The organism is Treponema berlinense, assembly GCF_052273165.1.
Classification (GTDB): domain Bacteria; phylum Spirochaetota; class Spirochaetia; order Treponematales; family Treponemataceae; genus Treponema_D; species Treponema_D berlinense_A.
In genome coordinates this window covers 1-57,671 of sequence record NZ_DAVZIU010000002.1, presented here as the reverse complement: position 1 = coordinate 57,671, position 57,671 = coordinate 1, and the positions used below count along the sequence as shown (strand labels likewise).

The 57,671-nt window shown below is 38.8% G+C and carries 57 protein-coding genes (1 of these 57 running past the window's edge); 46 read left to right on the top strand and 11 right to left on the bottom strand.

All coding sequences use genetic code 11. The features are described from left to right. Positions 1-23, top strand: the 3' portion of a protein-coding gene (locus tag ACT6XC_RS01480) for an L-threonylcarbamoyladenylate synthase (protein WP_443737135.1). The gene continues 571 nt to the left of window position 1, outside the view; the window shows 23 of its 594 coding nt (coding positions 572-594); its start codon lies off the left edge, out of view; the stop codon is at positions 21-23. A 10-nt stretch (positions 24-33) separates the two neighbouring features. Here ACT6XC_RS01480 and ACT6XC_RS01475 read toward each other — a convergent pair whose 3' ends face one another. Next, positions 34-921, bottom strand: coding sequence for a TP0183 family DNA metabolism protein (locus ACT6XC_RS01475; protein WP_443737134.1), 888 nt, complete (start codon positions 919-921; stop codon positions 34-36). 14 nt (positions 922-935) lie between these two features. Beyond that, positions 936-1,397: an SsrA-binding protein SmpB gene (smpB, locus tag ACT6XC_RS01470; RefSeq protein WP_078929855.1), complete on the bottom strand. Its 462-nt coding sequence runs from the start codon at positions 1,395-1,397 to the stop codon at positions 936-938. Between the two features lie 65 nt (positions 1,398-1,462). On the opposite strand from smpB, the gene lepB reads away from it, so the two are divergent. Next, positions 1,463-2,152 (top strand): signal peptidase I, encoded by a 690-nt coding sequence (gene lepB, locus ACT6XC_RS01465; protein ID WP_443740554.1) that lies wholly within the window; start codon positions 1,463-1,465, stop codon positions 2,150-2,152. A gap of 16 nt (positions 2,153-2,168) precedes the next feature. Further along, the gene (hemW, locus tag ACT6XC_RS01460) at positions 2,169-3,359 is read left to right on the top strand and encodes a radical SAM family heme chaperone HemW (protein ID WP_443740553.1); all 1,191 of its coding nucleotides are present in this window, start codon (positions 2,169-2,171) and stop codon (positions 3,357-3,359) included. On the opposite strand, the gene ACT6XC_RS01455 is transcribed toward hemW, so the two are convergent. Both ACT6XC_RS01455 and ACT6XC_RS01450 read right to left on the bottom strand, forming a co-directional pair. Further along, entirely contained in the window at positions 3,322-4,371 is a 1,050-nt protein-coding gene (locus ACT6XC_RS01455; RefSeq protein WP_443740552.1) for a sensor histidine kinase, read from the bottom strand. The two genes, hemW and ACT6XC_RS01455, sit on opposite strands and share 38 nt — an antisense overlap. Next, a complete protein-coding gene (locus ACT6XC_RS01450) occupies positions 4,372-5,067 on the bottom strand; it encodes a response regulator transcription factor (protein ID WP_078929863.1) in 696 nt (231 codons plus the stop codon). Between the two features lie 183 nt (positions 5,068-5,250). Between ACT6XC_RS01450 and ACT6XC_RS01445 the strand changes: the two genes are divergently transcribed. The 18 genes from ACT6XC_RS01445 (at position 5,251) to ACT6XC_RS01360 (ending at position 23,235) form a co-directional block, all read left to right on the top strand. Then, positions 5,251-5,448, top strand: coding sequence for a flagellar FlbD family protein (locus ACT6XC_RS01445; protein ID WP_078929865.1), 198 nt, complete (start codon positions 5,251-5,253; stop codon positions 5,446-5,448). 85 nt (positions 5,449-5,533) lie between these two features. Then, the gene (locus ACT6XC_RS01440; RefSeq protein ID WP_443737129.1) at positions 5,534-6,316 is read left to right on the top strand and encodes a motility protein A; all 783 of its coding nucleotides are present in this window, start codon (positions 5,534-5,536) and stop codon (positions 6,314-6,316) included. A 7-nt stretch (positions 6,317-6,323) separates the two neighbouring features. Then, a complete protein-coding gene (gene motB, locus ACT6XC_RS01435) occupies positions 6,324-7,061 on the top strand; it encodes a flagellar motor protein MotB (RefSeq protein ID WP_078929868.1) in 738 nt (245 codons plus the stop codon). Positions 7,062-7,187: 126 nt separating this feature from the next. Further along, positions 7,188-7,748 (top strand): flagellar basal body-associated FliL family protein, encoded by a 561-nt coding sequence (locus tag ACT6XC_RS01430; protein WP_443737128.1) that lies wholly within the window; start codon positions 7,188-7,190, stop codon positions 7,746-7,748. A 26-nt stretch (positions 7,749-7,774) separates the two neighbouring features. Continuing rightward, a complete protein-coding gene (gene fliM, locus ACT6XC_RS01425) occupies positions 7,775-8,809 on the top strand; it encodes a flagellar motor switch protein FliM (protein WP_078929871.1) in 1,035 nt (344 codons plus the stop codon). After that, positions 8,802-10,004 carry a flagellar motor switch protein FliN gene (gene fliN / locus ACT6XC_RS01420; protein ID WP_443740551.1) on the top strand — a complete coding sequence of 401 codons (1,203 nt, stop codon included), beginning with the start codon at positions 8,802-8,804 and terminating at the stop codon, positions 10,002-10,004. Before fliM ends, fliN begins: the two co-directional genes overlap by 8 nt. A 138-nt stretch (positions 10,005-10,142) precedes the next feature. After that, positions 10,143-10,790 carry a FliO/MopB family protein gene (locus tag ACT6XC_RS01415; RefSeq protein WP_443740550.1) on the top strand — a complete coding sequence of 216 codons (648 nt, stop codon included), beginning with the start codon at positions 10,143-10,145 and terminating at the stop codon, positions 10,788-10,790. A 55-nt stretch (positions 10,791-10,845) separates the two neighbouring features. Continuing rightward, complete coding sequence (fliP, locus tag ACT6XC_RS01410) at positions 10,846-11,706, top strand: flagellar type III secretion system pore protein FliP (protein WP_443740549.1); 861 nt, start codon at positions 10,846-10,848, stop codon at positions 11,704-11,706. A gap of 22 nt (positions 11,707-11,728) precedes the next feature. Then, a complete protein-coding gene (fliQ, locus tag ACT6XC_RS01405; RefSeq protein ID WP_273065197.1) occupies positions 11,729-11,998 on the top strand; it encodes a flagellar biosynthesis protein FliQ in 270 nt (89 codons plus the stop codon). A gap of 14 nt (positions 11,999-12,012) precedes the next feature. Beyond that, positions 12,013-12,825, top strand: coding sequence for a flagellar biosynthetic protein FliR (gene fliR / locus ACT6XC_RS01400; RefSeq protein ID WP_443740548.1), 813 nt, complete (start codon positions 12,013-12,015; stop codon positions 12,823-12,825). Positions 12,826-12,827: 2 nt separating this feature from the next. Further along, a complete protein-coding gene (locus tag ACT6XC_RS01395) occupies positions 12,828-13,925 on the top strand; it encodes an EscU/YscU/HrcU family type III secretion system export apparatus switch protein (protein WP_443737123.1) in 1,098 nt (365 codons plus the stop codon). 21 nt (positions 13,926-13,946) lie between these two features. Then, positions 13,947-16,079, top strand: coding sequence for a flagellar biosynthesis protein FlhA (locus tag ACT6XC_RS01390; RefSeq protein ID WP_443737122.1), 2,133 nt, complete (start codon positions 13,947-13,949; stop codon positions 16,077-16,079). Beyond that, positions 16,072-17,280 carry a hypothetical protein gene (locus ACT6XC_RS01385; protein WP_443740547.1) on the top strand — a complete coding sequence of 403 codons (1,209 nt, stop codon included), beginning with the start codon at positions 16,072-16,074 and terminating at the stop codon, positions 17,278-17,280. Before ACT6XC_RS01390 ends, ACT6XC_RS01385 begins: the two co-directional genes overlap by 8 nt. Positions 17,281-17,282: 2 nt before the next feature. Then, positions 17,283-18,164 (top strand): MinD/ParA family protein, encoded by an 882-nt coding sequence (locus tag ACT6XC_RS01380; RefSeq protein WP_443737120.1) that lies wholly within the window; start codon positions 17,283-17,285, stop codon positions 18,162-18,164. 101 nt (positions 18,165-18,265) lie between these two features. Then, positions 18,266-19,093, top strand: coding sequence for a hypothetical protein (locus ACT6XC_RS01375; protein WP_443740546.1), 828 nt, complete (start codon positions 18,266-18,268; stop codon positions 19,091-19,093). Between the two features lie 23 nt (positions 19,094-19,116). Then, complete coding sequence (gene whiG / locus ACT6XC_RS01370; protein WP_273065187.1) at positions 19,117-19,914, top strand: RNA polymerase sigma factor WhiG; 798 nt, start codon at positions 19,117-19,119, stop codon at positions 19,912-19,914. A gap of 18 nt (positions 19,915-19,932) precedes the next feature. Beyond that, positions 19,933-21,903 carry a FapA family protein gene (locus tag ACT6XC_RS01365; RefSeq protein ID WP_443740545.1) on the top strand — a complete coding sequence of 657 codons (1,971 nt, stop codon included), beginning with the start codon at positions 19,933-19,935 and terminating at the stop codon, positions 21,901-21,903. 108 nt (positions 21,904-22,011) lie between these two features. Next, entirely contained in the window at positions 22,012-23,235 is a 1,224-nt protein-coding gene (locus tag ACT6XC_RS01360) for an LL-diaminopimelate aminotransferase (protein ID WP_443737117.1), read from the top strand. An 84-nt stretch (positions 23,236-23,319) separates the two neighbouring features. Here ACT6XC_RS01360 and ACT6XC_RS01355 read toward each other — a convergent pair whose 3' ends face one another. Then, on the bottom strand, positions 23,320-24,543 hold the full coding sequence (locus ACT6XC_RS01355; RefSeq protein ID WP_443740544.1) for a hypothetical protein: 1,224 nt from the start codon (positions 24,541-24,543) through the stop codon (positions 23,320-23,322). Between the two features lie 185 nt (positions 24,544-24,728). Between ACT6XC_RS01355 and ACT6XC_RS01350 the strand changes: the two genes are divergently transcribed. From ACT6XC_RS01350 to ACT6XC_RS01320, 7 genes are all read left to right on the top strand, one after another. Then, positions 24,729-27,107 (top strand): chemotaxis protein CheW, encoded by a 2,379-nt coding sequence (locus ACT6XC_RS01350; RefSeq protein ID WP_443740543.1) that lies wholly within the window; start codon positions 24,729-24,731, stop codon positions 27,105-27,107. Between the two features lie 17 nt (positions 27,108-27,124). Next, a complete protein-coding gene (locus ACT6XC_RS01345; RefSeq protein WP_443737114.1) occupies positions 27,125-28,579 on the top strand; it encodes a CheR family methyltransferase in 1,455 nt (484 codons plus the stop codon). A 19-nt stretch (positions 28,580-28,598) separates the two neighbouring features. Next, complete coding sequence (locus tag ACT6XC_RS01340; RefSeq protein ID WP_078929897.1) at positions 28,599-29,081, top strand: chemotaxis protein CheX; 483 nt, start codon at positions 28,599-28,601, stop codon at positions 29,079-29,081. 18 nt (positions 29,082-29,099) lie between these two features. Continuing rightward, the gene (locus tag ACT6XC_RS01335) at positions 29,100-29,534 is read left to right on the top strand and encodes a response regulator (RefSeq protein ID WP_078929899.1); all 435 of its coding nucleotides are present in this window, start codon (positions 29,100-29,102) and stop codon (positions 29,532-29,534) included. Positions 29,535-29,556: 22 nt separating this feature from the next. Continuing rightward, positions 29,557-31,224, top strand: coding sequence for a citramalate synthase (cimA, locus tag ACT6XC_RS01330; protein WP_443740542.1), 1,668 nt, complete (start codon positions 29,557-29,559; stop codon positions 31,222-31,224). A gap of 185 nt (positions 31,225-31,409) precedes the next feature. Continuing rightward, positions 31,410-32,276, top strand: coding sequence for a YitT family protein (locus ACT6XC_RS01325; RefSeq protein WP_443740541.1), 867 nt, complete (start codon positions 31,410-31,412; stop codon positions 32,274-32,276). A gap of 101 nt (positions 32,277-32,377) precedes the next feature. Next, positions 32,378-32,584, top strand: a complete 207-nt coding sequence (locus ACT6XC_RS01320) for a hypothetical protein (protein ID WP_443737111.1) — start codon at positions 32,378-32,380, stop codon at positions 32,582-32,584. On the opposite strand, the gene ACT6XC_RS01315 is transcribed toward ACT6XC_RS01320, so the two are convergent. Then, positions 32,581-33,948 (bottom strand): ATP-grasp domain-containing protein, encoded by a 1,368-nt coding sequence (locus ACT6XC_RS01315; RefSeq protein WP_443740540.1) that lies wholly within the window; start codon positions 33,946-33,948, stop codon positions 32,581-32,583. The two genes, ACT6XC_RS01320 and ACT6XC_RS01315, sit on opposite strands and share 4 nt — an antisense overlap. A 130-nt stretch (positions 33,949-34,078) precedes the next feature. Here ACT6XC_RS01315 and ilvB point away from each other — a divergent pair, with 130 nt between their 5' ends. The 13 genes from ilvB to fliJ all read left to right on the top strand — a co-directional run bounded on the left by ilvB (position 34,079) and on the right by fliJ (position 47,118). Further along, entirely contained in the window at positions 34,079-35,800 is a 1,722-nt protein-coding gene (gene ilvB, locus ACT6XC_RS01310; protein WP_443740539.1) for a biosynthetic-type acetolactate synthase large subunit, read from the top strand. Between the two features lie 2 nt (positions 35,801-35,802). Continuing rightward, positions 35,803-37,230 (top strand): argininosuccinate lyase, encoded by a 1,428-nt coding sequence (argH, locus tag ACT6XC_RS01305; RefSeq protein WP_443740538.1) that lies wholly within the window; start codon positions 35,803-35,805, stop codon positions 37,228-37,230. A 68-nt stretch (positions 37,231-37,298) separates the two neighbouring features. Continuing rightward, entirely contained in the window at positions 37,299-38,102 is an 804-nt protein-coding gene (locus tag ACT6XC_RS01300; protein ID WP_443740537.1) for an amino acid ABC transporter substrate-binding protein, read from the top strand. Between the two features lie 87 nt (positions 38,103-38,189). Continuing rightward, positions 38,190-38,825 carry an amino acid ABC transporter permease gene (locus ACT6XC_RS01295; RefSeq protein ID WP_443737106.1) on the top strand — a complete coding sequence of 212 codons (636 nt, stop codon included), beginning with the start codon at positions 38,190-38,192 and terminating at the stop codon, positions 38,823-38,825. A gap of 46 nt (positions 38,826-38,871) precedes the next feature. Continuing rightward, on the top strand, positions 38,872-39,624 hold the full coding sequence (locus tag ACT6XC_RS01290) for an amino acid ABC transporter ATP-binding protein (protein ID WP_443740536.1): 753 nt from the start codon (positions 38,872-38,874) through the stop codon (positions 39,622-39,624). 41 nt (positions 39,625-39,665) lie between these two features. Continuing rightward, positions 39,666-40,082, top strand: a complete 417-nt coding sequence (flgB, locus tag ACT6XC_RS01285) for a flagellar basal body rod protein FlgB (protein ID WP_443740535.1) — start codon at positions 39,666-39,668, stop codon at positions 40,080-40,082. Between the two features lie 48 nt (positions 40,083-40,130). After that, positions 40,131-40,592: a flagellar basal body rod protein FlgC gene (gene flgC / locus ACT6XC_RS01280; protein ID WP_443737104.1), complete on the top strand. Its 462-nt coding sequence runs from the start codon at positions 40,131-40,133 to the stop codon at positions 40,590-40,592. 241 nt (positions 40,593-40,833) lie between these two features. Next, the gene (gene fliE, locus ACT6XC_RS01275) at positions 40,834-41,148 is read left to right on the top strand and encodes a flagellar hook-basal body complex protein FliE (protein ID WP_443740534.1); all 315 of its coding nucleotides are present in this window, start codon (positions 40,834-40,836) and stop codon (positions 41,146-41,148) included. A gap of 142 nt (positions 41,149-41,290) precedes the next feature. After that, on the top strand, positions 41,291-43,075 hold the full coding sequence (fliF, locus tag ACT6XC_RS01270) for a flagellar basal-body MS-ring/collar protein FliF (RefSeq protein ID WP_443740533.1): 1,785 nt from the start codon (positions 41,291-41,293) through the stop codon (positions 43,073-43,075). Between the two features lie 3 nt (positions 43,076-43,078). Next, positions 43,079-44,158 (top strand): flagellar motor switch protein FliG, encoded by a 1,080-nt coding sequence (gene fliG, locus ACT6XC_RS01265; protein ID WP_443737101.1) that lies wholly within the window; start codon positions 43,079-43,081, stop codon positions 44,156-44,158. A gap of 48 nt (positions 44,159-44,206) precedes the next feature. Then, entirely contained in the window at positions 44,207-45,151 is a 945-nt protein-coding gene (gene fliH / locus ACT6XC_RS01260) for a flagellar assembly protein FliH (RefSeq protein WP_443737100.1), read from the top strand. Between the two features lie 20 nt (positions 45,152-45,171). Continuing rightward, positions 45,172-46,674 carry a FliI/YscN family ATPase gene (locus tag ACT6XC_RS01255; protein ID WP_443737099.1) on the top strand — a complete coding sequence of 501 codons (1,503 nt, stop codon included), beginning with the start codon at positions 45,172-45,174 and terminating at the stop codon, positions 46,672-46,674. Between the two features lie 36 nt (positions 46,675-46,710). Beyond that, complete coding sequence (gene fliJ / locus ACT6XC_RS01250; RefSeq protein ID WP_443740532.1) at positions 46,711-47,118, top strand: flagellar export protein FliJ; 408 nt, start codon at positions 46,711-46,713, stop codon at positions 47,116-47,118. 5 nt (positions 47,119-47,123) lie between these two features. On the opposite strand, the gene ACT6XC_RS01245 is transcribed toward fliJ, so the two are convergent. Both ACT6XC_RS01245 and ACT6XC_RS01240 read right to left on the bottom strand, forming a co-directional pair. Beyond that, positions 47,124-48,764, bottom strand: a complete 1,641-nt coding sequence (locus tag ACT6XC_RS01245; protein WP_443740531.1) for a nucleoside kinase — start codon at positions 48,762-48,764, stop codon at positions 47,124-47,126. 48 nt (positions 48,765-48,812) lie between these two features. Continuing rightward, positions 48,813-49,283 (bottom strand): arginine repressor, encoded by a 471-nt coding sequence (locus ACT6XC_RS01240; protein ID WP_443737096.1) that lies wholly within the window; start codon positions 49,281-49,283, stop codon positions 48,813-48,815. A 207-nt stretch (positions 49,284-49,490) separates the two neighbouring features. Here ACT6XC_RS01240 and aroF point away from each other — a divergent pair, with 207 nt between their 5' ends. The 3 genes from aroF to ACT6XC_RS01225 are packed head-to-tail and all read left to right on the top strand — an operon-like array spanning position 49,491 to position 53,707. Further along, on the top strand, positions 49,491-51,431 hold the full coding sequence (gene aroF / locus ACT6XC_RS01235) for a 3-deoxy-7-phosphoheptulonate synthase (protein ID WP_443740530.1): 1,941 nt from the start codon (positions 49,491-49,493) through the stop codon (positions 51,429-51,431). Between the two features lie 54 nt (positions 51,432-51,485). Next, entirely contained in the window at positions 51,486-51,977 is a 492-nt protein-coding gene (gene ilvN, locus ACT6XC_RS01230) for an acetolactate synthase small subunit (protein WP_288517301.1), read from the top strand. After that, complete coding sequence (locus tag ACT6XC_RS01225; protein WP_443740529.1) at positions 51,977-53,707, top strand: hypothetical protein; 1,731 nt, start codon at positions 51,977-51,979, stop codon at positions 53,705-53,707. Before ilvN ends, ACT6XC_RS01225 begins: the two co-directional genes overlap by 1 nt. Here ACT6XC_RS01225 and ACT6XC_RS01220 read toward each other — a convergent pair. Beyond that, the gene (locus tag ACT6XC_RS01220) at positions 53,704-54,261 is read right to left on the bottom strand and encodes an MBL fold metallo-hydrolase (RefSeq protein WP_443740528.1); all 558 of its coding nucleotides are present in this window, start codon (positions 54,259-54,261) and stop codon (positions 53,704-53,706) included. The two genes, ACT6XC_RS01225 and ACT6XC_RS01220, sit on opposite strands and share 4 nt — an antisense overlap. A gap of 1 nt (position 54,262) precedes the next feature. Next, a complete protein-coding gene (locus ACT6XC_RS01215; RefSeq protein ID WP_443737092.1) occupies positions 54,263-54,940 on the bottom strand; it encodes a pentapeptide repeat-containing protein in 678 nt (225 codons plus the stop codon). A gap of 52 nt (positions 54,941-54,992) precedes the next feature. Between ACT6XC_RS01215 and ACT6XC_RS01210 the strand changes: the two genes are divergently transcribed. Beyond that, the gene (locus tag ACT6XC_RS01210; RefSeq protein WP_443740527.1) at positions 54,993-55,277 is read left to right on the top strand and encodes a hypothetical protein; all 285 of its coding nucleotides are present in this window, start codon (positions 54,993-54,995) and stop codon (positions 55,275-55,277) included. Between the two features lie 2 nt (positions 55,278-55,279). Beyond that, positions 55,280-56,107: a glutamate racemase gene (murI, locus tag ACT6XC_RS01205; protein ID WP_443740526.1), complete on the top strand. Its 828-nt coding sequence runs from the start codon at positions 55,280-55,282 to the stop codon at positions 56,105-56,107. A gap of 67 nt (positions 56,108-56,174) precedes the next feature. Here the strand turns inward: murI and ACT6XC_RS01200 are convergent, their stop codons facing one another. Then, positions 56,175-57,371 carry an NADP-dependent isocitrate dehydrogenase gene (locus ACT6XC_RS01200; RefSeq protein WP_443740525.1) on the bottom strand — a complete coding sequence of 399 codons (1,197 nt, stop codon included), beginning with the start codon at positions 57,369-57,371 and terminating at the stop codon, positions 56,175-56,177. Between the last annotated feature and the right edge of the window lie 300 nt (positions 57,372-57,671).

Sequence of the window (57,671 nt, the reverse complement as noted above, 5' to 3'; positions counted from 1 at the left end):
TAAAACTCAACTGCGCGGTCTAAAAGAAAATTTTTATTTTTTGTACCAGGTTACGTTTTGATTTCCAGTCTTTACTTTTTCGGCCTTTGAATCGTCTCTCAAAAGAGTTGTCTTTGTGCCGGAAAGTGCATTTTCATCGTTCATCGTAAAATTCCACTCGATTGGAGAAGCGTTTGGCGCAACAGAAAGCGCAATTTCGCGCGGAAGTTCGGGATAAAAAGAGGCGTTTGGTTTTCCGATTTGCCGGATTTTTATAAGGTTTCCGTGTTTAGAATTTTCTTCTGCAGAAACCGAAATATTCATAGTTGCGCCGTTTTTAAATATTATAAAACCGCGTCCGCCTCGCAAAATAACGATTTTGTCCGTAAAAGGCTCTCCGCTCCATATTCCCGAAAGTTTTTCAATATTAAAACTTTTTTGCGCGAAAACTGAATTTTTTGAAGAAGCCGACAAAGATTCATTTTCGGAATTTTTTATTTTTATCGTGTCTAAAAGTTCATGAATCGTGTCTTTTGAGTTTGTCAGCATTTTGTAATATGAATCATAATTTTTGCTTTTCTGGTAGGTTGTTCCGCCTAAAGAGTCTGGAAGCCCTGCAAAAAAACTACAGTTCCAAAAAACTGCTGATTCGTCTTTTTTGTCTTCTTTTATTTCTGCATAAAAAGCAATTTTTGGCGCAGAAGTTGAAGATGTGTCCGGAACTGAACTTAAGACAGTTCCTGGATTTTGCCTTTTGTCCTGAACAGAAACTCCGTCGATTGCATTTAACTGCGTAAAGAAAAAATCCTGAGCCATTTTGAGCATGTTAGAATCTGCCGACAACGAAATGACGCCGTAATAATCGATTTGGAGCGGGGTTGCAAAAAATGATTGCACTACGGTGAGAAAAACTGCTGTAAAAATTGCAGATAATTTTTTCAAATAAAATCCCCGTTTTACAGATTTGAATTTCTAAATTCTCTCTGTAAATCTCTGTTTACGTCGCGTTCTTTGATTGAAGCTCGCTTGTCAAACTGCTTTTTACCTTTGCAAACGCCGAGTGTAAGTTTTACGCGTCCATTTTTTAAATAAAAATCCAATGGAATCAAAGTAAAACCTTTTTCATCAACTTTGCGCTGAATTCTCTTTAACTCTTCCTTGTGGACGAGCAGTTTTTTTGCTCTGTCTGGATTGTGGTTAAAAATGGACGAATATTTGTATTCTGAAATATGAAAATTTCGCATCCATAATTCACCATTTTGAATTTCGGCAAAAGAATCGTTAAATGAAACATTTCCTTCTTTTACAGATTTTACTTCTGTGCCTTCGAGGACAATTCCACATTCGTATTTTTCTTCGACAAAATAGTCAAAACGGGCTTTTTTATTTTGTGCAATAATTTTTACGTTTTCAGACATATAAGTAATTATATTCTTAATGGGTTTACCTTGCAACCTGCCATAAAAAGATGTATGTTTTATTTATGTTTCGAGATATTTATTCAGTTTCCTACAGAATGAAAAGGGAGCTTTATCACCGTGTTTTTTCAATCCTGCTTTCGGTTTTCGTCTGCTTTGTAAGCATAAATTTAATTCGGCTTGCGCTTTTTTATCCTGTTCTTTCAAAATCTGATTCTATGTCGCCCGACATTGCTTCTGATTGCGTTGTTCAAGTTGCCCCTCTTTTGCGGAATCCTGAACGCGGTCAGGTTATGCTTGTAAGTCCGAAAGATGAGCCTGTTCATTCTTTTTTTGAAAAATCTGTTGACTCTGTCTGCCGTTTTTTTACGGCCCAGCAGTATTCTCCTTTTGCCAAAAACGAACTGTCTCCGTCTTTTCGGCGTGTTGTCGGTATTCCTGGAGATACGATTTATATTTCAAACCATCTTGTTTACATAAAACCTGAAGGTCAGTCCCAGTTTCTTACGGAATTTGAACTTACAAAGATAAAATATACTCTCTCTGTTCTAGAAATTTCTGCAAAGACTGACAGCAGAATTGGTACTGCAGGAAATATGGACAAGTTCACCTTAAAAGAAAACGAATATTTTGTTCTTGCGGACAACCGGCTTGAGTCTTCGGACTCCAGACTTTGGGGACCTGTAACTTTGGCTTCCTTTAAGGGCAGGGCGCTTTTAATTTATTTTCCTTTTTCAAAAATAAAGCTTTTTTAGTTTTGAGGAACCTTAAATGGAAATCTCCCTTTATGTTCACGTTCCTTTTTGCCGGCAGAAGTGCGACTACTGCGATTTTTTCAGTATTCCTTCAAATCGTGCCTCCTGCGTTTGTCCTGATGAGGAATATGTTCGTTCTGTTTTAAATGAAATTCGCTTTTACGTAAAAAAATACTCAGTTTCGCGCTGGAAAACCGTCTATATTGGAGGCGGGACTCCGAGTCAGCTTGGAGCAAACCTTCTTTTTGAACTTGTTTCGGGCATAAAAAATGCTGTTTCCGACAAGACGACAGACGAATTCACAGTTGAGATGAATCCTGAGGATTTGACAGAAGATATTTTGAATTCTGCGCAAAAAGCTGGCGTGGACAGAATTTCAATAGGCATTCAGGCTCTCGATCAAAAGGCTTTGGACAGCGTAAACAGGCATTGTCCGCTTCAGACAGCAATTTCTTCCCTTGAACTTCTTCAAAAAAAATGGAAAAAAAAGATTTCTGTCGACTTTATAGCAGGTCTTCCGGGCCAGACTTACAGTTCTTTTAAAAAACAGTTTGAAACGGTTTTTAACTTCAAAAAAATCGATCACATTTCTCTTTATTCGCTTACTTTGGAAGAAAATACTCCGCTCTATAAAAAAATCGAGTCTGGAAAGATAAAATGGAACCAGCAAAAAACAGACCGGATGTGGATTTTGGGCAGAAAAATTTTAAAAGAAAAAGGATTTATTCAGTACGAAGTAAGCAATTTTGCAAGAACAGGAGCGGAAAGTATTCACAACAAAGTTTACTGGCATCTTGAAAATTATATTGGCTGTGGAAGCGGTGCGTGTGGCAGTGTTTACGGCGAGGTTTCAGAACGTTGGACAAATACCTGTTCTATTAAAAATTATGAAAATTTCTGGCTTAACTTTAATTCTGAAGCAGAAATTCCGGAATCGATACGTCAGGTTGAAAAAATCGATTTGCAGACCCAGGAATTTGAGTGGCTTATGATGGGATTTAGGCTTTTTGAAGGCGTGTGCTCAGAAGAATTTAAAAAACGCTTCGGAAAAAGCCTCGAAGAGAGAATCGGCGTAAAAGACGGACTTTTTTTTGAATGGTCTAAAAAACAGCTTGCCCGCAGTTACAAAAAAGACGGCAAAACTTTTTATGCTCTTAACGAACGCGGACTTATGCTTTTGAACTTGTTTTTGGAATCGTTATTGTAAAATTTGTTCCGACTCCGACCTGCGACTTTACGTCGATTTTCCAGCCGTGAGAATCGATTATGTTTTTTACGACAGAAAGTCCAATTCCGTAGCCAGGTTCGTTCCGGCTGTTTGAAGCCCTGTAAAGAATATCAAAAATGAACTGAATGTCTTTTTCGTTTATTCCGATGCCTGTGTCTTCTACAGAAATTTTAATTTCGCTTTCTGTTTCGTTTGCCTTGATTATTATTATGCCTTTGTCTTTTGTGTAGCGCTGAGCATTTGAATAAAGATTGTCTAAGGCTCTTAAAACCAGTTCTTTGTTGAGCATAATCTGCGTGTTCGGCGAAACCTGAATCTCTGTTTTAACATTTCTGTTAAAGATTGTTCCAGAACTTTTGCATGATTCTGCAAATTCCTGAAGTAAAGGAAGAATCGGTTGCAGTGTAAGATTGTTTTTCTGTTCTGTCGTCTCAAGTTTGACAAAGTTTATCAGTGAATTGAGCATGGCTTCGAGCTGATTTGTCTTGTTTAGGATTATGTTTACAGAATTTTCAATTTCTTCCTTGCCGCTTACAACTCCATCGTCGATTGCTTCAAGATAGCCTTTTATGACCGCAACAGGTGTGCGCAGATCGTGGCTCATTCCCATTATAAAGCGCTTTCTTCTTTCTTCGTTTTCGAGAAGGCTTATGCGCATTTTGTCGAGGTTTCCGATTAAGTCAGTAATTTCGTTTTCTCCTCTGTGGTTTTTTCGTCTTTCCAGAGGTTTTGATACCTGTCCGTCCGCAAGCCTTTTTGTAGAACGCTGAAGAAAAGTTATTGACCGTGAAATTGTATTTGAAATATGCAGTGTAAAAATTATGCAGGCAAGCTCAATCACCGAGGCAACAAGAAAAGAAATTCTTATGATTTTTTCAAAAGAAATCCCTTCGATTGCAAGTTGCCTGTTGATTGGAATCATTGCGAAGGCAACTAGTGGAATAAGTACAACAAGAAGAAGAAAAATATGTAGTTGCCGTTTTATTTTCATTTAGATTGTGCCTTTTTCGAATTTGTAGCCCATGCCAAATACTGTTTTTATGTATTTTGGAGAAGAAGGATCTTCTTCAATCTTTTTTCTTAAGCGCTGAACATAGACTGCAACGGCTGTGATATCTCCGTACTGAGCCTTCCATACTTCTCTATAGATTTTTTCTGGTCCTAAAACTTCATTTTCGTGAGAAATTAAGAATTCGAGAACTTCATATTCTTTTGTAGAGAGAGGAATTTTTTCTGGTCCTTTTTTTAGCACGCAACTGTTAAGCAAAACAGTGTATGGACCAAATTCGTAAGAAGCTTCTGCTGCTGCGGTAACTTTTGCCTGTCGGCGAAGAATTGCTTCGACTCTTGCTGTAAGAACTTTTGGTGAATACGGCTTTGTAACAAACTCATCTGCGCCGTTTCCAAGTCCTTTTATAATGTCTTCGTCTGCGTCGCGAGCAGAAACTATAATTACTGGAAGAGATGAATTATATTCATCACGGAATTTTTTCAGGAAGTCAAAGCCACTCATTCCTGGAAGATTTAAATCCAAAATGATTAAGTCTGGCATTTGTTTGCCAATGTATTCAAGCGCTTCTTCTGCACTGCCAACGGATTCAACTGTCATTCCTGATTTTTTCAGATACATAGAGGCAAGTTCTGCCATTTCTGGAACGTCTTCAACAACAAGAATTTTAGAATTCATTTTATATTTCCTTTTTTTCTTTTTATTTAAATTATCACAAACAATAAAAAAAGCAAGTTTTTTTATAACAATTCGTTAAATTTTTTTGAATTATTTTAGAATTTGTTATAAAATACATTGTTCGAGTTGGCATAATTTATGTTTCTACTTGACGATAAATAAATTAGAAGTAAAAATAAGAAGATGATTTCGGTTACGCGTTTGGATGGGAATATATACTGGATAAATCCTCACATGATAGAAAGTATGGAAAAAACTCCCGACCTCACCATCACTTTTTTGTCTGGCAAGAAAGTCGTGGTAAAAGATTCGCCTGAAGAATTGATTCAGCGGATTGTGGATTACAGACGGCGACTTGGAATCTCCGCTCAGGAAATTTAGGATATTTTGAGTTGCCTCTGAAAAATGAATTTTAGAGGTTTTCCTAAATAAAAAAGTTTGGTGGGTTTGCGGGAGGAAACTTTTTATGGATATTGCGTCGCTTATTGCCGTTGCTGGCGGTATAGGTGTAATCTTTTTAGGCGTTCTTACCTCTGGTGGTTCAATCGGCGGTATCATTGATATTCCTTCGATTTTTGTAACTGTCGGCGGTTCTTTTTTCTCCCTGTTTCTTTGTGATTCCCTAAAAAATGTTCTTGGAATGTTCAAGGTAATGGGGCGATGTTTTAAGACTTTTGATTATGGCGAAAAAAATCTGATTCAAAATATGGTTGCCCTTTCAGAAAAGGCGCGTCGTGAAGGTATCTTGGCACTTGAAGAAGGTCTTGATGATTTGGACGATGCGTTCTTAAAATCTGGTCTTAGAATGGTTGTAGACGGTACGGACGGAAACGTTATTCGCTCGATTCTGGAAAACGAAATGAACCAGATGGAAGCGCGACACATGGTTGGTATTAACCTTGTAACTCAGTGGGCTGGTTTCGGACCTGGTTTTGGTATGCTTGGTACTGTAATCGGACTTATTGGTATGCTTAACAACCTTGAAGATAAATCTTCTCTCGGTCCGAATATGGCCGTAGCTTTGGTAACTACGCTCTACGGTTCTATGCTTGCAAACTGGCTTTTTGGTCCAATGGCTCAAAAGCTCATTTCTCAGAACAGTGCAGAACTTCGTTCACGCGAAATGGTTTTGGAAGGAGTTCTTTCAATTCAGGCTGGAGATAACCCTCGTATTCTTGCAATGAAACTCTTGACTTATTTGGACCCGAAAACTCGAAAAGTTATTGAGGCTGACGTTCTGAAGGATTAGGTTAAAAATGGCTAAAAAAAGTAATGAACCACAGAAACCTTCAACCGCCTGGCAAGGCACTTACGGAGATATGATTACTCTCATGCTTTGCTTTTTCGTTATGCTTTACGATCCTTCCGAAGTAGACACGACGACTCTTTCTCAGATTCAGGCATCGCTTGCAATTCAGGAAGAATCAATGGAAAATCCTACGACAACTGGCGGAATGTCGCTTACAGCAGGGCGTCTTGCGGATTTGGGAAATACAGTAAACAGCCTTCCTTCTGTTGAAAAGGGAAAGTCTCTCGGTCTTGCTAAGAAAAAGGCCATTTCTCTTTTTGCGCCGGAAATTCACTCTGCAAAAATAACAATTTCCTCGGATGAACGCGGGCTTGTAATAACCCTGGCTTCCGACGCTTTTTTTGAAGAAGGAAGCGCAGATCTCAATATCGAAGAAACTCGCGAAATTCTTTTAAAACTTTCAAAATTTTTTCAGGAACCTGAACTTCAAAAACGTCGTTTTAGAATTGAAGGACATACGGACAGTAATCCTGTTTCAAACGAAAAATATCCGTCTAACTGGGAACTTTCTGCAGCGCGTGCATTGAATACTCTTCACTATCTTTCGGATTTTGGAGTGGATGAAAGCAAATTTTCGATTGCTGGCTACGCCGATACTAGACCTGTATTTTCAAACGATACAAGGGAAGGTCAGGCCTACAATCGCCGTGTAGATATAATAATTCTCGATGAAGGACATTTTTAGTTTTTTTTTGGCACAGAATAATGGATAAAATACTTTTTTCTATATCCTTAAGTTGTGTTGAAAAAAATCCGATATTAGAAAAAACAATGAAAGCGCGCAGAGCGTTTTTCTTAATTGGAGTAATTTATGGCTGATGATAATGATTTGGATATTAACGATGATGCTGGCGGTTCAGACGACCTTTCATCAGCATCTTCAAAAAAGAAGGGAATGGGTGGTCTTTTTCCTGTTCTTCTGAAATGGGTTGCAATCGGTTTGGTTGCGGTTATTTTGATTGTGACTGTAGTTGTAATTACAATGAAAGTTGTCGGTGGAAATCAATCGCAGGCTGCACTTGTTCCTGTTACAGAAGAATACAGTTCAACAAAAGAAATCCTTGACTGGTATAATTCTCTTGGCGTAACTAGAACAAAGACGAGCGATGTAAATCCTTCGTCTGTAATTGTAGAAGTTGTATTGGGTTACAAAAAGGATGATAAGGCGACTTCGACAGAAATTACACAGAGAACGGTTGAATTAAAAGATTTTTTGCGCCGTTATTTTACGCAAAAATCCGCAGACGAATTAAGACCGCAGAATGAGGAAGAGCTTAGAATTGAAATTCGCAATGCTATTAACGATTCAATTTTAAGCAGTTCAAAAATAAAAGATGTGCGCTTTATGCAACTGGATGTTATTCAGCAGTAAAAGCGGATTAAAAAGGTGGAACAGGCATGAACGAAGTTCTGTCACAAGATGAAATTGACCAACTCCTGCAGGCGATAAGTTCTGGTGAAAGCGAAGACACCGACTTTAAACCTGTAAATGACACGCGCAAAATAAAAATATACGATTTTAAGCGTCCGGATAAGTTTTCTAAGGAACAGATTCGAACGGTTTCGATTATGCACGAAACTTTTGCGCGTCTTACAACAACATCTCTTTCTGCACAACTTCGTTCGCTGGTTCACGTTCATGTTGCGTCGGTAGATCAGCTGACTTATGAAGAATTTATCCGTTCTATTCCAACTCCGACAACTTTGGCTGTAATCAATATGGATCCGTTAAAGGGAAATGCGGTTTTGGAAATTGATCCAGCGATTACTTTCAGCATGATTGACCGTCTTTTTGGCGGTACAGGACAGGGCGCAAAAGTCAGTCGCGATTTGACGGATATTGAGCAGTCCGTAATGGAAGGAATCATCGTAAGAATCCTTGCGAATATGCGTGAAGCCTGGACTCAGGTAATTGACTTGCGTCCTCGTCTTGGTCAGATTGAAACCAACCCTCAGTTTGCGCAGATTGTTCCTCCGTCAGAAATGGTCGTTCTTGTAACTTTGGAAACGAAGGTCGGTGAAGAAGAAGGAATGATGAACTTCTGTATTCCTTATCTTACCATCGAGCCTATTATTTCAAAACTTTCCTCGCAGTTCTGGTTTAGTTCTGTGCGGAGAAGTTCCACAACGCAGTATCTTGGAACGTTAAAAGAAAAGCTTTCTGACGTTGATATGGATGTTGTTGCAGAAATTGGAACAATAAATATGCCGATTCGCGATGTTCTAGCGTTGCGGGTTGGCGATGTCGTGCGGCTCTCAACAGTTCGTGTTGGTGATCCGCTTTCGCTTAGTGTCGGCAATAAGAAAAAGTTTTATTGTCAGCCGGGTGTTGTCGGTAAAAAAATGGCTGTTCAGATAATTGAAAAAATTGATGACAGCGAAACAGAAGATTTTGAAGAATTATCCGTAGAAGGAGATGAATCATATGAGTGATGGTGCTATTTCTCAAGACGAAATTGATGCATTGCTGTCAGGCGTGGACATGGGTGGAATTACAGGAGGAAATTCTTCTTCTGTAAACATTGATACTTCTGTCCTTGAAAAATTTGCTGACGGTATAAAAGATGAATTAAAAACTAAACTCAACTCAATGACAGGCAGTGAATTTTCTGTTGAAACGCCATCGGTGGAAATTCTTGAGCGCGACCAGTTGCTCGCAAAACTTCCGGAAATGGTTGTTGCTGTAATGGCCGATTTTACAACTGCCTTGAAGGGCGACCATCTTTTTATTCTTTCTACAGAATTTGCTCAGAAACTGACAAGTTTAATCAATAAAGAAGAGCAGGCAGAACTTGATGATATGGCTCTTTCTGTTATTTCGGAAGTTGTTTCAAATCATTCTGGTACTGAAATTACAGAACTGAGCAAAGATGGAAAACTTCCTGGACTTGCGGCAAATCCTCCAGAAGCGGTTAATGTTCCAAAGGCAATGGTTCGGATTCCTCAGGGAAAATTTTGTCTCTTTACATATACTTATTCTGTTGATTCTCAGAATTACGTTCTTTGGGAAGCGGTTTCAAGCAGTGTTGCAGAAGAAATGGTAAAGGCTCTCGGTGGTGGAGTTGATGCAAATGTTGACAATGTTGCAGTTTCTTCAGCTCAAAATACTCAGAATATGGGTATGGGAATGCAGCAGCCGATGGGCGCAATGCCTAATATGGGAATGGGCATGGGAATGCAGCAGCCAATGGGCTCAATGCCTAATATGGGAATGGGCATGGGAATGCAGCAGCCGATGGGTGCAATGCCTAATATGGGAATGGGTATGGGTATGCAGCAGCCAATGGGACAGGTTGTCGGAATGAACACACCAAATGTTCAGTCAATCCAGTTCCCGAATTTAATGGGCGGAAGTGCTTCTTCAGAACAGGGAAATATCGGTCTTATTATGGATGTATTCATGGAAATGACCGTAGAACTTGGACGTACTAAAAAACAGATAAAAGAAATTTTGGGAATGGGCGAAGGTACGATTATTGAGCTTGATAAGCTTGCTGGTGAGCCTGTTGATATTCTTGTAAACCATAAACCGATTGCAAAAGGTGAAGTTGTTGTAATCGATGAAAACTTTGGTGTGCGCGTAACAGAAATTCTCTCTCCAATGGAAAGAGTTTCGGATATTCGCTAAAATGGGGGGCTGACGCCCCTTTTTTTTAATCTGAAATTGCCTTAAAAAATTGCAATTTCGGGATTTTACTTTTAATAGTTTTGTCTTGGGATAAAGGGGATTATCCTGTATAGGCAAAAATTTAAAACGGGTGGAAAAATGAAAAAATCAATTATCTTTACTGTATTTTTTGCAACCATTCTTTTTTTTGCGGGAAATTTAAAAACTTTTGCGCAGGATAATTCTCAGGCTCAAAATGCTCAGCAAACTCAGAATTTCAGCATAAATACAGATCCTTCTCAAATTCAGCTTAATCTGTCATCTTCTCAGCGGCAAAATGAAAGACAGTCTGGTTCAGGTTCAACCTTGTGGCTTTTTATAAAAATGATTTTTGCTCTGGCGGTTGTCGTTGGAATCGCCTGGGGAATTTTTCATTTTCTTAAAAAGGGCATAAAAACAGAAAATGATAACGACCCTTTTTTGCGAAAAGTAAGCCATTTGACATTAAGTCCAGGAAAATCAGTTCAAGTAATAACTTTGCAGGACAATGCATTTTTAATCGGTGTAAGTGATGAAAAAATCAGCCTAATTGGAAAAATCGAGGACAAAGAACTCATCAATGCTATGAATCTTTATGCAGATAAAAACGAAAAAGTTTCAAAGCCACGCTCGTTCCGCGAAATTCTTGATATTTTTATGCCTGGCTCAAGCAAAGAACCAGAAACAAGCATTTACGAAAATTCTTCGTCAAATTCCGCAGATGAGCTAAAAAAACAGATGGAAAAATTTAATTCAGAAAATTCTTAATATGTTTTAAATTTTATACAAAAAAGTAATAATATAAGTGATAAGTGGAAAATTTATGAAAAAAGCGTTGCTGTATTTTAGAAAAAAATGGCTTTTTAAACTTTGTTTTTTTGGACTTCTTCTTTCGTTTTGTGTGTTGCCAGTTGCTTCCCAGGCTTCTCAAAACAGAAATTTTCCGTCTGGCTCTGCACAGGGAACTACACAGATGAATCAATCTGTGCGCGGACTTACTTTTCCAAATATCGATATAAACATCACTCAGCCGCGTACTGGAACTCAGTTGGCTTTTAATCTTCAGCTTTTGCTTCTGCTTACGATTCTTTCGCTTGCTCCGAGCATTTTGATTCTGATGACATGTTTTTTGAGATTTTCCATTGTCCTTGATTTTATAAAGCGCGCTCTTTCTCTCCAGCAGGTTCCACCGACTTCTGTTTTGAATGGAATTGCGCTTTTTATGACGCTTTTTGTGATGTGGCCTGTTTTTCAGAAAGTTTATTCATCTTCTTTTAAGCCTTTGAGCGACGGTCAGCTGACAATTGAGCAGGCCTACCGCGAAGCAGAAAAACCGCTTAAAAATTTTATGTATTCGCAGATGTTTAACGATACTTCGTATATCCAGACATTTATGGGAATTGCAAAACTTGATGCTCCAAAAACACTTGATGATGTTCCGATGTATGTTCTTGTTCCGTCTTATATTCTGCATGAACTTACAGTTGCCTTCAAAATAGGAATTATTCTTTATATTCCATTTATTGTAATCGACATGGTGGTTGCAAGTATTCTTATGAGTATGGGTATGATGATGTTGCCGCCTGTCCAGATTTCAATGCCTTTTAAGCTTATGCTTTTTGTTCTTGTCGATGGCTGGGGGCTTTTGACTCAGCAGCTTTTTGTTTCTGTTTTGCAGCATTGATTTTGGTAACGAGAGGTAAAAAATGAGTATTGGATTTTTAGTAGGCCTTGTTCGGAACGCGGTTTACCAGGTTTTTATTATGACTTCTCCGATTTTGGGGGCGGCTCTTATCATCGGTCTTATCGTTGCAATTTTTCAGGCTACGACATCAATTCAGGAACAGACTTTGACTTTTCTTCCTAAAATGCTTGTAATTCTTGCAATGCTCGCTCTTCTTGGCGGCTGGATGTTTGCTTCTCTGCGCGGATATACTTTAAACCTTTTTGATATGATTCCAAAACTAGCGCAATAAACGGAAAATAAAATATGCTTGAGCAGATTGTATGGCAGGCACCTTTTTTTTTGCTTGTGGCAGTCAGGTGTTTTGCCTTGATTATGACAATGCCTCTCTTTTCTATGCGGACAATTTCTCGTATTGCAAAGATTGCTTTGACTGGATATATGGCGTATTTGATTTTTCCTCATATAGATACAAAAATTTATCTTCCGTACATTGCAGAAAATGTCGCTTTTTCGATTGATTATATACTGATTCTTGTTGGAGAAGCTCTGATTGGTGTAATTACCGGCTTTTTTGTAAGCATAATTTTCAGCGCTTTTAGCACAGCGGGACAGTTTTTTGCTTTTCAGATGGGATTTTCAGCTTCCGAAGTTTATGATGCGTTGAGTCAGGTTGAAAATCCTCTTATGGGGCAGTTTTTTAATTTAATAGCAATGCTGATTTTTTTGCAGGAGCATTGGGCGCAACTTCTTTTTGGAAAAGGTCTTGTTGCGAGTTTTCAAACAATGAATGCTATGAATATCGTGATGGCGGCTGGAAGACAGGAGATAATTACATTTTTGCTTTCGTCGCTCACAAGACTTTTTGCTTGCGCTTTTGTAATCGCTTTGCCTATTATGGGAATTCTTCTTCTTGTTTCTATTACGACAGGCATTTTGGGAAAAGCAGCTCCTCAGATGAACCTCCTTTCTGAAGGTTTTCCTGTTTTAATTTTGCTTTCTTTTTTTATAATTATGAGTCTTATGGGCAGTCTTTGCGATTATTTTATTTCGTCATTTGCTAGCGGTTTTTCTGTTTTGGAATCGCTTTTTGCGTTTTTTAGAAGTTCTGGAGGCTAGTAGTGAGTTTTGATGAAATTGACCTTCAGTGGTTTGCAGCAGAAGATGAAGGGCGCACAGAAGATGCGACAGAAACTCGTTTAAGGCGTGAGCGGGAAGAAGGTCGCGTTGCAAAAAGCCAGGAACTTACGAGCGCAATCGTAATGATTATGTGCGTTGTTGCGCTGATTGTTGCGGCTCCTCATTATCTGAGAGTATGTGAGCAAATTCTTGTTTATTATTTTACAAAATGCGCGAATGCTAATATTGAATCTTCACAGTTTTTTGTATTTTTTTTAGTGAATTTTGCAAAAATGGTTCTTCCGCTTGCTTTTTGTGGAGTTATTGCAGGAATTGCTGGAAACCTTATTCAAAACCGGGGTTTTATTTTTTCGCTAAAGCCTATTGAATTTAAGTTTTCAAACATTGTTCCGCGAATTGGTCAGTATTTAAAAAAGACTGTATTCTCGCTTGCAGGTGCCATGAATATCGTAAAATCTCTTGTAAAGATTGCTGCTGTAATCATAACGGCTGTGATCGTTATAAGAATGAATGTGGCGGATATTCTTGCACTTTTAAATACTAGTTCTATAAGAATGGCTTCTGGGCTTATCGGAAAATGCGCGGCTCAGATCCTTGCTTTCTGCTCGATAATTTTTCTTGCAATTTCGATTCCTGATTATTTTATGCAAAAACGTGAATTTTTGGAACGCTTAAAAATGACAAAACAGGAAGTAAAGCAGGAATTTAAAGAAGAGGAAGGAGATCCTGAAGTAAAAGGAAAACTTCAGCAGGCTCAGCGTGAGCTTTTAACCAGAAATCTGCCGAAGGCGGTTGCGGAAAGCGATGTCGTAATTACAAACCCGACCCATTATTCAGTCGCCTTAAAATATGATGCTGCAAAAACAGACCGCCCGATTGTCAATGCAAAAGGTGCGGATTTGACTGCAAAAAGGATACGCGACTTGGCCGATGAAAACGGAATTCCGAGGGTTGAAAACGTTCCTTTGGCGCGCGCACTCTATTCAAATGTTGAAGTTGGTGATATAATTCCTGACACATATATAAAAGCGATTTCAATCGTTTATGCACAAATAAATTATCTCAATAGAAAAAAGTAGTAAGTCAACCAGGGGTGGGGAGTGGCTAACCGTTTAAGCAATTTTTTTAAACAGACGAAAATTTCAAATTCTTTTATCGCATTTGCCGGCGTCCTTATTGTTTTTATGCTGTTAATGCCTGTAAGCGGAGCAGTTCTCGACTTTTTGATGATTGTAAACATTGCGATTTCCATAATCATCTTTCTTGTCGTTTTATATACCCCGAAGGCTTCAAGGTTGTCTTCTTTTCCCCGTGTAGTTCTTTTTGTGACGGTTTTTGGTCTTGCACTCAATGTCTGTTCAACCCGTTATATCCTTACTCATGGACATGTTGGTTTTAAATCTTTTGACGGAGCGATGATAAAATCATTTGCAAACGTTGTAGCAAAAGGTCAGCCTGTTATCGGGTTTATAATATTTTTAATCATCATCATTATTCAGGTTGTTGTAATTACAAAGGGAGCTGGGCGTGTTTCTGAAGTTCAGGCTCGTTTTGCCCTAGATTCCATGAATTCAAAAATGTTTGCTGTTGATTCTGAATTGAATTCTGGTTCAATTACGGACGAACAGGCAAGGCAGAAAAAAGCGGATATTCAGCGTGAATGCGACTTTTATTCTGCAATGGACGGTTCCTCAAAATTTGTAAGCGGAAACGTAAAGGCCGGAATTTTTATTACGCTGATAAACTTGGTTGGTGGCGTTCTTTATGCAATGATAAAAAAGGGTATGGATTTTAGCTCAGCGATTGCAACTTTTCCTCAGCTTACTATTGGCGACGGTCTTTTGAGCCAGCTTCCGTCTCTTTTGATTTCTGTTGCGACTGGTATTCTTGTAACTGGTGGTAATTCTGACGAAGTTTTAGGAGAAGAAATTAAAAAGCAGTTTAATATAAGCAGTTCTGTCTATATGATTTCAGGCGGAATTCTTGCTGCAATGGCTATTGTTTTTCACACAACGCCTCTTCTTGTCGTTATTCTTATCGGCATGGGCGCTTTGCTTATCTTTTTTGGCTATAAAATGCAGAAACAGGAAAAGCTTTCTTTTGCAAAAAAACTGGAAGAAGAAGCGGCAAAAAAAGCAGGAGCTCAATCTTCTCAAAATTCTGAAGAGCTCAGTCCTGTTGTTCCCCTCGATCCTCTCTGCCTTGAACTGGGAGTTGCCTTGCTTGATTTGGTCAATAAAGAAAAAGGCGCAGAACTCCTTGAGAGAATTACGCGAATCCGCCGCGAGGCTGCAATTGACCTTGGTCTTGTAGTTCCTCGAATCAGAATCATCGACAACCTTACTCTCGACCCTCAGGAATACAGTTTTAAAATCCGTGGAATTGAAGCTGGCCGTGGAAAATTAAAAATCGGATATTACATGTGCCTTAATACAGGTTCTGTAATCGAAGAGATAAAAGGCGAACCGACAAGAGATCCAACTTTTGGAATACCAGCAATATGGATTGGTGAAGATCGCCGTCTGGAAGCCGAACGAAACGGTTATTCAGTAATCGATCCTCCTATGATAATTGCAACCCACATGACCGAAATTATCCGCTCTCATGCCGCTGAAATTTTGGGAAGACAGGAAGTCAGCGCGATAATTACAAAAATAAAAGAAACTAATCCTGTTGTCGTTGAAGAAGTTATGGATACATATAAGTATACTTATGGCGAAATCGAAAAAATTCTTCAGGGACTTCTTCGGGAACGTGTGTCTATTCGCAATATTGTTTCGATTTTGGAAACGCTTGCAAACTACGGAAACATGCCGCACAATCCGTTCTTTTTGATTGGAAAAGTCCGTGAGGCGCTTGGACTTCAGATTTGTCTTCAGTATGTGGATCCTAATGATGAGCAGAAAAAACTCAGTGTCATTCAATTGAGCCAGGGATGGGCACAAAAGATTATAGACCATATAGTTTCACAGAATGACGGTTCTGCACCTGTAGTTGCATTTGATCCAGTTGATTCAAGAAATTTCAAAAATGCGGTCAGTTCAAATATTATACCTTTACGGGACAGAAATATTTTGCCTATAATTCTTGCACCAACTCCCGATGTCAGGCAACTTGTTTATCAGCTGATTGAAAGAGATTTTCCAGGAACCGTAGTAGTTCTTTCTGTAGACGAAGTTCTTGCAGCTGGGAATTCAGTAAATCTTGAAATTTTGGGAGAAATAAGTGAATAGCAGCGAATACACACCGACAACTTTGACAATGACTGGAAAATCTGTCGATGAAATAAGAAATAGACTTTGGCAGGAATACGGAAACAACTATCGGATTATTGACCAGCAGACAGTCCTTCAGGGCGGATTTCTTGGTTTTTTTCAGAAAAAAAATTGCATAAAAGTTTCTTTTGTCGTAAAAGACAGGGGACATTCTGAGCAGGAAGATTTTTCGACTGCAAAAGAAAGCATTATAAAAAATTCAAAAATGGATTATTCAAAACTTGTCGTAAAGCAATACAACGAACTTACAGGCATGATGGCGCAGATGAATAGTCAGATTGAAGATTTGAAAATTACTTCTGTCGAAAAAAAACATCCCTCAATCGTAAAAATTGAAAAACTGCTCGAAGACAACGAATTTACTCACGCGTTTATAAATATGATTTCTTCTAAGTTGAAAAATGAATCGACTCTTGAAGATTTAAATGATTTTGAGCAGATTCAGGAAAAAGTGGTCGGCTGGATCGGCCGGTCGATAAAAGTTGCTCCGGAAGTTTATTACAAAATTCCTCATATAATTGTCCTTGTCGGACCGACTGGTCTTGGAAAAACAACGACAATCAGCAAAATGGCGGCAAAACTCATTCTCGATGCAAAAAAGAAGGGCGAGCCTTTGCCGAATGTGCGTCTTATTACGATTGACCATACCCGTGTTGGAGCAGAAGCTCAATTGCGCAAATTCGGTGAACTTATGCATGTTCGCGTTGACAAGGCGGAATCTCCTGTTGATTTAAATGATATAATTCAGGAATGCAAGGACAGCACGGACTATATTTTTATTGACACTTCAGGATTTAGCCCGAACGACTACGATAATATTGCAAAAATGCGGAATATTTTAAATCTTCAGGGATTTTCTCTGGATACTTATCTGGTTGTTGCGGCTTCGACAAAGGCGCGGGATTTAAAGAAAACAATTGAAAATTTTTCACTTTTTAATTTCAATTCAGTTATAATCACAAAATGTGACGAAACGACTTCGTATGGAAATGTTCTGAGCGTTTTGTACGAATCAAACAAGACAATCGCTTATATAACGGACGGTCAGAAAGTTCCGAATGACATAAAAAAAGCTTCTGTCAGAGAGTTTTTATACAGACTTTCAGATTTTACGGTTAGTAAAGTTTATATTGATGACATGTTTCCGGAGGATGAATAATTATGGAAGACCAGGCTGAAGAATTGCGTGAATTGATGGGAAACACGCCTTCATCAACACAGAAAAAGGATGAATCATCATCTCACAAAACTCGAATTATTGCCATTACGAGCGGAAAAGGCGGCGTTGGAAAAACAAATATGGCTGTCAATATGGCGATTGCCTATGCCCAGCTTGGAAAGAAAGTTATTCTTATTGACGGTGACCTTGGCATGGCAAACGTAAACGTTCTCTTGAATGTTGTTCCTCAGTATAATCTTATGCAGGTTATAAACCGTCAGAAAACAATGTCGGAAATAATTCTCGATACGGAAGTTGGAATTAAATTTATTGCCGGAGCAAACGGTTTTTCAAAAATCGCAAATCTTTCTGTTGAAGAACTTGATTATTTTGCAAAGCAATTTGCCCAGCTTGGAAATGCGGATATTATCATAATTGATACAGGAGCTGGAATTGCCAATAACGTTTTGCAGTTTGTTGCAGCGGCAGACGAAGTTTATGTTGTCACAACTCCTGAACCTACGGCAATCACCGACGCTTATGGAATGATAAAAATTATCACTACGGAACTTGGCGAAAGAAATATAAATATAAAACTTTTGGTAAATAGGGTTCACTCCGCAGAAGAAGGAAAGAAAATTTCTGACAGAATAATTACAATTGTCGGACAGTTTTTGAATTACAAGGTTGATTACATCGGCTTTGTTTATGATGATTCGGTTGTTTCTGCGTCTGTAATCCGCCAAAAACCGTTTATGATTGTAAATCCAACTTCAAAACCGGCCCAGTGTATAAAACACATTGTCGGTCGCATTGAAAAAACAGATCTTGGTACAAGCGACGGCGTCTCGAGTTTTCTTAAGAAGTTTCTTAGGAAAAAATAAGTCCAGCAGTTGATGAAAAAAAATCTTGCAGGAATTAACAAAAAGTTTAAAATCTTGACCTTGTGCAATTTTTGTCTTAATCTTTTATAAGGGAGGAGGTAATGATGAACAAAAAAATCATCGGTTTTGTAGCCGTTTGCGGTTTTGTTTTGTCATTTCTTACTGGAATGATTGCAAAAAATCCAGTTCCGGCTATTTTGCTCAGGTCGCTGATTTTTGCAGCAGTTTTTTCAGTTCTTTCGTTTGCAATTTCCTTCCTTTTCTCCAAATTTTTGGCAGATGATTCAAAAGGCGTTTCTTTTGAACCTGATTCTCCGCAGTCTAAGCAACAGAAAACTGGTGACAATGTAAATATCGTGATTACTGACGAAGGTCTTGAAGATGATGAATCCAGTCCGAAATTTTTTGTAGAAAATAACCGTCCTGGTCTTTCTGGAAACGATTCAAAAAAAATTCAGCAGGAAGAAAAAAAACAAGATTCTTCGGATGAAAAATCCTTGGTGGAAGAGAAGCCTTCTTCGGAAATAAAAAATTCTGCTTCTGAAGTAAAAAAAGAAAGTCAAAAGGCTGAATTTGTTTCTGCAGGACTTGAAAATCTCGGAAAAGCCAATTCTGCTCCACAAAATTCCTCGGAAAATTCAATTTTAAAAAAAGATATTCCTTCTAATGTGGGCGATTCTGAAAATAAGGTAAACGCATTTGCCGATGGTTCTTCTATTGAAAATATTGATGAACTGCCGGAAATTGAAGATTTATCAGATGACGTGAAAAATAATTCATCTGGTGATATAATAAATGACAGTGATTTTGCTTCTTCTGGTAGAAATGGTTTTGGCGGAACTGTTTTTTCTGGCGGAACAGAAAGCGGTTCACAAAATGCAGATGTAATGGCGCAGGCTGTTCGGACTCTGCTTGAAAAAGACAAATAAATTAAAAAAAGAGACAGGAAGCTATGGGTACAGAGCAGACGTTGATAATCAACAACAGCGATGAAGATAAACTTTGGGCTGAGTATAAAAAAACAAAATCTTCTCAACTACGCGATAGACTGATTCGACAGTATATGCCGTTGGTGAAATATGTCGCTGGAAAAGTTTCTGTAGGTCTTCCTGCAAGCATGGAATTTGATGACCTTGTTGGCTTTGGTCAGTTTGGACTTCTTGATGCAATCAGTAAATATGATTTGGAAAAGGGTGTAAAATTTAAGACTTATGCTGTTACGAGAATTCGCGGTGCAATTTTTGATGAAATGCGTCAACTTGACTGGGTTCCGCGCTCTGTACGTCAAAAGTCCCGCGAAATTGAAGATACAATCAGCGAACTTGAATCAAAACTCGGTCGTACTGCAACAGATGCAGAAATTGCACAGCAACTGAATCTTTCTGAGGACGAATATCATCAGACTATAATGAAAGTCAGCGCGTCAAGCATTGTTTCCTTAAACGATGTCTGGAGTTCTGGAGACGATAGCGATCATCTTTCAATTGGTGATACAATTGAATCTCCTGCAAGCCTAAATCCCGATGTTCAGGTTGAACGCGAAGAAATCAGAAAAGTTATTGTGCAGGCCATAAACGAACTTCCAGAAAAAGAAAAAATGGTAATAGTTCTTTACTATCATGAGGATTTGACTTTTAAGGAAATTGGACAGGTTCTTGAGGTAAGCGAATCGAGAATTTCTCAGTTGCATACAAAGGCAAATTTGCGATTAAAGGCGAAATTGACTAATTTCCGTAAAGGAATCATCTAATTTAAGGACCTGAAATTTATGGTTACTCTTGAAAAAATCCGCTCAGACCTTGCAGAACTTCAAAAAAAGGATCAGAGCATAAAAAGCGTAGAAGTTCACGCTGATACTCTTGATGAAGCGCTTGCAGATGCAGCTGTTCAACTGAATACAAAAGTTGCGAATCTTGAATACGAAATAAAAGAGAAAGGGTTTGACGGATTTTTTGGAATTGCAAAACGTCCTTGGTTTATAACTGTTTATCAAAATGCGGAAGCGGTATCTAAAAGCGAAAAAATTAAGGATTTTCAGAATGCCAGTTTTATGGACATGGACGAAGAAATTCAGAATTTTGACAAGGATGGAGAGTATTTTGTTCATCGTTTTGGAACAGAGATTTGTCTGAAAGTAAATCTTCCAGTCGGAGAGGGAAAAAGTATCAGTCTTTCGGATGTTATAAACGATATAAAACGCTCTGATACTGTAGATTTTGATGAAAAAATCGTAAAAAAATATACAGAAAAAGGAACAGGTGGAATTTACGAGCCTGTTGGTCATTATTCAAGAAATCCTGCTGGAGATGCGATTTACGTTATTGATATTACAAAAGACGAGTTAAAGGCAACTTGTACGATTACTCCTCCTGCTTTGGGCGGAGCTGATGTCAGTGAAGAGCAGATAAAAACCGCATTAAAAGGGCAGGGCGTTGTTGCTGGAATTTCCGATGAAAAAATCTCCGCACTCGTTGACAGACCGACTTACAATGTTCCTGTTGTCGTTGCGGAAGCCGTATTGCCAGTTGACGGACGCGATGCATATATTGCCTATAACTTTGAAACTGACCGTTCAAAAATCCGTGCAAAAGAGGCTGCAAACGGTCAAGTTGATTTCAAGGAACTCAATCTTATTCAAAACGTTGTCGAAGGTCAGCCACTTGCGCAAAAAATGCTTCCTGAGCGCGGAAAAGCTGGAAAGACACTTTATGGCCGCTATCTTGAAGCAAAAAACGGAAAAGACATCAATTTTCCGCTTGGAAAAAATGTTACACTGGATTCGGACGGAAGAACCATTCTTGCAGCCTGCAACGGACAGGTTCTGCTTATTAACGATAAGATTAACGTCGAGCCGATTATGGAAATCGACGGTGTAAACATCAAGTCTGGAAATGTAACATTCCTCGGAACTGTAATTGTAAACGGAAACGTAGAAGACGGTTACAATGTAAAGGCGAGTGGAAATATCGAAGTAAACGGTGCTGTCGGAGCAAGCAGGCTCGAAAGCGACGGCGATATTATTGTAAGCCAGGGAATTGTTGGCAGAGATGAATGTGAAATTTTGAGTGGCGGTTCGCTTTGGGCAAAATTCGTACAGAATTCAAAAGTTCAGGTTGAAGAAAACGTAATCGTTCAGGATTCGTTGATGAACTGCGAAGTTTCAGCTCAGCATAGAATTATTCTTCAAGGAAAGCGCGCTCAGATTACAGGCGGACATCTTTTTGCAACAGAAACCGTTCTCGCAAAAAACATCGGTTCTGCTGGTGGCGGTACAGAAACCGTAATCGAAGTTGGAATCGATCCACGTGCAAAACATCGTCTTGAAGATTTGCGCGAAATGCAGGAAAAAACTGTAAAAGAAATCGATGAGCTTGAATTGAATATTCAAACATTGGAAAATACAAAAAAAGTCCGCAGGGTTTTGCCAGCTGAAAAAGAAGAAAATTTAAAGAGCTATAAACTCCGCAAAAATGAACTTACTAACGAAAACGATGAGTTCAACAAAGAAATCGAAACGATTTTGGCGCATCTTCGCGAGTTAAAAAACATTGGAAAAGTCTATGCTTCTGGAACTGTCTATGCTGGTGTAAAAATTTTTGTCCGCGACGAAAAAGATGAAGTTCGTGCAAACGTAAAAAGCGTAGTTTTTTATTACTATGAAGGATTTGTACGGCGCGGAAAATACGAAAAACCAGACCTTTCAGATGTAAAGGGGCCTGAAGGTTATTCAAACGGCTAAAAATTTACAAAGCCTGTGTTTTTTTGGGGAAATTATACAATTCAAACATTTTACAGGAATTTTGTTTGGCTTGAAATTAGAATGTTCCTTCGCTAAAATTATTTTATTATGATTAAAAGAAATACAGGTTTTTCAAATCTTACAGCAGGCTATCTTTTTCCAGAGGTAGCTCGTCGTCGCCGTGAATATGCGGCTGGTCATCCAGATGCTAAAATTATCAGTCTTGGAATTGGAAATACAACAGAGCCTCTTTCTCCGCATATTGCAAAGGCAATGTCTGATTATGCTCTTGCTCTTTCAACTTCTGAAGGATATTCCGGTTATGGAGATGAACAGGGAAATTCTGCTCTTCGCTCAAAAATTGCAGAAGTTTTTTATCCAAAAATGGCAGATGCAGGTGAAATTTTTATTTCTGACGGTGCAAAATGTGATATTGCACGCATTCAAACTTTGTTTGGCTCAAAAGTAAAAGTTGCCGTTCAAGACCCTGCTTATCCTGTTTATGTTGACGGTTCGGTTGTCGCTGGTGCTGCCGGAAAAAATAGCGGAAATGGTTACGAAGGAATTTCTTATCTACCATGTACGCCAGAAAACGATTTTTTTCCCGATCTTTCTAAAATTGACAAAAACACTCTAATTTATTTTTGTTCTCCAAATAATCCGACTGGTGCTACTGCAACAAAAGAGCAACTTAAAACACTTGTTGATTTTGCGAACGAAAACGGATGCATCATTATTTATGATGCCGCATATTTTGCTTTTATCCGCGATAAAAATCTTCCAAAAACAATTTACGAAATTCCTGGCGCTAAAACTTGTGCAATTGAAGTAAATTCTTTTTCAAAACCTGCTGGTTTTACAGGAGTTCGCCTAGGCTGGTCTGTTGTTCCAAACGAGTTGAAATTTGAAGACGGTTCAAGCGTGAACAGAGACTGGAACCGCGTAATGACAACTCTTTTTAACGGCGCTTCCAACATTGCTCAGGCTGGTGGTCTTGCTGCTCTCGACGAACAGGGCTTAAAAGATATGACTACACAGGTTGACTATTATTTGGAAAACGGACGTCTTATAAAAAATGTTCTCGAAGGAGAAAATTTCAAATCTTCTGGCGTTGTTGCTTATTTTACAGGAAATGGTCCTTATGTCTGGGCAAAATTCCCGGGAAAAGCAAGCTGGGATGTTTTTGATAAAATTTTGGATGAATGTCACGTTGTAACGACTCCAGGCTCTGGCTTTGGACCTGCTGGAGAAAGTTTTATAAGATTTAGTTCTTTTGGACATCGTGCGGATATTGAAGAAGCCTGCAAAAGACTTTCGCTTTTAAAACTCTAAAACAAAGACTTTAAAACTAAAAATGCACCTTAAAAATTGAACGGATAAAGTTAAGTTTTGGAAGGTGCATTGTTTAGTTCGTTTTTAAAAATAAGACTTATAGCCTAAAGTAAAGTTTATGTTTTGTTTCCATTTGCCTGCTGGAAACTCGCTTAATTTCGCCTGGAACATGAGGCTTAAATCTCCAGTGAGAACAGGAATCACAAGGTAAGGGCTTGTTTTTACAGAACAGGTATCTTTGTAAAAATCTTTTAGGTTTGGCAAATCTTTTAAATATCGTTCTTCGTAGCTAAACGACGTGCTGAATCCGAATTTTATGTTTTTGTTGCGGATAAAAAAGTTTTCTGTAAAAATATTTACGTTGAATCCCAAATTTCCGTCCGCAAATTCCATTTTTTCGTTTTGACCAGCAGGAATATTAAAGAAAGAAATGTGCAACTGCGAATTTTTTAAATGAAACCGCGGTTCAACCAGTAAAAAAATCTGTTCGTCAGAAATTTCAATCTTTCCATTGCTCTTTTTTACAGGAAGCGAAGAAAATCCTGCCTGAAGGAAAAGCGAGCTTGTGTAGTAATTTCCGATAAGAAGATTCATTCCTGAATGAAGATAAACTTCGTCGACAAGAAGAATTACGTCGTTATCGTTTTTGTCTTTGTTTTTTGAAGGAAGACCGATTCCTCCTAAAAAGTCCAATGTAAGGTATTTGCGTACGGTTGCAAAACGAAAATCGAGGTTGAACTGTCTCAGGCTGTCTGGATTGTCGTTGTTTTTGTAAAAATATCCGGCAAATGCCATCGGTCTTGAGTTCAGCCGGATTGAATACGAAAGTCCGAAACCGTTTATTGAATATGGAGAAGCGCACTTGTTGCCGTAAAAACTGTCTGTAATAAAACTGTTGATCGCCGAAATTCCAAATTGCTGCGATAAAAACTGATTTGCGCCTAAAGTAGTGTATGTTCCTTTAAAAATGCTGAAAAACTGGGTTGCTCCTAAAAAATTTTTTACGTATGTAAGCGAAAGCTCATCAAAGCAAAAGACTGCACGGGTGTCTTCAGTCAGTTTTGTGTCGATTACGTCGTCTGTCGAAATGCTCATTTCGGTGTTGAAAAATAAATTTTCTGAAAAATTGAACTGTCCCTGGAAAAATCCTGTCAAATTCATTATCGGATCGAAAAATTCGGAATCTTCCTTTGATTTTAAGTCGCCCTTCAAACCTCCGTAACCGTTGAATGAAGCGGCAGCAGAGAGCGCTGTCAATGTAAAAATAAAGGCGATAGCAGTTGATGACAGTTTTTTTATCATTTTCATAGCTTTTTCTCCGTCAGTTATAATCGTACCTTTTCTTATCGGCATAAAAAAGTTTGAACTTTAATAAAAAACGAAAATTATCCTCAGAAAAATATGTGGCTTTATTCATTTTTTATTTTATAAAACATCTTGTTAATAAAATTTTATTGCTTGACTTTGAGATGTTAAAGGTTAAAATATTAGTTATGAGTGATTTTCTTGACGCTAACAACGAAGAACTGCTAAAAGATTATTTTTCTGAAGCTGAACTCATGGTTGACAATCTTGAGAGCAATATTCTTGCAATCGAGAATGATCCGGCAAATCATGATGCTATAGATGAAATTTTCCGTGCAGCACATACATTAAAGGGTAATTCTGCGACAGTTGAATTTACAGAAATTTCTACATTTGCTCACAAAATGGAAGACCTTCTTGATGAAGTTCGTTCAGACCGTGTGCAGGTTACGGAAGATGTTGTAGATACTCTTCTAAATTCTCTTGATATTATAAAAGCTATGCTTGAAGCTCGCCAGAATGGTTCTGTTTATGCCGAAAGTGTAGAAGAAATTTCAAATAAAATAAAATCGTTTATTCCTGAAAAGCCTGGAAAGGGCAAAAAGTCTTCACTGGCTCCAAAAACTGTGTCAGCGCCTGTTCAGAGTGTTCCTGTGGCGTCGGATTCTGTTTCAAAAATTGTTGATATGTCAGAATTTGAATTGCTTGAACTAAAACAGAGTTGCCAGCCAGGTCAGAAACTTTGGTCGATAAGTGTTGTTTTCGATGAAAATAATCCTATGAATAGCGTAGGCGGAATTCAGGTTTTTGCAGCTTTAAAAGCCTGCGGTACTGTTTTAAAGACTGTTCCTGACTTTGAAGCGCTTTATGAGGATGAATTCCATAAAGACGTTATTTATTATGTTGCATCTTCAAATTCACAGGAGCAGCTCGAGGATATTGCTTTTCTCGATGATGTAACTTTGAGCGTTGATGCTCAGTGCCTTGAAAATGCAGTTGCAAAAGAATCGTCTGTACAACTAGGACAAAAAGAAGAAAAAACTGCTCAAGTTCAGCCTGCGGCAGAAACTCCAAAACAAGAAGAAAAGGTTTCTTCAGTGCAGATGGCGGAAAATTCTCCTGTTCAACCAGCAAAGGCCTCTCCTTCAACAAAAGCGGCTCCTGCTTCAGGACATGCTCAGCAGAGTTCAATTTTGCGTGTTGATTCTAAGCGCATTGATACTTTAATGAATCTTGTTTCTGAAACCGTAATTACAAAGGCTTCGTTTAACCAAAGCGCACAACAGCAGTCGGATATGCTTGTTCAGTTCCAGACTCTTGATTCTGCATTCAGAGAAAAGATCCGCAAAATGTTTGAACAACTTCCGCAGTATCTGGAAGAAATTCAAAACGGAGTTCCTGTAAAAGACATAAGAAATAATATCATGCAGGAATATGGTGAAATTCCTGAATATTTTGCTTCTTTTGAAGCTAAGTTTAAGGATTTAAATACAAAGTTCCATTCTGCAACCCAAAATCTTGGACGTATTGCTGGAGAATTGCAGGAAGGCGTAATGAAAATCCGAATGGTTCCTATCAGTCAGATTTTTGACCGTTTTCCTCGCGTTGTTCGCGATTTGCAGAAGGATCTAGGTAAAAAAGTAAACCTTCAGATTGAAGGTGAAGAAACAGAACTGGACAAGACTGTTATTGACGATCTTATGGATCCTATCATGCACTGTGTTCGTAATTCTGTTGACCACGGAATAGAATCTCCAGAAGAGCGAAAGGCTTTAGGAAAGAGCGAAACTGGTACTGTTCTGTTAAAAGCTGCGAACGAAGGAAACATGATCATCATCGATATTGTTGATGACGGCAGCGGAATCGATGCGGAAAAAGTACGGAAAAAGGCCGTAGAAAAAGGACTTATTCATCCAAATAAAGTTCTTTCGGAACAAGAAGCTGCGAATCTTATATTTTTGCCAGGGTTTTCGACAGCAGACAAAATTACAAATGTTTCTGGTCGTGGCGTAGGTCTTGATGTTGTAAAGACAATGATCGATAAATTGAATGGAACTGTAAACGTAACAACAGAAAAAGGTCGCGGTTCAAAATTCTCAATCAGACTTCCGCTTACACTTGCGATTATTCAAGGTCTTCTTGTGCGTGTTGGAAGAGAAGTTTATTCAATTCCTATTGCATCCGTTATTGAAAGCCATCGCATTAAACGTGGCGAAATTAATACAATCGACAATTATGAGGTTTTGAATGTCCGCAACGAAGTAATTTCTGTTCTTCGTCTTAGCAGGCTCTTTAACATCCGCAATACCGAAGATGGTGAATATTGTTTTGTTGTAATTGTTGGTACTCAAGACAAAAAAATCGGTATTATGGTTGACGCCTTGATTGGTGAAGAAGATGTGGTTATAAAACCTTTGCGTGATCAGTTTACGCAGTCTCCGGGAATTGCAGGCGCTTCTATTCTTGGTGATGGTTCTGTTTCTCTTATTATCGATGTAAGCCAGCTTCTTGAGCTTGGAGTGCGTCAGGAAATTGAAGCCCGCTCTGAATATGGGGCTATTGAATAAGGCAAAAGAGGTTTATCATGGCTAACGAAAATATTCAGAATCAGACAGAAACAAAAAATATCAATACTGCTCTTGCCCAGAATCTTGGCGCTTATGCAAGTATTGTGCCTGAAGCAGAACGGGAATCTGCAGAAAGAAAAGAAAAACTTGCTCAGATTGACTATAAAATGGTAACTTTTTCGCTCGCTGGAAAAGACTATGCAATTGATATTATGAAAATAAAGGAAATTGCAAAGGCTGGACGTTTTACCTATGTGCCGAATACATTGCCTTTTGTTCTTGGAGTTTACAATCTTCGTGGCGATATTATTCCTATTGTCGATTTGAGGCTTTTTTTCAATATCGAAGTTCCTGAAAGAAAAGAAGATTCTTTGGAAAATATGCTTATCTGTTCGATTGGCGAGCAGACATTTGGAATTGTTGTAGATGTAATTGACAAAGTTGTCGGAATTCAAAAAGCAACAATTCAGCCACCTCATCCTCTTTTTGGCGATATAAACATAAAATACATTCAGGGAGTTGTTGAAGTAAACAACAGACTTTATATTCTTCTTGATATAGAAAGAATTTTTGGTTCTAAGACAGAAGCTCAGGCAATCGAAGAGGAAAATGTCCGTGTTAATATGGCGCACAACGCAAAAGTTGCCGTAAAATCTTCTGCAGAAAAAGAATTTGTAAATTCCGAAAACCAAAAAACTTCTGTTTCTGTGGCAGAATCTAAGGTTGAAAAGCACTCTGGCGATGAACTTAAGTTTATTGCTGAATCTTTATCTCAGATGAGAAAATTTACGGCTTCTGCTATAAACGAACCTTGGCTTAAAGCTCGTTTTGATGCATGGCAGAAAGAACGCTCTCAGGATAAAATTCAACTTTCTACAGCGGAAGATGCGGATGCTTTCTTAAAAAGTTTTTATTCTCCTTGTTCAGGTACTTGGTGGACAAAAGAATATGCCGATTCAATTTTTAAGGTTTTACCAGACAATGCTGCAAAACAGATTACTGTTTGGAATCCTGGCTGTGGAAAAGGAATGGAAACTTATTCGCTTGCCTGCATCTTAAAAAAGCGCTATCCAGAAGCTAAGATTAGAATTTATGCGCATGATATTGATTTACTCAATGTTTCAAATGCTCCGTTAATCAGCGTTCCTGCCGAAATCGCAAACGGTTGGTATGCTCCTTATCTTACGAACAAGGCTAATTCTGATTTCACTTTTACAACTGATATAAAAAATAGTATTATGTTTGAGTATCATGACTGTGCAAATACAAATTCTTTGCCTGTATGTGATATTATATTTGCTAGGGATTTGATTTCATTCTTGCCATTGGCTTCTCAAAAAGTTCTCGAAACTGATTTTGATGAAAAGCTTAAGGGCAATGGCGTTATTATTCTTGGTCAAAACGAAACTCTGGAGGGAGTGGGCAAGTGGCTTGCTCATAAAGACGGAACTGTAACCTTTTTTACAAAATAAATAAAATTGGGAGAATTTTATGAGAGTAGAATATATCAACCCATTCGTTGAAACTTCATTTCAGATTTTAAAAGAAGTTCTTGGTGGTGCAGATGTAAAACGCGGTGACTTATATTTGAAGTCGACCGCAATGCCAGTTATGGGAGTTGCCGCTTTGGTCGGTCTTGCTGGAGATGTTGAAGGACGTGTTCTGTTTGATATGTCTTACGAAACAGCATTGAACATCGCTTCAAAAATGAACGGAGAAACACTTGCTACTTTTGATGATTTGGCAAAGGCTACAATCAGCGAACTTGCAAACCTTATTACTGCCCAGGCAGTAACAAAACTTCATGAATTGGGATTTAAGTTCGACTTGACACCTCCAGCTCTCTTTGCTGGAGAAAAAATGGAAATTGCTGCATTGGGTGGACAGACAGACAGTGTTGAAGCGCTGATTGTTCCTCTTATTACAGAATGTGGCAAAGTAGAAATTAACGTTGCAATTCGCGAACGTATGTAGAATTGAGGAGGCAGCAACATGAAAACTAAACAGGATTTCCCATCAATCAATGAGCGTCCGCCAGAAGGCGTAAGAGTTGACGGTACAAAAATTCGTGTGCTTATCGTTGACGACTCAATCTTCGTTGCAAAACAGCTTGGACAGATTCTTACATCTGAAGGTTATGAAATCGTAGCTACTGCTGTTGATGGAAAAGACGGTGTTGATAAGTATAAGGAACTTTGTCCAAACGTAGATCTTGTTACAATGGATATTACAATGCCACGTATGGACGGTATTACAGCCTTGGAACAGATTATGGCTTTTGATAAAAACGCAAAGGTTGTAATGGTTTCGGCTCTTGGAAAAGAGGAACTTGTAAAAAAATCTCTTTTGCTTGGAGCAAAAAACTATATTGTAAAACCGCTTGACCGTAAGAAGGTTCTTGAGCGTATTGGTGCGGCTGTAAAATAAGCGCACTTGTTTTGTGCCAAAAATGTTGAAAAACTTTGAAATCCTGGTTCTTGAAGAATCAGGATTTTTTTTGCATAATAGCGTTATGACAGATAAAAAAAAGATTTCGATTTTAGATTCAACATTGCGTGATGGTTCGCAGGGAGAAGGTATAAGTTATTCGGTTCAGGATAAGATAAACATTGTCTTGGCTTTGGATGAACTCGGAGTAACTTTTATTGAAGCTGGAAATCCTGGAAGCAATCCTAAAGATATGGAGTTTTTTATAGAAGCAAAAAAATTGCAGCTTAAAAATTCTAAAATCGTAGCTTTTGGTTCTACAAGACGCAGGGATTTGTCTTGTGCAGAAGATGTTAATTTGCAGAGCCTTTTATCTGCCGATACGGAATATGTCTGCATTTTTGGAAAAACTTGGGATTTTCAGGTGACCGATATTCTTCATGCAACTCTTGACGAAAATATAGAGATGATTCGGGATACAGTTGCGTATTTAAAATCAAAAGACAAAAAAGTAATTTTTGATGCCGAACATTTTTTTACTGGTTACAAGGTAAATCCAGAATATGCATTAAAATCGCTTGAAGCTGCTGTTGAAGGCGGAGCCGTTTGTCTTTCACTCTGCGAAACAAAAGGTGGCGCAATGCCGTCAGAATGTAAAAATGCGGTTGAAGCCGTAGTAAGTCGTTTTGGCTCAAAGGTTGAGGTGGGAATTCATACTCACAATGACTGCGGACTTGCTGTTGCAAATTCTTTGATTGCTGTTGAAACCGGCGCTTCTCATGTTCAGGGAGTTCTTCTTGGATTTGGAGAGCGGACTGGTAATGCAAATCTTTCTACGATTATTGCCGATTTGCAGTTAAAACTTGGATTTGAATGTGTTCCTCCGGAAAATATGAAGCTTTTGACTCCAATTTGTAAGAGAATTGCAGAAATTACAAATATTGCTCTTGAACCAGGAATGCCTTTTGTAGGTTCGAGCGCTTTTGCTCATAAAGCAGGAATGCATATTGACGCAGTTATAAAAAATCCTTTTGCATACGAACATATTGAGCCAGAAACTGTCGGAAACGAGAGGGTTTTCTTGATGAGTGAAGTTGCCGGAAAGAGCATGATTGTTGAAAAAGTGCAGAAATTTGACAAATCACTTACAAAAAATAGTCCTGTTGTTGCCGAAATCGTAAAACGTGTTAAAGACCTTGAGCACGAAGGCTATCAGTTTGAAGGTGCCGATGCAAGTTTTGAAATTCTTGTGCGGAAAGCAATGGGAAAATATCAGCCGTTCTTTAATCTCCATTATTATAAAACAAGCGGTGAATTTCCGAGGTTTTCTGACGATCAGAGCGCTTTTGCCCAGGTAAAACTTGATGTTGAAAGTACTGCAGTAATTACTGCTGGAGAAGGTGACGGACCTGTAAATGCAATGGATACTGCTTTGCGAAAAGCCTTGGTTCAGTTTTATCCAGCTGTGGCAAAAATTCATCTTACCGACTACAAGGTTCGTGTGCTTGATGGAAAAGAAGCAACTGCAAGCGCTGTTCGCGTTCTTATTGAATCTAGCGACGGAGAAAATTCATGGAGCACGATGGGCGTTGCAAGCGACGTAATCGAAGCTTCTTATATTGCCCTTGTAGATTCGTTTGAATATAAGCTTATAAAAGATTTGGAGCGAAAATATTCAAGAATAATTTAAGTTTAATAAAAAATCAAAAGGATGAAAGTCGAAAGCAGTTTTTTCTCTGTTTTCGGCTTTTTTTATTTTACAGAGTTTCTGTCATTTGTAAAAAAACGTGTTTTAATGTATAATAAATGCAACTTTCTAACAGAAAATCTAAACAAATTTCTAAATGAGGATTTTTTCTTTTTTGGAGTAAGGCGATGTCCGTTTTTTTTCGCGATTTAAAACGCTTTTTGCTTGTTGCTTTTGGCGGTTTTTTGATGGCTCTGAACATTGTCATTTTTGTTCAGTCTGCTGATTTGTTTCCTGGCGGTTTGACGGGGATCACCTTGCTTTTGCAGAATATTTTCTTAAAATATTTTAATATTCACCTTCCGTATTCGATTACGGTCTATGCTTTTAATCTTATTCCAGTTTGGATTGGTTTTAAATTCATCGGAAAACGATTTACTTTTTTTAGCGTGGTGATGATTTTTATTTCCGGTCTTTTTACGGATATTCTTTCTAGTTTTGACTGGCTCCATCTTACTGACGATATTCTTTTATGCACGATTTTTGGAGGAATCTTAAATGCGGTTTCTGTTGTTCTCTGCCTTTTTGCGGAAAGTTCCTCTGGTGGAACCGATTTTATTGCAATTTATATTTCAGAAAAAACGGGACGGTCTGCTTGGAATCTTATTTTTGGTTTTAACTGCATCGTTCTTTTTTTCGCAGGAATCCTTGTTGGCTGGGATAAAGCTCTTTATTCAATAATTTTTCAGTACGCTTCAAGTCAGGTTACGACTTTGCTTTACAAAAAATATTCAAAAATCACGCTTTTAATTATCACTGACAAAAGTGATGAAATTTATGCTACAATAAAAAATTTAACGAATCATGGTGCTACTGTTTTTGAAGGAAGAGGTGAATATTCTGGAAAAACTCACAAAATGGTTTATACGGTAGTTTCAGCGGCGGAAAGCGGAAGCCTGGAAAAGCATCTGCGCACTGTCGATCCAAATGCTTTTATAAACGTAATCGAATCAAAAGATATTTTGGGCAGGTTTTTTAAAAGACAGCCAGACTGATTTGTTTGTAATTTTTTTATTTTGCGAAAAACTGTCTTAAAAATTGCGATTTTTTTGAGTTCATTTTTGATTTTTACCTTTATCTTCTTTATAATAAAAATATGACACAGACTTTGGATTTTGATAATTGGACTGGCTACGATGACTGGCTGATTCAAAATTACGATAAATACGGAATAACTTTTGTAGGCGAAAAAGACGGAAAAATTCACGCAGAGTTTATGGACAAGGACGCGTGGAACGAAACTGCAAAAAAAATTGAAGCTGAAGAAGCTGCTTCTGAGCAGACAAAAACTGAAAATACCTAAATTTTTTTAACAAGTTCAAGGGCGTTTTCAAAAAAAACTTTTTCTGTTTTTTGTGGCAGAACTTCGGCAAGTTCTTTTATGTCCTGACTTAGATTTTCTTTTGCTGGAGAAGTTAAAATTACTTCGCAATAGCCTTTTTCGCGTTCCTGTTTTGCCACAAGGTTTTCTGTTTGGTAGACTTGTTTTACAAAGCTTTTTTTAGAAAGCTCATTCATTTCCTCTTCTGTTAAAAGCGGGAATTTTATGTTTAGGACGAAATTTTCTTTTTGTTCGTTTTTGTTTTGAATTCCTGCGGTCTTTAAGAGCCGTTCAAAAATTGTTATATTTTGCATTGCCGCATAGCTTGCTGTCATTCCCGAAAGTCTTGGATTTATTTCGATTACAAACCATTTTTTTTGAGCGAATACAAGGTCGACCTGGGTGATTCCTTCAAAATCAAGCGACTCTGCTATTTTTTTTAGAATTTTATTTAATTCTTCTATTTTGTATTCAGAATTTGTTAGAGGTCCGAGTTTTACGCTCTGTTTTGGAGAGGTGATTCCATACTTGTTTACGCTGAAAATCATTGGTGGCAAAATTTTATGTAAAAAGCAGCCGTTGTTTTTTTTAGGCTGAATAGATTTTGAAAGAATTGATTCAATTTCGGTTCCGAACTGATCTCCTTTTATAAATTCTTCGACTATTCTGTCAGAGGTAAATTTTTTTGACCTTAACCAGTCGTGAACCTGTGAAAAATTCTCTAAAACGTCCATTCCGTAACTGCTAAAACCTGTCGTATCTTTTATTACGACTGGAAAGTTGAGCTTTTTGATTTCTGAGAGGAGGGCTGTCTTGTAAACGTTGCTTTTTACGGTTTTACGATTTCCTGCATTTATAAAAAGCGCATGGTTTATGTACAAGGCTTTTGGCGTATTGATTTTTAGCTGGAGGAGTTTTTGATGAGTTTGCCATTTATCAAAGCAGGTAAGCGCGGTTTTTACGCTGTGGCAGACTGTTTTTATTCCTTTTTGCCGTAAAAAATCTGCAACGAGGGCGTCTTTCGCAGTGAGCCAGTCGAATGGTGTTACGAAAAATGTAGCTGCGATTGCAATTTCGGGGTTTAGAGAATATAAAAAATCTGCAATTTCTGCCTCGTTGTCGCTTTTTATGATTTCGTATTGGACGTTATTCGCTTTTTGAAAATTTTCGCTGCCACTCATGTCCAAAAGAAACATTCCAGGAAGTTGTGTTGCAACTATAAAACTGTGTTCTAGAAAAGATTTTGCAAGTAATTCCAGCTGTTGTGCGGAAGAAGGAAAATTTTTTACTACAGCTGTTTTTGGTTCAAAAATATTTGAAGAAGTTGAATAAAGAAGAATACGCATTGTCCGATTATTATACGAAAATTACAGGTTTAGGTGTAGAGTGTGCGCAAATTGCAGATTATGTTGATGTTGTGCAAGGTTCTCAAAATCATTAAAATAAAAAATTATAATAATTGGTCTAGGAAGCAAAATGAAAATTAATGGTTCTCAAATTGTTATTGAGTGTTTGATTGAGCAGGGGGTAGACACTGTCTTTGGTTATCCTGGTGGAAATATCTTAAATATTTATGATGCTCTTTACAAAAATTCTGACCGCCTTACCCATATTTTAACGGCTCATGAACAGGCTGCTGCCCATGCTGCCGACGGTTACGCACGTTCTACAGGTCGTGTTGGAGTTTGCATGGCAACAAGCGGTCCTGGAGCTACAAACCTTGTAACTGGAATTGCAACTGCTTACATGGATTCTGTTCCGATGGTTGCTATTACCTGTAACGTTGGAACTCCTTTGCTTGGAAAAGACACTTTTCAGGAAATTGACATTACTGGCGTAACTTTGCCAATTACAAAACACAATTTTATGGTAAGACGGGTTGAAGACCTTGCATATATTTTCCGTCAGGCTTTTATAATTGCAAAATCTGGAAGACCTGGACCTGTTTTGATTGATATTCCAAAAGACATTACAGCTGCAATGTGTGAATTTGAACCTCTCAAAAAAGGCGATGACGGTTCTGCTGTCTTAATAAAAGAAAATTCGAATTTCAAGCGGGTTATGAGCGTAAATGTTCCTTCCGATGAAGAATTAAAATTGGCCGCAGAAATCATAAATAAATCAGAACGACCCGTTATCTACGCTGGTGGAGGAATAAAAATTTCTGGCGCAGAAAAAGAGCTTTTGGAATTTGCAGAAAAAGCTTCAATTCCTGTTTCTGAAAGCCTTATGGGACGCGACGTTTTTCCTGCAAATCATCCTCTTTGTACGTGGATGGTCGGAATGCATGGAACCCGTGCAAGCAATATGGCTGTTACAGAAAGCGATCTTGTTTTGGCGCTTGGTTCTCGTTTTTCTGACCGCGTAATCGGCGATCCAAAAAAATTTGCTGAACATGCGACAGTATTTCATATTGACATTGATCCTGCAGAAATCAATAAAAACATTCATGCTGGCGGTGAACTTGTAGGCGACTTAAAGTCAATTTTGACACGTCTTTTGCCTTTAATCGAAAAAAAATCACATTCAGAGTGGCTTGAAAAAATTGCCGTATGGAAAAAAGAAATTCCTGCAAGCTATTCAATTATAAAACCGAACTCTGTAAATCCAAAATTTATGCTCGAGACTGTTCACAAATATGCAGGCGACGATGCTTTTATTACTACGGAAGTCGGCGAACATCAGATGTGGACAGCCCAGTTCTATCCGTTTGAAAAACCTCGTACTTTCCTTACATCCGGCGGTCTTGGAACCATGGGGTACGGCACTGGCGCTGCAATGGGGGCGCAGGTAGCAAATCCTCGTGGACGTGTAGTTCATATTGCAGGTGACGGTTCTTTTAGAATGAATTGCAATGAGCTTTGTACAATTGCACGCTATAATCTTCCAATCGTAATTGTCCTTGTAAATAACGGCACGCTCGGAAATGTCCGTGTATGGCAAAAACTTTTCTACGAAAAACGATACAGCCACACGACGCTTGATTTTGGTCCCGACTGGAAAAAACTTGCAGATGCTTACGGCGTAGGTTACGTAAAGGCAAACAATAATGATGAATTTGAAAAAGTATTCAAGACTGCATTTGCCGAAAAAAAACCGTACATTGTCGATACGATTGTTGATATTGACGAAATGATTTTTCCAATGGCAATTCCTGGAAAACCAATTGACGAGCAGATGATGTGCTGGGGAAACTAAAAATGGCAGAAAATAAATCTCACGGAACAATTACAAAAGACAATCATGCAGCATTGTGGCACGGACGTTTTGCAGAAGGACCGGATGCCGCGGCAGTTGAATTTGAAACTTCGATTCACGTAGATGAACGCATGGCATTGGACGATATTCGCGGTTCAAAAGCTCATGCTGCGATGCTCTCTAAACAGAAGATTATTTCTGAAAAAGAAAATGAAGAAATTCAAAAAGGTTTGGATTCTATTGAACAGGATTTAAACTCTGGAAAACTTTCAATTGATTATTCTGCCGAAGATATTCATTCATTTATCGAAGCTACCTTGACGGACAGAATTGGCGAAAGCGGAAGAAAGCTCCACACAGGACGAAGCCGCAACGACCAGATTGCCCTTGATGAAAGACTTTACCTTAGACGCGTAATTCCTGAGCTTCAAAAACAGATTGCCTCTTTAATAAAAACTCTTGCAGATATTGCGTCTAAACATAAAGATTCTCTTTTGACTGGCTACACACACATGCAGCACGCTCAGCCTGGAACTTTGGCACAGCATTTGTGTTCTTGGGCTTGGATGCTCGTGCGTGATTACGAAAGGCTTTCTGATAGTTTGAAAAGAATTTCGCTTTCTCCTTTGGGAAGTGGCGCTCTTGCCGGTTCAGATCTTCCTTTGAACCGTGAATATGTGGCGGAACTCTTGAATTTTGACGGAGTAACTCAGAATTCTCTGGACAGCGTTGCCGACCGTGATTACTGTATCGAATTTACTTCTGATTTTTCGCTTATTCAGATGCATTTGAGCCGTATGTGCGAAGAAATAGTCTATTGGTCTACGACAGAATTCGGTTTTGTTGAATTGAGTGAAAAATGGTCTACAGGTTCTTCAATTATGCCGCAGAAAAAAAATCCTGACTTTGCAGAATTGATCCGCGGACGTACAGGAAGGGTTTACGGCGACCTTATGAACCTTCTTACGATGATGAAAGCTCTTCCTATGAGTTATGACCGCGACATGCAGGAAGATAAGGCGCCTCTTTTTGATGCTCTTGACTGTGTTCAGGGGAATATCATTGTTTTTGAAGCTATGATAGCAAGCGCAAATTGGAACAAAGAAAAGATGGCTGCAAGTTGTGAAGGCGGTTTTGCAAATGCGACAGATGTTGCAGATTATCTTGTATGCAAGGGAATGCCTTTTAGAACTGCACATGGAGTTGCTGCGCAGTGTGTCCGCCTTGCGATTGATACTGGAAGAAAAGCAATCGAGGAATTGACGCTTTCAGAAATCAAGTCAATCAGCCCGCTTTTTGAAGAAGACTTGTTTGCTAAAATTACGCCACAAGCGTGTATGCGTGCAAGAAAAACAACTGGCGCGCCAAGTCCTGAGCAAACAGAAAAACAGATTGCATCTCTTTTGGCATTTTGCGAAGGAAAAATCTAGTTTATTTATAAAAACAATGTTTTTATTTTTTTAAGTTTGCGTTGCAAACTTTTTAATAGGAGTAAAAAATGAAAAAAGTTACTTTGTTTGTATGTGCTCTTGCCGCACTTACAGTTTTTGCTAGCTGTTCTAAAAAAGAAGTTGGAGATAATTCTCTCGAAGCGCTCAAAAGTCGTGGAGAATTTATTCTCGGTCTTGACGATTCATTCCCTCCGTTGGGATTCCGTGATTCTTCAAACGAAATCGTTGGATTTGACATTGACCTTGCAAAAGAAGTTTCTTCTCGTCTTGGTGTAAAATTCCGCGCTCAGCCGATTAACTGGGATTCAAAAGAGCAGGAACTTGCTACTGGAAACATCGACTGTATCTGGAACGGTCTTACAATGACCGAAGAACGCAAAGCGGCGCTTTCATTTTCTAAACCCTATCTTAAAAATGCGCAGGTTTTGGTTGTAAAAAAGAATTCGGGAATTAAAAAACTTTCTGACATGGCAGGAAAAAAAGTCGGACTTCAGGCAGGTTCTTCTGCCTCAGATGCGGTTGAAGCTTCTCCTGATTTTAAACGTTCTGTAAAATCAATAATCGAGTTCAAAGACAATATCATGGCTTTAAACGACCTTGAAATTGGCGGAGTTGATGGTGTTGTAATGGATCTTATCGTTGCAAACTACGCAATCAAGACTTCTGGAAAACCATTTGAAGTTCTTTCTGAAGGCTTGTCTCCTGAAGAATACGGAATTGCTTTTCGTAAAGGTGATGTAAAACTTACGAACGAAGTTCAGAAAACTCTCGAAGCGATGGCTGCTGACGGAACTGTTGCTAAAATTGCTGAAAAATGGTTCGGTTCTGATATTACAGTAATCGGAAAATAACTAGAATTAAAGTTGAATTAAAATTCGTAAGAAAAATGAACTGGATTTGCTTTTTTGCAGATTCAGTTTTTAAACTTATAAAAAAATATGGCAAAACTTATATTAACAATGCTTCAATCGAGTTTGGTTTCGCTTGAAGTTTTCTTTTTAACGCTGCTTTTTTCAATTCCTCTTGCTTTGCCGATTACAATGGCGCGCGTGTCGAAATTTAAGCCTCTTTCTATGCTGGCAAATGCTTTTCTGCTCATAATCCGCGGAACTCCGTTGATGCTCCAGTTGATTGTCGTTTATTTTGGTCCTTTCTATCTTTTTAAGTTTTCCTGGGATCGTTTTACCGCGGCAATTATTGCGCTTTCGGTAAATTATGCCTGTTATTTTGCAGAAATTTATCGAGGAGGATTGCAGTCGATTTCTGTCGGTCAGTATGAAGCTGCAAAAGTTCTCGGCTATTCAAAGACACAGACTTTTTTTAAGATTGTTTTGCCTCAGGTTGTAAAGAGAATTGTTCCTCCGATGGGAAACGAGGTAATTACTCTCGTAAAAGATACCGCATTGGTAAGCGTAATCGGAGTAGTCGAGCTTTTAAGAACGGCTCAAACTCATTCAAGCAGACTTTTTAGCACGACACCGATTTTTATTGCCGGTGTATTTTATTTTTTGATGAACTGGGTTGTAACGGCTGTCTTTATTCACCTTGAAAAAAAACTTGATTATTATAAATAAGACATTTTTTTTAAACTGAAAATTCAAAACTGGCGGATATATAAAGATGAGTATAATTTCTGTAAAAAACGTAAATAAATTTTTTGGAGACGGAGTTCAGGTTTTAAAAGACGTGTCTTTTGAAGTTGAACAGGGCGAAGTTCTTGGAATTATCGGTCCTTCTGGCTCTGGAAAATCGACTCTTCTTCGTTCTGTTGCCCAGCTTGTAAAAATTGACAGCGGAACTATTACAATTTGCTCCCAGCAGCTTGTAAAAGACGGCGTTTATGCAGATAAAAAAACTCAAAGAGAAATAGCCTTAAATCTCGGCTTTGTTTTTCAGAATTTCAATCTTTTTCCGCATTATTCTGTCTTAAAAAATATAATGGATCCTCAGGTTACGGTTCTTGGTGTTCCTAAGAAAGATGCCGAAGAGACTGCGGTTCACCTTATTCAGCGCATGGGACTTTCTGGAAAAGAAAACAATTATCCATGCGAACTTTCAGGTGGCCAGCAGCAGCGTGTTAGCATTGCGCGTGCTCTTGCCTTAAAGCCAAAGGTTTTGCTTTTTGATGAGCCTACAAGTGCCCTCGATCCTGAACTTACAGGAGAAATTCTTGAAATTATCCGCGGACTTGCAAAGTCAAAAATGACGATGATTGTCGTAACTCACGAAATGGCATTTGCCCGCGATACAAGCGACAAAATTCTGTTTCTTGACGCAGGTCATGTTGTTGATTACGGCGATCCACAAGAACTTATAAACAATCCTAAAAATATCCGCATGCAAGAATTTTTAAAACGCTTTAACAATCGATAAAAAATTATAAACAAAAAAAATCAACTGCCGATATATTTAATATGAATACTTTTACAAGGTCAGTTGAACTTTTACACCGTGCGATGGATGTTAATTCGTTGCGGTATCAGGTTTCTGCAAACAATATAGCAAACTCAGAAGTGCCGAATTACAAAAGGCAGACTGTCAATTTTGAAAGTGAATTAAAACGTGCTTTTGAAAGCGAAGCAGATAAAGCCCATAAATTTGAATTGACCAGAACAGACAGCAGACATTTTTCCCTTGAAGAGCCTTATGACTGGAAAACTGTTGAACCTCGTCGTGTTACTGATTGGACGACAACTGCGGATGCCAACGGAAATAACGTTGATGCGGAATATGAAGCAACTGTTGTTTTGAAAACGCAGATGAACTACAGGCTTTTAGCCCAACTTCAGAATTTTGAATTTAGCCAGGTAAAACTTGCAATGAGAAAATAGTTTTTTCTTGCTTTTGATAAGAATTGAGTTTTTTATGGGAGACTTTTTATGGGAATGTTTACTTCAATCAATATTGCAACGACAGGAATGAGCGTTGAACGTCTTCGTTCTGATGTAATTTCAAATAATATTGCAAACGTTTCTACGACACGCACTCCTGAAGGCGGAGCATTTAAAAAATCTTCTGTAATTGTTGAGCCAATCGCTTCTGCTCATCCGACATGGCGAATGCCTTTTGTAAATGCTGAGCAGGACAATGGTCCTGGAAAAGGCGTTCGCGTAAAAGAAATTGTAAAAGATACTTCAAAAGGCCGCATGGTTTATGATCCGTCAAATCCAGATGCAATTCAATCTGGTCCAGATAAAGGCTATGTTGAATATCCGAATGTAAATATTGTAAACGAAATGGTAAACTTAATTTCAGCAAGCCGCGCTTATGAGGCAAACTCTACTGTAATTCAAGGCGCAAAGGACATGTTTTCTGCAGCGCTTGAAATTGGAAGAGGCTAATTTTTTTTCTGATTGTCCAAATGATTCTGTAGACAAGCAGCGGCAATTTGATTAAAATTTTTGTGGGTAAAAGGGAAGATGTAAGATAAAAACAGCCGAAAATGGCGTCTGTTTTTATCTTTAAAAGTTTGCGTTGCAAACTTTCTTATAATATGTTGTTTCTCTCTTCGTTGCGAAACAACTTAAAAAGTCAATCCTAAAACTGAAGTTTTAATCTTGACTTTTTATGGGAGGTCAATAAATGAATGTTATGAATATTTCAAACGTTTCTGACTTGTCGTACACAAATTCTTTTCAGTCAAACAGTGCAAAAATTTCAACTCAAAATACAAATAAACGCAGTTTTGAATCTTATATTCTTGAAGCTGTGGATGCTGTAAACGAAAAACAGCTTGATGTAAGCCGTGTTGAGCAAAAACTTATTACAGATCCTGATTCCGTGGGTATTCACGATGTTATGACCGCAATGGCAAAGGCGCAAATGTCTCTGAATCTTGCACAGACGGTGATTGACAGACTTCTTACAGGCTGGAGCGAACTTCAGACAACCCGTTAACGCATAAAAAATATCTTTTCTGTCTTTTCTTTGTAAAAAATATATGTTATTATAGAATGTATTTAAAAATCTTTAAAACTGAGATTTTAAGGTTTTTCCTTTTTTATAGAAATTCTTGAAATTCGGTCACGGGAGGGGACAGATGATCGAATGGCTTAAACAACTGCCGGCTAAAATCAAAGAACTTTGGGCTAAATGGAAACCTGTTCAGAAAGGAATTTTCATTGGCATTGTGCTTCTTGTTGTTGTTGCGCTTGCTCTTATGTTCAGAGTAAATTCTGCGCCAGCCGGAGTGCCACTTTTTACAACTGTTATTCGAGATGAAGATGCCCGCGAAAATATTACAATGCGTCTTGATCAAGATAACGTAGATTTTCGAGTACGTGAAGACGGACTTATTATTGTAAATGACAAAAAAACTGCCGAAAAAATGAAGAGCATTTTGATTACTGAAGGTCTTGTTCCTAAGGAAGTCGATGCTTTTAATCTTTTTGACAAAAGCAGCTGGTCTGATACTGATTTTGACAGAAATATAAAGCTTCAGCGTTCGCTTACAAAACAGTTAAAGCAGCATATCCTTGCAATTGACGATATTGCGAATGCAACTGTAGATCTCACTTTTCCAAAAAAAGAACTTTTTTCGACCGACCAGAAACCTGTTACCGCTTCTGTTATTGTTACGTTCAAGCCAAACAGCACAATGCCGGAAGAAAGAAAACGCTTAAAAGGTCTGCAGGATTTAATTTTGCGTTCTGTCGTTGGTCTTACTGCCGAAAATCTTACTCTTTCTGATAATTTTGGAAATATTTTAAATGATTTTGAAAGCCTTGCGGAGAGCGATCGTCTGGACAATATTCGCAAGGGAAATAAAATAATCAGTGAAGAAGAAGAGGCTCTCAGAAAACGTGTACTTGAAAGTCTTCAAAAAAACTTTAACGGCGCTGACCGTGTACGCGATTTGGTTGTAAAAATTGAAAAAGATTTGAACTTTGTTTCAAAGGATCAGACTATTTATACTCCGGTAATTATAACGGAGCAGGATCCTGACAAGCCTTATGACACGACTGAAAAAAGAGAATCGATAACTCTTTCTTCTCAAGAAATAAAGAAAACTTGGACTGGAACAGGCTATAATCCTGAAGGTCCGGCTGGAGTTGAAGGGCAGAATCCTCCAGTTTATTCCGATATGTCGAATGTAATTGGAAAATCGACCGAAGAAGGAATTACAAAAAACAACGTTGTAAATAAAGAAGAGCGTCATACAGATCAAAATTACGAACTTAAACGTATTTCTGCTTCTGCGAACATTGACGGTCGTTGGGAAACTATCATTGACAAAAACAGAAAGCCGATTGTAATAAACGACCAGAATCTTTCTGAATGGCAGTCTTACTGTCAGCAAAATGAAATTTCACTGGATAACTGTCGCTTGAGCATAGGCCACTTTTTTCGGGTTTATCATCCTGTAAGTCAGAAAGTTATTGATGATGTTACGAAGATTGTTCAAAGCGGAATCAATTACCAGAAAAAACGTGGAGATTCGGTTTCTATTACGAGTTTTCCGATTCCAAGGGACAAAGAGTGGGAAATTGAAGAAGATGCGTATTTCCGCAAGGAAGAAACAAGACGGACTGTGCTTTTTTCTCTTGCAGGAATTACCGTAATTCTTCTGGCATTTATCATCTTTAGGTTTATTAGCCGCGAACTGGACAGAAGACGCCGTTTGCGAGAAGAAGAGATTTTGCGGCGTCAGCAGGCGGAACGCGAAAAAGCTCTCTGGGATGCAAAACAGGATGGACTTCAGGACGTTACAATGTCTGTCGAAGAGCGTAAACGCGCCGAACTTCAAGAAAATGCAATTGCAATGGCAAAAGAACATCCAGAAGACGTTGCAATGCTTATTCGTACATGGCTGCTGGAGGAATAATTTATGGCTGATGAAAAAGCAAAGACCGCTTCAAAACCGGCAACTGTAAAATCCGGCGGTAAAAAGTCTGGCGCAAAAGATTATAAAAACCTTACTGGACGGCAAAAGGCTGCAATATTTTTGGTTTCTCTTGGAAGCGATGTTTCTGCCGAAATTATGAAGCACTTGCGCGAAGATGAAGTAGAAACCTTGACTTTTGAAATTGCAAGGCTCGAAACTGTCGATGCCGATTTTAAGGATCAGGTTCTTGAAGAATTTCAGAGTCTCATGGATGCGCAGAACTTTATTTCTACTGGCGGTATCGATTATGCCCGCGAACTTCTCGAAAAATCTCTTGGTTCTCAGAAGGCGATAGATATTATCAATCGTCTTACCTCGAGCCTTCAGGTGCGTCCGTTCGACTTTATCCGTCGTACAGATCCATCTCACCTTTTAAACTTTATTCAAACTGAATATCCGCAGACCATTGCCCTTATCCTTGCTTATCTTGAACCAAATAAGGCAGCAATAATTTTGCAGAATCTTCCTGCAGAAATCCAGCCGGAAGTTTCTCGCCGTCTTGCAACAATGGACCGTACTTCTCCAGATGTTTTGCGCGAAGTTGAACGCGTTTTGGAGAAAAAACTTTCTACGCTTTCTAGCGAAGATTATACAGCAGCCGGTGGTGTTGAATCGATTGTTGAAATTCTTAACCTTGTTGACCGTTCTTCTGAAAAGCAGATTATCGAATCTTTGGAAGAAGACGATCCAGATCTTGCAGAAGAAATCAAAAAGAGAATGTTCGTTTTCGAAGACATTGTTATGCTCGACGACCGTGCAATTCAGAAAGTTCTGCGCGAAGTCGATACTCAAGAACTTGCAAAGGCCTTAAAGTCTGTAGACACGGAAGTTCAGGACAAAATTTTCCGCAATATGTCAAAACGTGCTGCAAGCATGTTAAAAGAAGATATGGAATTTATGGGACCTGTTCGCTTGAAGGACGTTGAAGAAGCCCAGCAAAAAATTGTTTCTACAATTCGTCGTCTTGAAGATGCTGGTGAAATTGTTATTGCACGTTCTGGAGAAGACGAACTGGTTGTTTAATATTGCATTTCAAAAAAATAAAAAGTATTTTTGTAGAGGGACAGAATCATGAATAAGAACTTGTTTCAGCCTGGCGAAATAAAGACAAAAGAGGGCGAATTTAAGCTTGGGCTGGTTCATACTTTTGAAGAGCCTGTTGAAGAAGTTGAAGTTGAAGAAGTTCCTCAATACACAGGTCCTACTGCAGACGATTTAAAGCGTGAGGCTGAAGATTTTAAAGTTCAATGGGAATCAGAAAAGCAAAAAATGCTTGACGATGCTCAGGCTCAGGCCAATGCAATAATTGAAAGTGCAAAAAATGCTGCTTTTGAGGAAGTAAAAAAACAGACAGACGAAGCTCAGACAATAAAGGCTCAGGCAGAAAATGAGGCTCAAAAAATAATTGCGGATGCAAGAGAGCAGGCCAGCCAGATTCAGGCAAAATCGGAAATCGAAAAAGACGAAATAAAGCGGAATTCCTATGAGGAAGGCTTAAAAGAAGGAAAAAAAGACGGATATGATTCTGGAAAAGAAGAAGTAAATCGTCTTATTGACCGCAGCCATAAGATTCTAGAAGCCGTACTGAACCGCCGTGAGCAGATTTTAAACGAAACAGAAGAGCAGATAATTCAACTTGTTCTTTTAATGACGCGGAAAGTTGTAAAAGTAATGTCAGAAAATCAAAAATCTGTCGTAATGGCAAATGTTTTGTCCGCCCTCAAAAAAGTAAAGGCTCGTGGAGATGTCACAATCCGCGTAAACCTCGAAGATGTAAAACTGACAACCGAACACATAAAAGATTTTACAGAACAGGTTGAAAGCGTGAACGGAATTACTGTCGTAGAAGACAGCTCTGTCGAAAAAGGTGGCTGCATCGTCGAAACTGATTTTGGAGCAATCGATGCAAGAATTTCAAGCCAGCTTTCTGAGCTCGAAAGTAAAATTCTGGAAATTTCACCTATGAAACCAATTCAGAAAAATCCTGCTTCTGCACAAACTGCTGCTCAAAAATAGTTAATAGGTTCGGAAAAAGAATGGAACAATTTTTTGACAAATACTTAAAAACCGTTCTTGATACGGAAACAATTCTCTACACTGGAACCGTTACCGCAATAAAAGGGCTTATGATCCGAAGTCGTGGACCTTATGCAAAAATCGGTGAGCTTTGCACTATAAAAAATGCAGACGGAACTGAACTAGTTGCAGAAGTTGTAGGTTTTGACCAGGAAGAAAATGCTGTAAACTTGATGGCTTATGGCGATACAAAAGGTATAATGGCAGGAAGTGAAGTCGTTGCAAGCGGAAAAGAGTTGCGGGTTCCTGTCGGAAAAAAACTTCTCGGACGCATAATCGACGCTCTTGGACGGCCTTACGACAGAAAAGGTCCCCTTCAAAACGATGAATATTATCCTGCAATTGCGCCTGCTCCTGATCCTTATACAAGGAAAGACATAAACAGACGTATTATAACCGGTGTAAGGGCAATTGATTCTCTTTTAACTTGCGGAAAAGGTCAGCGACTGGGGATTTTTGCAGGATCTGGCGTTGGAAAATCGACTCTTCTTTCAATGATTGCGAGAAATACTAATGCCGACGTAAATGTAATCGGACTTATCGGTGAACGTGGACGCGAAGTTATGGACTTTATTGAGCACGATTTAGGCCCTGAAGGAATGAAACGCTCTGTTGTAGTTGTTGCAACTGGAGACCAAAGTTCAATCGCCCGTCTTCGTGCTGCTTATACGACCACAGCAGTTGCCGAGTATTTTAGAAATCAAGGAAAAGACGTGATGCTTATGATGGACAGCGTTACTCGTTTTTGCCATGCTCAGCGCGAAATTGGAACTGCAAACGGAGAACCTCCAACTCAAAGCGGTTATCCTGCAAGCGTATGGGACATGCTTCCGAAACTTTTGGAGCGCACTGGTACAAACGACAAAGGCTCAATTACGGCTTTTTACACAGTTCTTGTCGACGGAGACGACCTGAATGAGCCTGTAAGCGACAAGGTGCGCGGAACTTTGGACGGACATATTGTTTTAAGCAAAAAACTTTTCCGTGAAAGGCATTTTCCTGCAATCGATATAACTTCTTCTATAAGCCGTCTTTGGGACGATGTTACAGGACCTCAGACACAGCAGGCTGCAAATAAAGTGAGTCGCTTGATTTCAATCTATGAAGAAAACAAAGACATGATAAATGCCGGAGTTTATGTAAAAGGAAGTAATCCAGAAATAGACGAGGCGATTGAGCGTCATCCTGCAATTGAAGAGCTTCTGACACAGTCAAAAACAGACCATTGTACAATCGAAAATACGCTTCAGATTTTGAGCGCAGTTTCTGGAATTGAAATTCCTGAGGACGAATATTCGGAAGACGCAGGGCTTGGCAAAAAAACGACAGCTCAGCTTGTTCAGGAAAGGAAAATAGACGATGTCGCAAGTTCTAATGAACTTTCAAACGAAAACATGACAGCTCAAACTGCAAATTCTCTCGAACAGGCGGCAAAAGCGCTCGGCGGACTGTCTAAAAAATAAGACAAGTTAAAAAATATGCAGAAATTTGTCTTTAACATGCAAAAAATTTTGAATCTCCGCAAGTTTGAAGAAAAACAGGCGCAAGCAGAACTTGGAAAGGCCGTAAGCGCTGAAGCCCAGATTCAAAACACCCTCGATTTGCTTGCTGAACAGAACGTGCAGACCGTAAAAAACTCAAAAGGTATAAAGAACGTTCTTGAACTTCATAACCTGAATAATTATCTAAAGCTTTTAACCCAGCGCAAAGAGCAACTTCTCAAAGAACTTGCTCAGGCACAACTTGAAACCGAACAAAAACGCGAAAAAATGAAAGACGCAATGCTCAAAGTCAAGGCCCTCGAAAAGCTTAAGGAAGCACGGCAAAGGGATTGGGCTCTTGAAAACAAACGAAAAGAAGAAAAAGAACTTGATGACATCGTCAATTCAAAGCAATTCAGAACTTGAGCGTTTTAGTAATGGAAACTTGAGCCACCGATAAATTCTCGGACAATAGACTGTTTAGGAATATATGTTTCTGGAATCTGGTCAAAGTTATCTAAAAAACGCAGTAGACGTCGGGCCTCGCTGAATTCTGGCATATTCGGTTTTACTGCGTGCAAAAGCGGACTTGCGTAGACTTTTAAAACAGGGATTTCGTAGTCGAGGGCGGTATTCAAAACTGCATCAGCATTGTTCTGAAACGGAAAAATATGCAGAAGTTCACCTTTCTGTACGCTTTGCCACATTCCGATAGTGTCTGCGGCGGATTTGCCTCTAAAACGTGAGTCGCGAACTATGCGGCGGATAAGACGGTTGTCGCTCGAAGGAATACGCGTGTGGTCGTCGATATTCAGTTGGGTAAGAGCTGAAAGATAGATTTTGAACTTAAACTCATCCTTTACTTTTGGAGTAAGCTTGTCGTTTAGACCGTGGATTCCTTCCATAATGAGTATGTCGTTTTGGGCAAGGCGCATGGTTTCGCCAGTGTAATAAGGCTGTCCTAAATCAAAATTGTAAGAAGGAACCTTTATTTCTTTTCCGTCAAAAAGGTCGTTGAGGTTTTGGTTTAAAAGTTCAATGTTGAGGGCTTCAAGACATTCGTAGTCGTAGTTTCCATTTTCGTCCTTTGGATTTTTTTCGCGTCCTACATAATAGTTGTCGAGCGAAATTACTTTTGGATTATAACCGAATGCCTGCAGATGAAGGGCGAGTTTTTTTGCAGATGTTGTTTTTCCGGAAGATGAAGGCCCTGCGATTAAAACAACTTTTACGTTTTTGCGCTCGTGGATTTGTTCTGCGACCTTTGCGTAATTCTGAGACTGGAAAGTTTCTGTAATGTCGATAAAGTCGTTCACCTTTCGTTTTAGAATCAGCCGGTTTAAATCAGCCGCATTCTTTACGTTTACGGTTTTTCCCCAGTTTTTGTATTTTTTATAGATTTCAAAAATCTTGGGGTTGTCGGAAAATTCGCCGAGTTTTTCAGGTTCTTTTTCAGACGGAAATTGCAGCAAAAAGCCTTCATCATAAGGCAAAAGATCAAAGAATTTTATTTGTCCTGTAGTAAGCGAGCAAGGCCCCTGAAAAATATCAGAAAAAGAGCCGAGGGTATTTACAGTTACTTGGGGAGCGCAACGGTATTCAAGCTGGGCGCGGGTGTCTTTTAATCCGTTTTTTTCAAAAAGTTCGCAGGCTGCTTCGTAAGAAGTAATCAAAGTCTGGATTGTCTCGTTTTGTTGGACGATGGAACGCATTTCGCTTTTTATAAGCTCAACCTGCTGTTTTTCTGCCGGAGAATCGTCAAAAGTGTAATAATATGATGAACCCAAACTGTGTCCGATTAAAAGTCTTTTTTCTGGAAAAAGTTTGTGAACGGCGGCGGCAAGAATAAAGCAGAGCGTGCGCCTGTAAACCGCTACACCGTCTTTAGAATTAAGATATACTGGTTCTAGAGTTCCGTCTGTGAGCATCCTCCAAGAAAGCGGAAGAATTTCGTTATTAAGGCGCAATGCCATAAGAGGAGATGAAGTTTTTTTGAAGTTTGAAAGAAGTTCAGTTCCCTGGGTGCCGAAGTGGCACTGGATTTTTTTGTTTTCGATTGTCAATGTAAGCATAAACTACATTATACCCGATTGGCAAATTTTTATAAACAAATTTATTCGTCAATCGTCGAGATTTGGAATGTGCTTTTTTAAGGCTTTCATAAAATGCTCGCCTGTTACGTTTTTTCTGAGGCTTGCAAAAATGCAGTTGTCGCCAGCTACTGTTCCCAAAATTTCGTTCAAATTGAGGCTGTCCAGCGCGTTTGCTACAGAATTTGCCTGTCCGCTGAAAGTTTTTATTACGACTGTGGAATCGTTCCATTCAATGCTGACATAACCTCTCATAAAGTCTTGTACAAAAATCTCTTCGCTTTCGCCACGATCGTCTTCTCCAGGAAGAGTGTAAACATAGCCAGCGTGACCGTCGCTCACTTTTCCGACTTTTAAAAGTTTTAGGTCGCGGGAAAGGGTTGCCTGGGTAACCTCATATCCTTCGTTTGTCAAAAGTCCAAGAATTTCTTCCTGGCTTTTTATTCTGTTGTTTTTTATAAGCTTTTTTATGGCCTTGAGCCTTGAAGTTCGTTCTTTCAAAAGGTTGTCCTTCTGCATATTGTTACATAAAAAAATGCAGTTTTTGCGGAAATTATCCATTTTCTTGCATAAATTATGTATAAAAATACAAAAAGTGTCAAATAGAGGAAAACAGTTTTGCGACGTTGCAGGGTGCTGTTCAAAAAAAAATTCCAGAATTGTAGAAGTCTTGTTTTATATTTTTTTATTTTGCTGTAATATGATTTTATGGTAATTGTTCTTAAAAATGATGTCAGCGAAAACGAAAAAAAGAATATAAAAACTCTCTTAAAGTCTAAAAATTTTAAGATTAACGAAGTAAAAGGTGATGAATCTACGATTCTTGCAGCGGTTGGACGGCTTGCCATGGATATTCGTGAAGTGGAAGTTCTTCCGGGTGTTGCAAAAGTTGTGCCGATTTCAAAACCGTACAAACTTGCCAGCCGTGAATTTAAACCAGAAAACACAGTCGTAGATATTCCAAACAATCGCGGTCAGATTATAAGAATTGGTGGAAGCAGGCTTGTTTCTATTGCAGGTCCTTGTGCTGTCGAAAGCCGGGAGCAGATGCTTGAAGCGGCCGCGGCAGTCAGTGCAAGCGGTGCTGTCATGCTTCGCGGAGGAGCCTTTAAACCGCGGACTTCGCCTTATGCATTTCAGGGGCTTGGAGAAGAAGGCTTAAAATACTTAAAAGAAGCTGGAGAAAAATACGGACTTCCTGTTGTTACAGAAATTGTCGATGCAGAATATATTCCCGTTATGGAAAGTAATGGGGTCGATGTCTATCAGGTTGGTGCTCGCAATATGCAGAATTTTGAGCTTTTAAAAAGGCTTGGAAAACTCGGTAAACCTGTTATTTTAAAGCGTGGTCTTTGCGCTACAATTCAAGAATGGCTTATGTCTGCCGAATACCTGCTCTCTAGTGGAACAGACAAGGTTATTTTGTGTGAAAGAGGAATCCGTACTTACGAAACTGCTACGCGCAATACCTTGGATTTAAGTTCAATACCAGTTTTGCGAAGCCTTACACATCTTCCTGTGATTGTAGACCCTAGCCATGCAGTTGGTGTCCGCGATAAAATTCCTCCTATGGCTCTTGCCGCTGTCGCTGCTGGTGCAGACGGAATTATTGTCGAAGTTCACTGCCACCCGGAACAGGCTCTCTCAGATGCGGCGCAAGCGCTTTATCCAGAGCAATTTGAAAAAATAATGCGAGATGTCGAAACACTTGCTCCTGTAATTGGAAAACAAGTTGCCCATATTCGTGCAGAAGAAAAAACAGAGCCTAAATCATTGCAGGGCGAAGAAAATAAAACTTCAAAACGCGTGCTCTGTGCTTTTTCCGGAAAAAAAGGCGCTTATGCAGAACAGGCAATCTTTAATTATTTTGAAGATGTGGCTGAACCTGTCGAGGCTGATTCGTTTGACGAGATTTTTCAGGAAGTTGTTGACGGCAAAGTTCAGTATGGAATGATTCCTATAGAAAACTCAACTGCGGGTTCTGTTTACAACAATTATGACAACCTTACGCGCTACGAAGATATTTCGATTGTCGGTGCGGTTACAATCCGGGTTGAACACAGTATTTTAGCTCCAAAAGGCGCAACCCTCGAATCAATCAAGCATGTCTACAGTCATCCGCAGGGACTTGCTCAATGTTCTAATTTTATAAAAAAATATGGATATAAGACTGTGGATACTGTTTCTACAGCGACAGGAGCGGAACTTGTAAGCGAAAAAAACGACATTTCTTGCGCAGCTATTGCAAATGCGCGCAATGCAAAACTGTATGACTTAGATGTTCTTCGTCAGGGAATCGAAAATGATCCGAACAATTACACCCGCTTCGTAATAATCGCCGCAAATCATACAGAAAATTCTCCTAAATTATTGGGAGAGCAAAAGCCAAACCGCGCAACTTTGATGTTCTCGACAAAAAACGAAGCTGGTGCTCTCTACGATACTTTGGGCGTGTTTAAAAATGCAAAATTGAGCATGAACCGGCTTGAATCGCGTCCGATTGCAGGAAAACCTTGGAAATACTGGTTTTACAGCGATGTAGTTATTCCTTCTGATGTAAAAAATCCGGTAAAATATATTGACGACTTTATAAATGTCTTAAGGTCGAATGCAGAAGACATAAGGCTTTTGGGCGTTTATTATGAATAAATAAAAATTTATTTAAGTAAAAACGGTCAGTTTGACAAAAATAGAGGTAATTATATGGAAAAATTTGTTCTTTCAGTTCTTGTAGAAGATAAATCCGGCGTTTTGAGCCGTGTTTCTGGTCTTTTTAGTCGCCGCGGATTCAATATTGCGTCTCTTACGGTTTGCGAAACTCATAATCCAGAACAGTCGAGAATGACAATTGTCGTTGCAGGCGACGAATATGTTCTTGAGCAGATTGAAAAGCAACTTTCAAAACTTGTTGAAGTAATTTCAATCAGCCACTGCAAAAAAGAAGAAACCTGCGAACGCGAAATGGCATTGATAAAAGTAAAGGCGACTGGAACTGAACGGGCTGTAATAATCGAAACTTGTCAGATTTTCCGTGCGCATATTGTAGACGTTTCTTTCAATTCTGTAATTGTAGAAGCAACAGGAAGCGAAGAAAAAATCGAAAGTCTTATTCGCCTTCTTGAGCCTTATGGAATTCTTGAACTTGTAAAAACAGGTCTCGCCGCAATGGAACGTGGCGAAAAAGTAATGAAGTAATGATAAAAAAAATAATATTCTGGACTTTATTCTGCGCGTTTGTCGCTTCGTGTTCTCAAAAAACTGATTTTAATTTGCAGATTCCTGACGGAACCGAAATAGAAGAAAGTCCAGTTATAAAAAAAACTGCTCAGAAAAACGACTTTTACATTTTTGAAAAAAGCCAGCAGGAACGGATTGATTTGTTCCGCGGAATGCAGGGAAGTGCGGCCGTCTGTATAAAACTTAAGGTTGAAAAAACTTCTTACAAAAAAGACGGAAGCCAAAATATGGCAAGCCTTGGTTTTTTGTATAAAAGTGATTTTAAGGGTAAGACTTCTGTTGTTTTTCCACTTTCTTCAAGGTCGCTTATAAATTTTAATTTTGATGATTTTGAAGGGCAGTGCGTAGAAATTGTTTATTCTCTTGAACGCGGAAAAGAATGTCCTGCTGGTTTTTTTGTTGATTTGAGCGGTTCAAAAGCAAAATATTCTGTCGTTTTGGTGCAGATTGCACAAGCGTCCGTTGGTTTTGATTATTCTCAGGATTGTGAACTCTATGCCTTTGCTCCGAATGGCGGAAGCCTTGTAAAAGGTACAAAAAAAATTGATTTTTCTGCGCTTGCAATGTGCTTTTCTCCTGTAAATTCAGAAAAAGCCCTTATGCCAAAGATTTGCTTTTCATTTAACCAGAATGCTGACAGTGTAAAATTCACTTCTGGTGGCGAGCGCTTTACAGTTCGCAACGGTGGTTCTGATTATCTTGATGTTCCTGTGTCAGCCTTGAAATCTCCTTTTTCGGAACTGGAAATAACGGAAAATGCAGAGCAGATAAAAAGTGTTATGGCTGTTTCCAGCGACTGGAATCTTCTTGAAAATTCTTCAGGCATTGTTTCTTCTCCTGTTAATCCAATAAAAGTTGATCCAGGACTTATAATGCAATGGCCTCAAAAAAACTGGCGTGGTAACGATTACGAACTTTTTGAATGGGACAGGTTTTCCGGTATACTTTTTTTTGATATTGCAAATTACTCTGTTCAAAATGACTTTTTCCGCCGGCTTGCTTTTTTCGTAGAAAAGCAGGGCTTTAAGGGAAAACTTTTATCAGATGCACAACTTGAAGGCAAACATGGCTACAATGCGCATGATTACCGAGCTTACGATTTGGCACGCTTTTTTGAAAAAGCCAGAGACGAAAATTTTCCTTTGAATAAAAAAGAACTTCTTTTGCGCGAAATCCTCCTTAAAAACTCAATTATCGTTCAAAATGAAGACGGAAGTTTTTCGGAAGGTCGAGGGGCTGTAATTTCAATCAGTCAGGAAAGCCCTCTTTATTTGAGAACAACTTTTGTTGCACATGAAGGCTGGCACGGAATATTTTTTGTTGATGAAGATTTCCGCAATACCGTTTCGAGTGTGTTTTATTCGCTTCGAATGGCAGATCCGAGGGCGATTGATTTTCTTATAAAGTATTTTCAAGTTACACCTTCGCTTAATTATGACACCGAAGATGAGTATCTTCTCAAAAACGAATTTATGGCTTATATGCTTCAGCGTCCAGTTTCTGCTTGTGAAAAATATTTTACGGACATGGCAGCCCGCTCTCACTCCCAGTCTTTTATAAAAGAGGAAGCTGATTATATAATCGAAACAAAGGCGGCAGGTTTTTCTGGTTCAGCACAAATGCTCGAAGATTACGTAAAAAGTCGTTGGAACCTTTCTGCTGGACGCGTTTGGCTTTTGAGTCGCTAGATATCAATATTGAACGAGCGTTCTGCGGCAACTGTCGTTATAGGTCCGTGTCCCGGCATAATCGTCGTGTCTTCGGGGAGAGAGAGAATTTTCTGCTCAATTCCACGCTTTAAAATCATCTTTGAGTAATTGGAATTTGTTTCTCCGATTGTTCCTGCTCCTATTACATCTCCAGAAAAAAGAACAGTTCCGATTTTGTAAACAATCGAGTCTGGAGAATGTCCAGGCACAGGAAAATATTCAATTTCGAGGTTGGCAAGGTTCAGTTTTCCTTCGCCGTGAATTACCTTTGTCTGAATTCCAAAAATATTGGATTCGGCGGCATAAACCTCGGTATCATAAATCTTTAAAAAGGTTTTTAAACCGCGCAACTGGTCTTCGTGGTTGTGAGTAACCAAAACTGCAACTGGCCTGTAATGGTTGTCTTCGAGTTGGTTTATCATTTCCTTTGTAATTTTTCCAGGATCGATGATTACGGCTTCGGAGGTCTCTTCGTTTACGACAACATAGCAATTTGAAAAACTTTCAATGTTCAGATGGAAGTAGATTTTCATTTTAGTTTGCTCCTGTATTCGGCAGAGAAGTTTCTTCGGCATTTCCTGTAAAAAGTGCGCTTCCGCGCTTGTCAAAGATTGCTTCGTTTGTGTTTGAAAGTTTGAATGAAACGTTGTTTGTCTGGACTTCAAAAAAAACGGTTTTTTTAATGTTGCAGTTTCTGAGCGAAGTGTCTACCAAATGAGAGCGTATAAAACGGCTGTTGTACAAATCGGAATCGTCAAATGAAGACTGATAGCTTGAAAGTCCGTTAAAATTGTCCTGAATTAAATCAGAACCCGTAAAAAGTACATGAATGAGTTTTGTTCCGGCAAAAGAACAGAACTGCATATTGCTTTGAATCAGATTGCAATCCGTAAAAACTGTAAAGTCGAATTTGCACATTCTGCAATGAATTTTAACACAGTCCAATTCAGAAAAAAAACAGTGAGAAAAATCGCAGCCATAAAAGCGGTGTCCGCTCAATGCTGATTTTGAAAATGTTATTCCTGAACAGTTTAGACCGACAATTTTCTGGTTTTCGGAAATATATTTTAGAAGGTCATTTTTTGCTTTTTCAGGTTCTTTTGTGTGCTTGTAGCAGAATTGAGAGTTTTCGATCAGGTTTCCGTTTTTGTCGATATAAGAAATTGAATTGCGTTTGCAACCAGGATGTGTGCATGGATTATTTAAAAACATAAATCAATTGTATGGGATTGAATGATTTTTATCAAATATTTAAACTGTATTTATGTGCAGAAAATGTGGAAAAAAAATTGAAATTTCAGAAATTTACAGAAATACGCTCTGCCCTGTTTGCGGTGCGGATTTACACAGTTGCATAAACTGCCGTTTTTATTCACCAGAAAGTCATTTTGGTTGCAAAGAAACGGTTGAAGAACTTATTACGGACAAAGAGCGTTCTAATTTTTGTGAATATTTTTCTGTAAATAAAGACGATTTTGCAGGAACTGATAGTTTTTCTCAAAAATCCCAGGAAGCACGTTCTGCCTTTAACTCTCTTTTTGGAAATTAAAAATGAAGTCTGATTTTTGTTGTGCCGATTTTGCTTTTTTAGACTCTGGAACAGGCGGAATTCCGTATATGATTGCATTAAAGCAAAAGCAACCGTCTGCCCGTTGTGTTTACCTCGGAGATACAAAACATTTTCCTTATGGTGAAAAATCTGTTGAAGAAATTACCGAATGCGCGTCAAAATCGATTTCGCTTATTGAAAAAAAATGGAATCCTCATACCTTAATAATCGCCTGTAACACGATTTCTGTAACTGCGCTCAAAAGACTTCGTTCACTTTTTCCTGAATTGCCGATTGTAGGAACGGTTCCAGCAATAAAACTTGCGGCAAGGCTTACATTGAATAAAAAAATCGGCTTTTTAGCGACAAACGCTTCTGTCAATTCTCCTTACAGCAAACGCCTGATTGATGATTTTGCAGAAAATTGCCAGGTTTATTGCCGTGGAGATCCCGAACTTGTGCGTTTTATCGAAAAAGATTTTTTTACGGCTTCTATTGAACAGAAAAAAAATGCTGTAAAACCTGCGGTTGATTTTTTTGCCTCAAACGGCTGCGATGTGATAATCCTTGGCTGTACCCACTTTACTCATATAGCAGATATAATGCAGCTTGTTGCTGGAAACAATGTAAAAGTAATCGACAGCAGGGAAGGAGTTTCGAGACAGGCAATCCGCGTCGAAAGCGAAGAGTCTTCTAAAAAAACAGAATATCTTTCGGATTCTTTTAAGGATATGTCCTTTTTTGCAACCGCCGCTACTCCTGAAGAAGAAAAAGAATATAAACTGCTTTGCAAAAGGCTTGATATTCCATGGGGAGGAATTGTTCAATAAAAAACGGTTTACAGAGTGCGGAGGCAAATCCATAAACCGTTACGTTAATTAAGAAGTTAATCAGACCTTACAGTTTTTTTGCAATTTCGTCTATAAAGTCCCAGGAATTTACTATGTGTTCAGCTTTTGGTTCTGAAAGAAGAGCTAGATCGCCAGTCATTGTTCCGCTTTCGATTACATCGAGAGTTGCTTTTTCGAGTTTTTTTGCAAAATCTACCAGATCCTGTGTTCCGTCGAGTTCGCCTCGTTTTGTGAGCGCTCCTGTCCAGGCAAAGATTGTTGCAACTGGGTTTGTTGAAGTTTTTTCGCCTTTGAGATAGCGGTAATAGTGCTTTTGAACAGTTCCGTGGCTTGCCTCGTATTCAAATTCTCCGTTTGGAGAAACAAGAACTGAAGTCATCATAGCAAGGCTTCCGCAGGCAGAAGCAATCATGTCGCTCATAACGTCGCCGTCATAGTTTTTACATGCCCACAAAAATCCGCCCTTTGACTTCATTACGCGGGCAACCGCGTCGTCAATCAGAGTGTAAAAATATTCAATTCCAGCTTTTTCGAATTTTTCTTTGAATTCTTCGTCGTAGATTTTCTGGAAGATTGCTTTGAAGTTGCCGTCATAGATTTTAGAAATAGTGTCCTTTGTTCCGAGCCAGCAGTCTATTTTTTGATCGAGGGCATAGTTAAAACAACAGCGGGCAAAACTTTCGATAGAAGAATCAAGGTTGTGCATTCCCTGAAGAACGCCAGGTCCTTTCATAACTTGAATTGTTTTTCTGATTTCTTTTCCGTCTTCGCCTGTAAAAACAAGTTCTGCTTTTCCTGCGCCTGGAGTTTTGATTTCGCAGTTTTTATAAACATCGCCATAGCCATGACGACCGAGAACAATTGGTTTTTCCCAGCTTGTTACGTTGCAGTGAATGTTTTTTACAAAAATCGGCGCACGGAAAATTGTTCCGTCAAGTTCTCCACGCAAAATTCCGTTTGGAGAAGGAGTGAGTTGCTTTAAATGGTATTCTTCCATTCTGGCAGCGTTGGAAGTGATTGTTGCGCATTTTACGCCGACACGAAGGCTTTTGATTGCATCTGCCGCTTCATAAGTTACTTTGTCGTCTGTTTCGTCGCGGTTTTTAAGACCCAAGTCGTAATATTCGGTCTTGAGCTCAACAAAAGGTTCCAAAAGTTTTTCTTTGATTACAGCCCAAAGCACGCGAGTCATTTCGTCGCCGTCGAGTTCTGCAATTGCGTTTTTCATCTGTATTTTAGACATAACACACCTCAAATTCTATTAAACTGATTATATAGAAAAATAAAATCTCTGAAAATAAGCAGCGCAGAAAAAAGGCCAGGATTTTTTTCGTGTAGGCAGGCAGTGTCTTTTGTTTAAGCAAAACTCGTTTTCTACTGTGCACCTCGTTACTTTGTGGCAGGGATTTTTGCATGCCAAGGCATGCTGCTAGTTTTGTTAGCACAAAACTAGATTATATAACTGTGTGCTAAAGCGCACGTCCTGCCACTTTGTGGCAGGGATTTTTGCATGCCAAGGCATGCTGCTAGTTTTGTTAGCACA

Bases quoted from the DNA above. Each gene is read 5' to 3' on its own strand.
- flgC (WP_443737104.1), top strand. From the start codon at position 40,131: ATGGGAATGTTTACTTCAATCAATATTGCAACGACAGGAATGAGCGTT.
- fliG (WP_443737101.1), top strand. From the start codon at position 43,079: ATGGCTGATGAAAAAGCAAAGACCGCTTCAAAACCGGCAACTGTAAAA.
- ACT6XC_RS01225 (WP_443740529.1), top strand. From the start codon at position 51,977: ATGATAAAAAAAATAATATTCTGGACTTTATTCTGCGCGTTTGTCGCT.
- ACT6XC_RS01375 (WP_443740546.1), top strand. From the start codon at position 18,266: ATGATGAACAAAAAAATCATCGGTTTTGTAGCCGTTTGCGGTTTTGTT.
- fliJ (WP_443740532.1), top strand. From the start codon at position 46,711: ATGCAAAAAATTTTGAATCTCCGCAAGTTTGAAGAAAAACAGGCGCAA.
- ACT6XC_RS01450 (WP_078929863.1), bottom strand. From the start codon at position 5,067: ATGAATTCTAAAATTCTTGTTGTTGAAGACGTTCCAGAAATGGCAGAA.
- argH (WP_443740538.1), top strand. From the start codon at position 35,803: ATGGCAGAAAATAAATCTCACGGAACAATTACAAAAGACAATCATGCA.
- fliQ (WP_273065197.1), top strand. From the start codon at position 11,729: ATGAGTATTGGATTTTTAGTAGGCCTTGTTCGGAACGCGGTTTACCAG.
- fliR (WP_443740548.1), top strand. From the start codon at position 12,013: ATGCTTGAGCAGATTGTATGGCAGGCACCTTTTTTTTTGCTTGTGGCA.
- ACT6XC_RS01320 (WP_443737111.1), top strand. From the start codon at position 32,378: ATGACACAGACTTTGGATTTTGATAATTGGACTGGCTACGATGACTGG.
- whiG (WP_273065187.1), top strand. From the start codon at position 19,117: ATGGGTACAGAGCAGACGTTGATAATCAACAACAGCGATGAAGATAAA.
- ACT6XC_RS01215 (WP_443737092.1), bottom strand. From the start codon at position 54,940: ATGTTTTTAAATAATCCATGCACACATCCTGGTTGCAAACGCAATTCA.
- ACT6XC_RS01340 (WP_078929897.1), top strand. From the start codon at position 28,599: ATGAGAGTAGAATATATCAACCCATTCGTTGAAACTTCATTTCAGATT.
- motB (WP_078929868.1), top strand. From the start codon at position 6,324: ATGGCTAAAAAAAGTAATGAACCACAGAAACCTTCAACCGCCTGGCAA.
- ACT6XC_RS01300 (WP_443740537.1), top strand. From the start codon at position 37,299: ATGAAAAAAGTTACTTTGTTTGTATGTGCTCTTGCCGCACTTACAGTT.
- ACT6XC_RS01355 (WP_443740544.1), bottom strand. From the start codon at position 24,543: ATGAAAATGATAAAAAAACTGTCATCAACTGCTATCGCCTTTATTTTT.
- ACT6XC_RS01335 (WP_078929899.1), top strand. From the start codon at position 29,100: ATGAAAACTAAACAGGATTTCCCATCAATCAATGAGCGTCCGCCAGAA.
- ACT6XC_RS01445 (WP_078929865.1), top strand. From the start codon at position 5,251: ATGATTTCGGTTACGCGTTTGGATGGGAATATATACTGGATAAATCCT.
- murI (WP_443740526.1), top strand. From the start codon at position 55,280: ATGAAGTCTGATTTTTGTTGTGCCGATTTTGCTTTTTTAGACTCTGGA.
- fliF (WP_443740533.1), top strand. From the start codon at position 41,291: ATGATCGAATGGCTTAAACAACTGCCGGCTAAAATCAAAGAACTTTGG.
- fliN (WP_443740551.1), top strand. From the start codon at position 8,802: ATGAGTGATGGTGCTATTTCTCAAGACGAAATTGATGCATTGCTGTCA.
- ACT6XC_RS01295 (WP_443737106.1), top strand. From the start codon at position 38,190: ATGGCAAAACTTATATTAACAATGCTTCAATCGAGTTTGGTTTCGCTT.
- ACT6XC_RS01365 (WP_443740545.1), top strand. From the start codon at position 19,933: ATGGTTACTCTTGAAAAAATCCGCTCAGACCTTGCAGAACTTCAAAAA.
- flgB (WP_443740535.1), top strand. From the start codon at position 39,666: ATGAATACTTTTACAAGGTCAGTTGAACTTTTACACCGTGCGATGGAT.
- ACT6XC_RS01325 (WP_443740541.1), top strand. From the start codon at position 31,410: ATGTCCGTTTTTTTTCGCGATTTAAAACGCTTTTTGCTTGTTGCTTTT.
- ACT6XC_RS01345 (WP_443737114.1), top strand. From the start codon at position 27,125: ATGGCTAACGAAAATATTCAGAATCAGACAGAAACAAAAAATATCAAT.
- fliE (WP_443740534.1), top strand. From the start codon at position 40,834: ATGAATGTTATGAATATTTCAAACGTTTCTGACTTGTCGTACACAAAT.
- ACT6XC_RS01245 (WP_443740531.1), bottom strand. From the start codon at position 48,764: ATGCTTACATTGACAATCGAAAACAAAAAAATCCAGTGCCACTTCGGC.
- ACT6XC_RS01315 (WP_443740540.1), bottom strand. From the start codon at position 33,948: ATGCGTATTCTTCTTTATTCAACTTCTTCAAATATTTTTGAACCAAAA.
- ACT6XC_RS01455 (WP_443740552.1), bottom strand. From the start codon at position 4,371: ATGAAAATAAAACGGCAACTACATATTTTTCTTCTTCTTGTTGTACTT.
- lepB (WP_443740554.1), top strand. From the start codon at position 1,463: ATGTTTCGAGATATTTATTCAGTTTCCTACAGAATGAAAAGGGAGCTT.
- ACT6XC_RS01440 (WP_443737129.1), top strand. From the start codon at position 5,534: ATGGATATTGCGTCGCTTATTGCCGTTGCTGGCGGTATAGGTGTAATC.
- fliP (WP_443740549.1), top strand. From the start codon at position 10,846: ATGAAAAAAGCGTTGCTGTATTTTAGAAAAAAATGGCTTTTTAAACTT.
- ACT6XC_RS01210 (WP_443740527.1), top strand. From the start codon at position 54,993: ATGTGCAGAAAATGTGGAAAAAAAATTGAAATTTCAGAAATTTACAGA.
- fliM (WP_078929871.1), top strand. From the start codon at position 7,775: ATGAACGAAGTTCTGTCACAAGATGAAATTGACCAACTCCTGCAGGCG.
- ACT6XC_RS01290 (WP_443740536.1), top strand. From the start codon at position 38,872: ATGAGTATAATTTCTGTAAAAAACGTAAATAAATTTTTTGGAGACGGA.
- aroF (WP_443740530.1), top strand. From the start codon at position 49,491: ATGGTAATTGTTCTTAAAAATGATGTCAGCGAAAACGAAAAAAAGAAT.
- ACT6XC_RS01380 (WP_443737120.1), top strand. From the start codon at position 17,283: ATGGAAGACCAGGCTGAAGAATTGCGTGAATTGATGGGAAACACGCCT.
- ACT6XC_RS01415 (WP_443740550.1), top strand. From the start codon at position 10,143: ATGAAAAAATCAATTATCTTTACTGTATTTTTTGCAACCATTCTTTTT.
- ilvB (WP_443740539.1), top strand. From the start codon at position 34,079: ATGAAAATTAATGGTTCTCAAATTGTTATTGAGTGTTTGATTGAGCAG.
- hemW (WP_443740553.1), top strand. From the start codon at position 2,169: ATGGAAATCTCCCTTTATGTTCACGTTCCTTTTTGCCGGCAGAAGTGC.
- smpB (WP_078929855.1), bottom strand. From the start codon at position 1,397: ATGTCTGAAAACGTAAAAATTATTGCACAAAATAAAAAAGCCCGTTTT.
- ACT6XC_RS01200 (WP_443740525.1), bottom strand. From the start codon at position 57,371: ATGTCTAAAATACAGATGAAAAACGCAATTGCAGAACTCGACGGCGAC.
- ACT6XC_RS01430 (WP_443737128.1), top strand. From the start codon at position 7,188: ATGGCTGATGATAATGATTTGGATATTAACGATGATGCTGGCGGTTCA.
- ACT6XC_RS01255 (WP_443737099.1), top strand. From the start codon at position 45,172: ATGGAACAATTTTTTGACAAATACTTAAAAACCGTTCTTGATACGGAA.
- cimA (WP_443740542.1), top strand. From the start codon at position 29,557: ATGTTGAAAAACTTTGAAATCCTGGTTCTTGAAGAATCAGGATTTTTT.
- ACT6XC_RS01360 (WP_443737117.1), top strand. From the start codon at position 22,012: ATGATTAAAAGAAATACAGGTTTTTCAAATCTTACAGCAGGCTATCTT.
- ilvN (WP_288517301.1), top strand. From the start codon at position 51,486: ATGGAAAAATTTGTTCTTTCAGTTCTTGTAGAAGATAAATCCGGCGTT.
- ACT6XC_RS01350 (WP_443740543.1), top strand. From the start codon at position 24,729: ATGAGTGATTTTCTTGACGCTAACAACGAAGAACTGCTAAAAGATTAT.
- fliH (WP_443737100.1), top strand. From the start codon at position 44,207: ATGAATAAGAACTTGTTTCAGCCTGGCGAAATAAAGACAAAAGAGGGC.
- ACT6XC_RS01220 (WP_443740528.1), bottom strand. From the start codon at position 54,261: ATGAAAATCTACTTCCATCTGAACATTGAAAGTTTTTCAAATTGCTAT.